Genomic DNA, 57,429 nt, shown 5'->3' on the forward strand with positions numbered 1-57,429 from the left:
CGACGCAGAATGACCCCGCTCCGTGACTTGTTTGACCGCCTCGATTTTGAATTCTTCCGGGTAACGCTTGTTGCTCATGACGCCTCCTGTGCATGCCTGAGTTTAAGGCTGCAAAGCGTCTACCGGGGGCGGGGCGATTCAAAGCCTTCTGGTGTGCGGCCCAGTCCCCTGCAGCGCCAACGTCGGCAACACGATCGATAAATCGCCCATAGAGGCCGTCTTGAACGTCGCCTTTAAGACGCATCTTTTCCACGGCAACGTTGGGGTTCAGCAACAAAATAAAGTGAAATTCGCCCGATGGGCCAGGTTTTGTGACGATGAACTCGAGTTCCCGCAAGCGACGCATGCGTTTGCGCCACGTGTCTGTCGCTCGCTCCCCAGTGAAACCAGTTTCGGCGGCGAAGGTCGCTGGATTCTCAACAATCACAAGCGGATTGTCCGGCGCTCGTGCCCACAAACAGAAAAGAGAGTGGCCGGCCGGTGCGCCCTTGCACCTCGCGTCAATAGCCTGCATTGCAATGGGAAGAGTTCGAGGAACCGTAGTGAACCCATCGTTGCGCGTGCGACGCCACAAAAGCGTGTCGGGTACATGCGGGAAATGCAGGTCGAGTTGCTGCTGCGCGCGCTCCGACATCTTGAGACGTCGAGTCTGGGATTGCTTTGAGTTTGCCATGTTGGACTCCGTTTCTGATGACGGAAGTGTCCTTCTAACGGTGGCTAACTGCAACGACTAAGTTAGTACGACTTATTAGATACTTAAGTAGTTAAACTAGCTATTGACGACTAATTAGATTGCGCATTTACTATTCAACTTAGCCATCGCAGTTGCGCGGAAATTTCCGAAGGTACGAAAAATTACTACGATTTTTCAATAGCATGGGGGAATGCGCAGTGCTCCACGTGCTGCTGTCCTGCCGTGCTTCTGTGCTGCTGTGCTGCAGGTGGGGTTCGCAAAGGGGAGGGGAGCGCGCGCACCAAGCGTCAAATGAAATTCCAACTTGAATGCCCGTGCGTCGATGCAACGCATAGGCAGATGGCCCCTGTGGCCCTAACGGCATACGTCGGCGATTGCAGCCTGCCGGTCGTTCAAGGAAGTAATTCTCGGCGTCCGCTCCGGCCGAAGAGCCGCTGTATTTCATAATCAAAGCCCCCAAACGGACTGCCGCTCGGCGACGGCCAAGCGCCAGGCCGGCGCCGTCAGTAGAAGGGCCGGCGTGCCCATGGCACGCACGCGCGACGAACTCTGTGGTGATTCCACCGCCGCATGCATTGCATCATTGCCGGAGACCCTTCACGACTATCGTCGTTATGATGGTTGAAACGTCGTTGTCATGCGGGATTGTCTGCAGATTCCGGCGCATCGTGCTTGCCGCGTGCTGGATTGTGCGGTGTCTGTATCAACATCAACCCTGCCGAGGCGGGCGACAGAGCATCGAATGGCGTAATTAACGTAGCCCAAATGCCTGGTTCTGGACTTCGAGCTCGCCTTTGAGCAGCTGGCGGTTGAATACGGGGCGTGTCAGCTTGCCCCCGCGACCGTGATCAACTGGCTCTACGACTATGCGCGAGAGATGCGCCAGCAACGGCAGCCCGGGCTTTTTCTGGGTACCGTTCACGCCGCCAAAGGGCTGGAGTTTCGCCATGTCGCCTTGCTCGACGGACAGTGGGACGTGGCCGCCGAGCAGGTGGAGGAAGGCCGGAGGCTCTACTACGTGGGAATGACACGGGCGGAGGAAACGCTGACGCTGTGCGATTTCGCGCCCGGCAACCCATTTGTCTCCACGCTCGCCCCTTGTGTTCAGACCCGTCGTTTTGAAGGCGCGCCTGATCCGGCCTTGGACGTTCGGTACCAGACGCTGTCGCTTGGGGATGTTGATCTTGGTTTTGCGGGCAGGCAGCGTGCTGGCGCGCCAGTCCACGATGCGATCCGCAAGCTCAACCCTGGCGATCCGCTGGAATTGCGACCGGAAGGAGACCGGCTCTTGATTGTCGACATTGAGGGCAATCGGGTGGGGCGGACGGCAAAGTCCTTCAGACTGGCGCTCGCACCGGAAAGCTGCGAGGTTGCGGGCATCGTTACACGCTACAAAGAGGACACCGAGCCGGCGTTCATGGCCACGGTGCGTTGTGAGCACTGGGAGGTTGTTGTGCCGCGGTTGCGTGGGCGGCAGTGAATCGGGGCGAGGCGCGAACGCACGTCCGTATTCCGTCGTCCTGCTGCGTTGCAGATGCCGTCTCAATGCGCCAGTGCGGAAAGTCCGGTGTAGGCGAGCCAGGCCACACCCCACGCCAAGGCCAGCGGCCATGCGACGGCGAGCGTGGTAAAGCGCCAGTCGCGCGATTCGCTTTGCAGCGTGGCGAGTGTCGACAGGCAGGGTGTGTACAACAGTGTGAAGAGCATGAAGCTGTAGGCCTGCGCGATGTTCATGTGCTGGGCGAGGGTGTCGCCGAGCGCGCCGGTTTCCTGACCGAAAATGACCGCCATGGCGCCGATCATGACTTCCTTGGCGACAAAGCCGAAGAGCAGCGCGAGGGTGAGTTGCGCGTCGATGCCGATGGGGCTGAGCAGCGGCTGGAGCCAGCTGCCGATCTGTCCGGCCCAGGAGGCTGTGCTGGCCGCATCGACACCGACCGGCAGGTGGGTGAGCAGCCACACCAGCGCGACGCCGGCGATGATGAAACGGCTGGCGCGATTCACGAAATGGCGTACCTCGTGCCAGCCGCGCAGCAACACATGGCGCAGGGTGGGCAGGCGATAGGGCGGCAGTTCCAGCGCGAAGGGCTCGCGGCTGGCGAATTTCTTGCGAAACAGCCAGGCGGTGAGCACGGCGGCGGCAATGCTGAAGAGGTAGAGGCTGAGCAGCGCCCAGGGCGCCCATTTGGCCGGGAAGATCGCTGCGCCGATGAACAGGAAGACCTGCAATCGGGCCGAGCACAGCGACAGCGGGATGATCAGCATCGAGAGCAGGCGCAGCGGCCGTGCACGCATGATGCGGGTGCCCATCAGGGCCGGGACATTGCAGCCGAATCCCATGACCAGCATGACGAAGCTTCGCCCGTCCAGCCCGATCCGGGACATGAAGGCGTCCATCAGGAAGGCGGCGCGGGAGAGGTAGCCGGAGTCTTCCACCAATGCCATCAGGAAGAAGAACAGCACGATCAGCGGGACGAAAGTGGCGACGGTGCTGACGCCGTTGTAGATGCCTTCGATCAGAAAGCCGCTGGCCCAGGCCGGCAGGGGCGCGAGCAGCGGCACGAGGGCGGCGCTGCGCAGCCAGTCGAAGAGGCCGCCGATGCCCTCTTGAAGCGGTGCGCCGAGCAGGAAGACGGCATTGAAGACCAGCGCCATGGCGGCGATGAACAGGGCCGGGCCCAGCAGCGGATGCAGGGCGGCGCGGTCGATGCGATCGGTGTGTCGGGCCGAGAGGGTGACCGGCGTGTCGATGCTCTGGTGCGCGAGTTGATCAAGGGCGTGCTCAAGATCGGCGGCGGCCAGTGCGTCGAACGACGGTGTGCTTGGTGCGGTGTCGCTCAGCAGATGGCCGATCTGCGCGAGGGCCTGAGGCACGCCATCGCCGAACTTGGCGCTGATGCTGTGGGCGGTAATGCCGGTGTGTTCGGTGAAGGCGTCGCGATCGATGCTGATGCCGAGGCGACGCGCTTCGTCTGCCATGTTGAACAGCACCACCATCGGCACGCCCAGGGTGCGCGCTTGCAGGAAAAGGCGCAGTTGCCGCTCGGCCTGGGCTGCGTTGATGACCATCACCAGCAAGTCGACCGGCTGGCTGCCGAGGAAGTCGCGCACCACCTGCTCGTCTTCGGTATAGCCATTCAGGTCGTAGATGCCGGGCAGGTCGACCACTTCGACCATGTGAGCGCCGAGCAGGATGCGCGCACGCATCAGGTCGACCGTGATGCCGGGCCAGTTGCCGATGCGCGCGGAGGCGCCGGTGACGCGGTTGAATAGCGAGGACTTGCCACAATTGGGCATGCCCAGCAGGGCGATGCGTTTCACGCCCGGACCGCGGTTTCGGTGGTGTCGATCAAGGCGGCTTCGGTGCGTCGCAGCATGATGTCGGTGGTGCCGATGCGCAGTTGCAAGGGGCCATTCAGCGCGCCGCGGCGAATGATGCGGACACTGCGGCCGATGCGAACGCCCAGCGCGTGCAGGCGCTGAACGAAGTCGTGGTCGGCGCGCAAGCCGACGACGGTGGCGTCCTGCCCGGTTTTCAGTTCAGAAAGTGCGCACATGATCGAAACGAGAATAATTGTTACTACGATTCGATTCTAGCCATGCGGCGACGCACAACATTGATCTAAATCGATTTATCTCAATTCTGTCGGGCGTGAACTGCGCCGCGAAAAGCGTGCAGCTGAGCGGGTTTCTGGCGCGAGGCGAGCCAATGGCGCGGGGGCTGGTTTGTGCGTCGGCAGTAAGGAGTACAATAGCGCCCTTTAAACGACGCTAAAGACGGATTCGATGAAGACCACATTCCTCGATTTTGAACAGCCCATCGCCGAGCTCGAAGCCAAGATTGAAGAGCTTCGTTTCGTGCAGGACGATTCTGCCGTCGACATCTCCGAAGAGATTTCGCGCCTGGAGACCAAGAGTCAGGCTCAGACCAAGGACCTGTACGCCAAGCTGACGCCGTGGCAGATCGCGCAGGTGGCACGCCACCCGCAGCGACCTTACACGCTGGACTACGTCGAGCACATGTTCAGCGACTTCCAGGAGTTGCACGGCGATCGCAGCTTTGCCGACGACCACGCCATCGTGGGCGGCATGGCGCGCTTCAATGGGCAGTCGTGCATGGTGATCGGGCACCAGAAAGGGCGCGACACCAAAGAGAAGATTCATCGCAACTTCGGCATGCCGCGGCCCGAGGGCTATCGCAAGGCGCTGCGCCTGATGAAGCTGGCCGAGAAATTCTCCATGCCGGTGTTCACCTTTGTCGACACGCCGGGGGCGTATCCCGGCATTGGCGCCGAAGAGCGCGGCCAGTCTGAAGCGATCGGCCACAATCTGTTCGTGATGGCATCGCTCAAAGTGCCCATCATCTCTACCGTGATTGGTGAAGGCGGCTCGGGCGGCGCGCTGGCCATTGCCGTGACCGATCAGCTGCACATGCTCCAGTACAGCACCTACTCGGTGATTTCGCCCGAAGGCTGCGCTTCCATTTTGTGGAAGAGCGCGGATCAGGCCTCGGTGGCGGCCGAAACCATGGGTATCACTGCGGCGCGCCTGAAGGCGCTCGGCCTGATCGACAAGATCGTGAACGAGCCGGTGGGCGGCGCTCACCGCAATCATCGCGCGATGGCGCAAACGCTCAAGCGCGCACTGGCTGACTCGCTCCGTCAGGTGGCCGACTTGAACCCGATGGAGTTGGTGGAGCAGCGCCAGGCGCGGTTGATGAGTTATGGCAAGTTCAAGGAAGTCGCAAACTAAGTTCAGCTCGGCAATCCAGCGCGGGGTTGCCGATGTTCTCTCGCGGGCAGGCGTCCGCGCCGATCAGACCTTACAGCTCGCACTCAGCGGCGGCATGGATTCCATGGTGCTGCTCAGTGTGCTGGCCGGCTTGCGCGAGCGCTTCGGCTTTGTGCTGCGTGCGCATCATGTTCACCATGGTTTGAGCCCCAACGCCGACGAGTGGGCGGCGTTTTGCGCGGCCCGTTGTGCGTCGCTTGAGGTGCCGCTCAGCGTGTCGCGCGTGAGCGTACAACCCGCCGCCGGCGAAGGCTGGGAGGCGGCGGCGCGGCGCGAGCGCCAAGGCGCCCTGGCGAGCGAGGCGGCTGACTGGCGCGTGAGCGCGCATCATCTGGATGATCAGGCCGAAACGGTGATGTTCCGCCTGCTGCGCGGCGCCGGTGTGCATGGCGCGGCGGCGATGCGGGCGATTGAAGTGCTGCCGTCGGGCGGCGGCCGTTTGCGGCCCTTGCTGGCGTTTTCGCGTGGTCAGATTCTCGCTTTTGCGCAGGCCGAGTCATTGGCCTGGGTCGAGGACGAGAGCAATACCGACCCGCGCTTCTCGCGCAATTTTCTGCGTCATTCGGTCATGCCCGCGATGGGCGAGCGCTGGCCGTCCGCGGCGACCACGCTGGCGCGCGCGGCGGCCAATTTTGACGAGGCCGCCGGCTTGCTCGACGAGCTGGCCGTGCAGGATGCCCAAGCCTGCGGACTGCCGTGGTCGCGCGATGTGATGCGCGGTATGTCCGCGCCGCGCCTCGCGAATCTGCTGCGCTGGCGGATGCGAGCCTTGAGTTTGCCGGTGCCCGATCAGGCACGATTACATGAAGCGATTCGTCAGGTGCAGTCGTGCGCGAACGACCGTCCGCTGACCTTGCCGCTCGGCGGCGCGGTGCTGCATGCCTATCGCGAGGTGGTGTGGGTGTCGCCGACCTATCCGGACCTGCCCGAAGACGGCGTGTTGTGGCCGGGTGAGGCCGTGGCTTGGGGCGAAGGCGTGGTCGAGGCGGTGGCAGTCGTTGGTGCGGGTGTGTCGCAGGCACGACTGGCGCAGGCGACGCGCTGCGAAGTCATGGCGCGCTGGCCGGGTTGCCGGGTGGCCTTGGTGGGGCGGCCGCGCAAGGATGTGCGCAGCCTCAGTCAGGGCGCCGGCCTGGCGCCGGTCGACCGCGACCGGGTGCCGATCTTGCGTGTGGATGGCCAGGTGGCCTGGATTGCCGGGCTGGGTGTGGCCGGCACATTTGCCTGCCCTGTGGGCGAGCCGGGCTGGCAGTTTGTGTGGCGTCGGCCCGAGGCTTATTCGGCGGACGGCGTCGCGCTGTTGTAAAGCCCGGCCAAGGTGAGTTGCTGGGCCAGTTCGACGGCTGAGCGCACACCCATTTTCTCGAAGACCCGCGCCCGATGGACCTCGACGGTGCGCATCGAGATGTTCAATTCGTCGGCAATCACCTTGTTGAATTTGCCGGCCAGAATCAGCCCCATGACTTCGCGTTCGCGCCCGGTGAGCTGCTCCAGGCGGGCGGCGACGTCGACCCGCGCCGAGCGCCGCGCCTGATTGCGGGCGTCTTCATCGAGTGCGGATTGCACGATGTCGACCAGCGCGTTGTCATCAAAAGGTTTTTCAATGAAATCGAAGGCGCCGCGCTTGAGTGCGCCGACGGCCATTGGCACGTCGCCGTGGCCGGTGATGAAGATGATCGGCAAGGTGCTGCCACGCTGGCGCAAGGCGGTGGAGCAGTCGAGCCCGCTCATGCCATGCATGCGGATGTCCATGACGATACAGCCGCGCCAGTCTTCCTGGTAGGCGGCGAGAAAGTCTTCGGCAGACGCCCAGGTGGCGCAGGGCACGTTGCGGGTGCGAAACAACCACGACAGCGCGTCGCGGATGGCTTCGTCGTCGTCGACGATGTGAGTCAGGGGTGTGGTGTCTGTCGTCATGAGGCCAGCGGCAGCGAGAAGGTGAAGATCGTACCACCTTCCGGATTGGGTTCGAACCCGAGCCGGCCGCCGTGCAACTCGGCGATGGAGCGGCAGATGTTGAGGCCCATGCCCATGCCCTCGTCCTTGGTGGTGAAGAAGGGGTCAAAGATGCGTCGCGCCGCGTCTTCATCAATGCCGCGCCCCCAGTCGGTGACCCGGAAAATGAGCGTATCGCCGTCGGCCAGGGTTTCGATGCGGATGGTGCGCCGGGCGCCGGGGGCGTCGCGCATGGCATCCATGCCGTTGCGGATCAGATTGACCGCGACTTGCTCGAGCATGACCGGGTCGGCATTGACCGGCAGGGGGCGGTCGGCAAGGTGGGTTTGCAACTCGACACCGCGCTTGCGCACATCGGGGTCGATCAGGCCGATGGCTTCGGAGAGGACCGCGTTCAGGTCGATGGTCTCGCGTTTGGGTTCGCTGCGGCGGACAAAGTCATGCACGCGCCGGATGATGTCGCCGGCACGACGCGCCTGCCGGGTGATCTTGCTGATGATGTCGTGCAGTTCGTCGGTGTCGGCGCGGCCCTCGTCGAGCCGGTTGAGGCAGCCCGCGCTGTAGCTGGAGATCGCGGCCAGCGGCTGGTTGAGCTCATGCGCCAGGGTGGAGGCCATTTCGCCCATGGTGATCAGGCGCGAGGTGGCGTGCAGGCGTTCTTCTTGCTGGCGGGCCAGTGCTTCGGCGGCGGTCTGTGCGGTGATGTCGAGAAAGGAGCCCATCCAGCCGGTCTGCTCGCCCGTGGTGTCGATCAGCGGCGCTTCGAAGATGAGCATGTCGATGGCATGGCCGTCTTTGTGCCGAAAGTGGATTTCCACCCCTTCACGCGGCGCGCTGCCGGCCAGAATGCCGTCGTGAATGGCCTGGGTGCGTTCGAGGTGCTCCGGGTCCCAGTAGGGCATGGGCGGCATGGCGCCGAGCAGTTCTTTTTCGGAATAGCCGACCATCCGGCAGAAGGCGGGGTTCACATAGGTGATCTTGCCGGTGGTGTCCCGGGCGCGCAGCCCGGTGAGCAGGGAGTCTTCCATGGCCTTGCGGAAGGCCATTTCGCTGCGCAGGGCTTGTTCGGCGGCCTGGCGCCCGAGGGTGTGCTGACGCAGCTGCCACAGACTCCAGACGATGACGCCGCCGAGAAAGATCATGGCGCTGATCAACAGCACCGGCACCCAGCGCGTGGGCGCTTTGTAGGCGGTGACCTTGAGCGTGAGGCCGTAGCCCGGCGGATCGAAGGGAATCGTGTATTGCTGGTGGCTGGCCTGCGCCGCGACCTTGGACTTTGCGGCGATCTCCTTGCCGTCCGGGTCGTGCACGCTGACCCGGTAGCGCTCGGAGAACCACCATGGCAGCTCGCGCACGACGAGCTGCTGAAGCGAATAGACGCCGACGACGGTGCCAGTGTGGCGGCTGCCCACGAAGATGGGCACATGCACATTGAAGCGCCAGTGACCGCCAATGACCGGGTAGGTGGGGCCGTAGATGGGGCGGCCGACGGCGCGGGCGAGGCGGTTGGTTTCGTTTGACGGGATGGCGCCGCGCGCTTCGCCGACCAGCACATCGTCCGAGGCGAAGGGGCGCGCGGCGATGGTCTTGTCGTTTGCGTCCAGCCACAGAATCTGGACGAGTCCGCTGTCTGGCTTCAGCAGTTGCTCGAGGCTGGCCTCGGTGCGCGGTGACATGCTCTGGGTGGCGAGCAGTTCGCTGCCGATCTGCGCCAGCTGCTCTTCGTTCCGGTCGAGCCGGAAGCGCAAGTCCTGCTCCATCCACAGCACGTCATTGATCAGCACCTCGTGCTGTTTTTCGTCGTCGAAATGGCGGGTCATCCATACCAGGGCGATGATGGCCAGAAGCATCAGGCCGATCGTCAGCGACGGCAGTCGCCAATACCAGGCGGGCGTGGAGGGGAGGGGACGGGTGCTGGGAGAGGGCATCGGCGGCAGGCTTGCGGTCATCCACAATAGCGGCGCAGGTCGCGCTCGGTCGACACTCTATCAAGGCCAGCCACAGTCGGGCGAGTTGTGGCCGGCAATACCGCAGAGACGGTGCACCGAAAAAATTCAAGGAGGAGCTGATGACATTGCGTAGCTTGCTGGTGCTTGTGCTGTCGATGAGTGTGTTGGGGCTCGCGCATGCGGCCGATCCGATTGTTGTCAAATTCAGCCATGTGGTCGCACCCAATACCCCGAAAGGGATGGGCGCGCTGAAATTCAAGGAGCTTGCGGAGCGCTATAGCGATGGCGCGTTGCGGATTGAGGTCTATCCCAACAGCACGCTCTACAAGGACAAAGAGGAGATGGAGGCGCTGCAGCTGGGGGCGGTCGAAATCATTGCGCCCTCGCTGGCCAAGTTCGGTCCGCTCGGTTTGCGCGTGTTCGAAGCCTTCGACTTGCCCTATATCTTTGATAGCTACGCCGAACTGCACAAGGTTACCAACGGCGCGCTCGGCGCGCGCATGCTCGAATCACTGGAGCCGCGTGGCATTGCCGGGCTGGCCTTCTGGGATAACGGCTTCAAGTCGTTGTCGGCCAACGCGCCGATCCGTCTGCCCGAGGATCTGCGGAACAAGAAAATGCGGATCCAGTCGTCGAAAGTGCTCGATGCACAGATGCGCGCGCTCGGCGCCCTGCCTCAGGTGACGGCGTTTGACGAAGTCTATCCGGCACTCAAGGCGGGGGTGGTCGATGGCACCGAGAACCCGCACTCCAATTTCTACACCCAGCGCATGCATGAAGTGCAGTCGCACATGGTGATTACGGATCACGGCTACCTCGGCTATGCGGTGATCACCAACAAGAAGTTCTGGGACGGCCTGCCCGGTGCGATGCGCGATGTGCTGGCGCGCGCCATGCGCGAAGCGACCGAATACACCAATCAGATCGCCAAGGCTGAAAACGACAAGGCGCTCGAGGCCATCAAGGCCGCCGGCACGACGCAGGTGTACACGCCGACGGCGGACGAGCGCCTAGCCTTCAAAAAGGCGCTGATGCCGGTCCACAAAGCGATGGCACCGCGCATTGGCAAGGCACTGATTGAAGCGATTTACGAAGAAACCGGCTTCGACCCGGACGCACTATGAATCAAGGCGTGAGCCGCGTGCTTGCGTCGTCCCGAGCATCTCCCTGAGCCTGCCGGCAACGGCGGGTCGTGATGCAAACCGTGTCCTTTGTTCCCGGCCCTTGTGGCCGGGTTTTTTTTAGTTACCGACGGGAGATGGGAGGAGTGACAAAATCTTGCTAAAATGCTCCGTTATTCTTTTTACGTCCAACCGGATTCTTCGGAGCAAAAGTACCATGGCAATTGAACGCACCCTGTCCATCATCAAGCCCGACGCCGTCGCCAAGAACGTGATCGGCAAGATCTATCAGCGTTTTGAAGACGCTGGCCTGAAAGTGATCGCCGCCAAGATGGTGCATCTGTCTGTTGAAGAGGCCGGCCAGTTCTACGCGGTCCACAAGGCACGCCCCTTCTTCAAGGATCTGGTCGAGTTCATGACCTCCGGCCCGGTGATGATCCAGGCGCTCGAAGGCGAGGGTGCCATTGCCAAGAACCGCGAGCTGATGGGTGCAACCAACCCGAAAGAAGCCGCTGCGGGCACCATCCGCGCTGACTTCGCCGAGTCGATCGACGCCAACGCGGTTCACGGCTCCGACGCCGCTGAAACCGCCGCCGTGGAAATCGCTTTCTTCTTCCCCGGCATGAACGTTTATAGCCGTTAATACCGGCCGAGGCTGAAACCGCATCGGCCCGGCTCCCGGGCCGATTGCATTTTCGCCAAAGGCACACACCCCATGACGAAACAGGTCAACCTGCTGGATTTTGATGTCGACGGATTGATCGACTGGTTTGCGACGCAAGGCGAAAAGCCTTTCCGTGCCAGGCAGGTCTTGCGTTGGCTGCACCGTTTCGGGGTGAGCGACTTCGATCAGATGACCGACGTCGCCAAGAGTTTGCGCGCGCGCCTGGGTGAGCACGCCTGTGTGCGCACGCCCGAACCGGTGCGCGACTCGGTGTCCACCGACGGCACCCGCAAGTGGCTGCTCGATGTCGGGCAGGGCAATGCGGTCGAGACGGTGTTCATTCCCGAGACCAGCCGTGGCACCTTGTGTATCTCCTCGCAGGCCGGGTGTGCGCTCGACTGCTCTTTTTGCTCGACCGGCAAGCAGGGTTTCAACCGGAACCTGACGGCCGGCGAGATCATCGGCCAGTTGTGGTTGGCCAACCGCCTGCTCGGTGCCACCGCCGAGGGCGATCGCGTGATCAGCAACGTGGTCATGATGGGCATGGGCGAGCCGCTGGCCAACCTCGACAATGTACTGGTGGCCTTGCGCCTGATGCTCGACGACCACGGCTATGGCCTGTCGCGTCGGCGCGTGACCGTCTCGACCTCCGGCATCGTGCCGGCCATGGATCGCCTGCGCGAAGCCTGCCCGGTGGCGCTGGCCGTGTCGCTGCATGCGCCCAACGACGCCCTGCGCGACCAACTGGTGCCGATCAACCAGAAATACCCGCTCAAGGAGTTGCTGGCCGCGTGCAATCGCTACCTGGTCGCCGCGCCGCGTGACTTCGTAACCTTCGAGTATGTGATGCTCGACGGTGTGAATGACTTTGATACCCATGCGCATGAACTGGTCGCCATTGCGCGCGAAGTGTCGTGCAAATTCAACCTGATCCCGTTCAACCCTTTCCCGAATTCCCCTTACCGGCGCTCGCCCTCCGAGCGCATCCGGCGCTTTGCCGGTATCCTGCAGGACGCCGGTATCGTGGCCACCACCCGCAAGACGCGGGGAGATGATGTCGATGCCGCGTGCGGTCAGCTTGCCGGTCAAGTTCAGGACAAGACCCGCCGTACCCAGCCCATTCATTTCACAGGTACCTCTCGCTCATGAAGACAGCGCACCTTCTTGCCGCCCTGGGATTCGCAGGCTTGCTTCTGTCCGGCTGCACGACCAATCCGTCGGCACCCGGCAGCAGCGGCTCGCTCGATCTGCGGCCGGCGGCAGAGCGCCCCGTGGCGAGTGAGAACCAGGCCCGAGCCAAGATTCATACCGATCTGGGGATGGCCTATGTGACGGCGCAGCGCGTTGGTGTGGCACTGGATGAAGTGCGCACTGCCTTGGCGTATGACCAGACTTACGCGCCGGCGCATCACCTCCAGGCGCTCGTCTATATGGCACTGAACGACCCGGCGTCGGCGCGCGGCGCCTTCGCACGTGCCGACGCGCTGGCCCCGGGCGACCCCGAGATCAACAACAGTTATGGCTGGTTTTTGTGCGTGCAGGGCGAAGTCGACGAAGGCATTCGCATGCTTGAGCAATCCGCCCGCAATCCTTACTACACTACGCCGACCCGGCCGTTGACCAATGCTGGTTTGTGCCGCATGGGGCAAGGGCAGCTGGAGGCGGCCGAGACCTATTTTCGCCGTGCGATGACCTTGGATGCCAACAATATTCAGGCCATCTTGAATCTGGCCGCCATTGCCTACCGCCGCAACAACCCCGAAGCGGCTCACGTGTATTTGAATACGGTGCACCAGAAGAGCCCGCCGACCGCCGAGTCGCTGTGGCTGGGTGTTCGCGTCGAACGGGCACGTAACGACAAAGAGACCGAGGCGAGCTACGGCAGCCAGCTGAAAAGCCGCTTCCCCACCTCACCGGAATATCAGAAATTGATCGAAGGGAAATACGAGTGAGCGAGAACGCAGACATGCTCGACGTGTCAGCTGAACAGGCCGCAGCAGTGGTTGGTGTTGGCGACATGCTCCGCACGACCCGGGAGCATCATGGGCTGAGCCTGGTCGATGTGGCGCAGGCACTCAAGCTGACCCAGCGCCAGGTGCAGGCGCTGGAAGATGAACGTTTCGACGCCTTGCCTGGTGCGGCGTTTGCGCGAGGGTTTCTGCGCAACTACGCGCGCCTGCTCGGACTCGATCCCGAGCCCTTGATCCAGTCGCTCGCGCAAACCAGCGGTGTTGCTGCGCCGGCAGAGCTCGCGCCGATCAGCAATGCGCACGGCACCCTGCCGAACGGCGACGGCGCCTTGCGCCCCTCCGCATTGCCGATGGCGCTGATTGCCGCGTTGTTGATGCTGGCGGTGGTGGGCGGGTGGTATTTCGATTGGTTCCAGACCACTGAGGATCCGGCTGCCGGGGCCGCAGTGGCCGACACGCCGGTGGCACCGGCCGCGCTGACCCCCGTTGTGCCGCAGCCCGATTCCGCGCCTCTCGTGATTCCCGACGACGCGCCCACTGCGCAGGTCGCCCCCGCGACGGCGCCGACTGCGCTTGAAGCGCCCGCTGTGCCGTCGATGCCTGGCGCGCCTGCACCGGTCGTGCCGTCGGCACCGCAGTCGGATGCCGCGACGCCGGCAGCCGCGGCCGTGGTGCCTGTGCCGGCACCGGCGGCGCCTAAGCCCGATGTGGCCGCCCCCGTCGAGCCAGTGAAGAGTTCGCGGCTGGTGTTCCGATTCGGCAAGGAGTCGTGGGTCGAGGTGCGCGACGCGTCGGGTGAAATTATTTTCTCGCGGACCAACCGCGCCGGTTCGGTGCAAGAGGTCAGCGGAAAGCCGCCGTATCGCCTGGTGGTTGGCAACGCCAAGAGCGTTGAGCTCGAATACGGCGGCAAGCCGGTTGATCTGGCGCCGCACACGAATGTCAGCGTCGCCCGGCTGACTCTGGAGTGAGCGCATCCATGAACGGAGCGATTGACGGTCAGGCAGCGTTGCGTCGGCAGAGCCGGCAGGTGCGTATTGGCAAGGTGCTGGTGGGCTCGGATGCGCCGGTTGTCGTTCAATCGATGACCAATACCGATACCGCCGATGCCATTGCTACGGCCATCCAGGTGGCCCAGCTGGCGCGTGCCGGTTCGGAGATGGTGCGCATCACCGTTAACAACGAAGAGGCCGCGCGCGCCGTGCCGGCCATTCGTGAGCAACTGGCGCGCATGAACGTGGACGTGCCGCTGGTGGGCGACTTCCATTACAACGGTCACAAACTGCTGACCGATGTGCCTGAGTGCGCCGAGGCGCTGGCCAAATTGCGCATTAATCCGGGTAACGTGGGCGCGGGCACCAAGCGTGATCCGCAGTTCGCGTCGATCATCGAGATTGCCTGCAAGTACGACAAGCCGGTGCGCATCGGCGTCAACTGGGGCAGTCTGGACCCCTCGGTGCTGGCGCGCATCATGGATGAGAATGCCAGCCGCAAAGTGCCGCTTGATGCCGGCGCGGTGATGCGCGAAGCGCTGGTCACGTCCGCACTCGAATCCGCCGCCAAGGCCGAGTCCTATGGCTTGCCGGGCGACCGGATCATCCTGTCGGCCAAAGTGTCGAGCGTGCAGGACTTGATCGCGGTGTACCGCGATCTGGCACGCCGCTGCGACTACCCGCTGCACCTCGGTCTGACCGAGGCCGGCATGGGCTCGAAAGGCATCGTGGCGTCGACCGCGGCGATGGGCGTGCTGCTGCAAGAAGGCATTGGTGACACCATCCGTGTCTCGCTCACGCCCGAACCCAACGGCAGTCGCACGCAGGAAGTGGTGGTGGCGCAGGAAATCCTGCAGACCATGGGCTTGCGCGCCTTCACCCCGATGGTGACAGCGTGTCCCGGCTGCGGCCGGACCACCAGCACGTTTTTCCAGGAATTGGCCTCGCGCATCCAGAATCATGTGCGCGAGCAAATGCCCTTGTGGCGCGAGCAGTACGACGGCGTCGAGAACATGACGCTGGCCGTGATGGGCTGCGTCGTCAATGGCCCCGGCGAGAGCAAACACGCCAACGTGGGCATTTCGCTGCCGGGTACGGGCGAGACGCCGGCCGCGCCGGTGTTTGTCGATGGGCAAAAAACCGTCACACTGCGCGGTGGCAACATTGCCACCGAGTTCCAGGCCATCGTCGACGAGTATGTTGCGACGCGCTACCGAAAAAAAGCGGGCTGACCCGCGTAGAACAGAAGAAAGACAGCAGACATGAGTCAAAGCCTGCGTGCCGTACGTGGCATGAACGATATTTTCCTGGACGAAGCCGAGACCTGGGAGCAGTTCGAATCCTTGATTCGTGACTGGCTCAAGAGCTACGGCTATCGGCCGATTCGCACCCCCATTGTTGAGCCCACGCCGCTGTTTCGCCGCGCCATCGGTGAAGTGACCGACATCGTTGAAAAAGAGATGTACTCCTTCGAAGACGCGCTCAACGGTGAGCATCTGACGCTGCGCCCCGAGAACACCGCCTCCTGCGTGCGCGCCGTGATGCAGCATAGCCTGCTGCACAGCGGCCCGAAGCGGCTCTATTACTACGGCCCGATGTTTCGCCACGAGCGCCCGCAAAAAGGGCGCTATCGGCAGTTTCATCAGATCGGTGCCGAGGCGCTGGGCTTTGCCGGGCCGGACATCGACGCCGAACTGATTCTGATGTGCGCCCGGCTGTGGGACGATCTGGGCATTCAGGATATCCACCTCGAGCTCAATTCACTCGGTTCTTCCGAGGAGCGGGCAGTGCACCGGGCGGCCCTGATTACGTATTTTGAAGCGCATGCCGAGCAACTGGACGAAGAGGCCAAGCGCCGGCTGTACTCCAATCCGCTGCGTATTCTCGACACCAAGAACCCGGATATGCAGGCGCTGGTCGAAGCCGCGCCCACCTTGATGGAGTACCTCGGTGAGGAGTCCCTGGCGCATTTCAATGGTGTCCAGAGCATCCTCAAAGACAACGCCATTCCGTATCGCATCAATACCCGTCTGGTGCGTGGTCTCGATTACTACAATCGCACGGTGTTCGAATGGGTGACCGATCAGCTCGGCGCGCAGGGCACGGTGTGTGCGGGCGGCCGTTACGACGGCCTGATCGAGCAACTCGGCGGCAAGAGCGCACCTGCCGCCGGCTTTGCGATGGGTGTTGAGCGATTGCTCGCGCTTTGGCAAAGTTCGGGCGGCGAGCCCGAGCGCGAAGTGCCCGATATTTACGTGGTCCATCAGGGTGAGGCGGCGCAAACCTTCGCCTTCCGGGTGGCCGAAGACATGCGGGCGCACGGCTATTCCGTGCTGCTCCATTGCGGTGGCGGCAACTTCAAGGCGCAGATGAAAAAGGCCGACGGCAGCGGTGCGCCCTGTGCCGTGATTATCGGTGACGATGAAGCCGCTGCGGCTGAAGTGACACTCAAACCCTTGCGCGACGGCGGCGAGCAGCGACGCGTTGCCGCCGATCAACTGGCCGATGTGCTGGCCGACCTCCTATTTGCCGTGGAAGATGACGATGGCAGTCTATGATCTTGAAGAGCAGGAACAACTCGCCGAACTGAAGGCGTGGTGGGCGCAGTACGGCTGGATGGTGACGACGGTGGCGGTGATCGCCGCGGTCGCCTCGGTCAGCTGGCAAGGCTGGCAGTGGTATCAGCGCAAACAGACGGCCGAAGCGGCCGCCTTGTATAGCGTGGTGCAAAAGGCCGTGGTCGACAACGACGCGGCGGCGGCGCGCCAGGCGGCCGGCCAGATTCTTGAGAATTTTTCCGGTACGGCCTACGCACCGCTGGCGGCGTTGATGTCTGCCAAGGTGCAGCAGGCGGCAGGAGATACCGGCAATGCGGCGCTGCCGCTGGAGTGGGTCACCAAAAACGCCAGCGAGCCCGTCATGCGCGATATCGCCCGCCTGCGCCTTGCCGCCGTGCGCCTGGACGCTGGCGACACCGCCGCGGCGCTGGCCTTGCTGGCCGACGAGCCGCCGCCGGCCTTGAAAGTGCGTCATCACGATCTGCGTGGCGATGCTTTGGTCGCGGACGGCAAAATTGACGATGCGCGCAAGGCCTACCAGGCAGCGCTTGACGCCGCCGATGCGGTGATCGTGCCGGGCGACCGCAGTGCAGAAATCATCCGAATCAAGCTCGAAGCGCTTATGGGAGGTGCTCGCTGATGCGTTCATTCCGTTTGTTCACGGCGCTGGCCGCCACCTCCTTGCTGGTCGGCTGCAGCTCGCTCGATGCGCTTAACCCGTTCTCGACGCCCGCGCCGAAGATGGCGCCGCTACCGGAATTCAAAGCCTCGGCCACGTTGTCGCCGGTGTGGTCCGCCAAAATCGGCGAGGCCGATATTTACCGGTTTGAACCTGCGGTGCTCGATAGCGAGGTGATCGCAGCCGGGGCAGCGGGCGATGTGGCCCGTTTTTCCGGTGGGCAGACCCGGTGGCGTGTGCGTGTCGATGGCGGTCTGACCGCCGGTGTCGGCGCCGATGCGGATCTGGCCGTGGTGGCCAACGGCGCGGGTGAAGTCGTTGCGCTGGATGCCAGCTCAGGCGCTGAACGCTGGCGCGCCAAGGTCAATGCCGAGGTGCTCGCCGCACCTGGCGTCGCCAAGGATTTCGTGGTGGTGCGCAGCAGCGACAACCGGGTGTTCGGCCTGGACCGTAAAGACGGCGCCATCAAATGGACCTACCGACGCACCACGCCGGCGCTGACCCTGCGCAACCCCTCGGGCATGTTGCTCGAAAACAACGTGGCGGTGCTCGGCTTCCCCGGCGGCAAGCTGGCGGCGCTTGATTTGAACAACGGCGGCTTGATCTGGGAGCTGTCGGTGGCCTTGCCGGCGGGCGCGACCGAGCTTGAGCGCATTGCCGACGTGGTCGGCGACCCGGTGCTGCATCGTCAGACCCTGTGCGCCGCCGCCTTCCAGGGGCGCGTCAGCTGCTTTGACGTGACAAATGGCAAAACCCTGTGGAGCCGGCCGGTGTCGGCCCGTGGCGGGATGAGTCGCGATGTGCGTCAGGTGTATGTCACCGAAGATACCGATGCCGTGGCCGCGCTGGACGCCTTCAGTGGCGCCAGCATGTGGCGCCAGGATCAACTCGTGCGCCGGGTGCTGACCGCGCCTTTGGCCACCAGTGCTGGTGTGGTGGTGGGTGATACCGAAGGTTATGTGCATCTGCTCAGCCTCGAGAACGGCGCCTTCATCGGCCGCACTCAGGCCGATAGCAGCGGCGTCTCCGTGGCACCGCGCGCGTTGGGCGAGCTTGTGCTTGTGCAGACGCGCGCGGGTGGCATTCATGTGTTTCAGCCGCGCTGATAAAGGTCGAAAGTGATCCCTACGCTGGTACTGGTTGGTCGGCCGAACGTCGGTAAATCAACCCTTTTCAATCGCTTGACCAAAACGCGCGATGCGCTGGTTGCGGATCAGCCCGGCCTGACGCGGGACCGTCACTACGGTGTCGGTCGCCTCGGCTCGCGCGACTATCTGGTGGTCGATACCGCCGGTTTTGACCCGGTCGCCAAAGACGGCATCATGCACGAGATGGCGCGGCAGGCCGAGCAGGCCATCGCCGAAGCCGACGTGCTGCTGTTCATGGTCGACGGTCGCAGCGGCCTGACTCCGCACGACCAGGAAATTGCCAATCGGCTTCGCCGCGTCGATCGACCGGTGTTTCTGGTGGTGAACAAAGGCGAGGGGGCGAATCGTGCCGTGCTCGGCGCTGAATTCCATGCACTGGGCCTGGGCGCGCCGCTGGTCATTTCCGCGGCGCACGGCGACGGTGTGCACCCCTTGCTTGACGAAATCTTCGAGGTGCTGCCCCCCGAGACGCCGCCCGCTGAACTGGAAGACGTCGGGCCGCGCGTGGCGATTGTGGGCCGGCCGAACGTTGGCAAGTCCACCCTGATCAACACCTTGCTGGGCGAGGAGCGGGTCATTGCCTTCGACATGCCCGGCACAACGCGCGATGCAATTTCCATCCCGTTTTCACGCAACGGCCGCGAATACAAACTGATCGACACCGCCGGTCTACGTCGGCGTGGCAAGGTGTTTGAAGCGGTCGAGAAGTTCTCGGTCATCAAGACGCTGCAGGCCATCGAGCAGGCGAACGTGGTCGTGCTGGTGCTGGACGCCAGTCAGGACGTGTCGGACCAGGATGCGCACATTGCCGGTTTTGTGCTTGAAACCGGACGCGCCCTGGTGCTGGCCATCAACAAGTGGGACAGCGTTGACAGCTATCGGCGTGAGCAGATCAAGAGCGACGTGATGCGAAAGCTGCCGTTCTTGAGCTTTGCCCGCCAGCATTATGTATCCGCCCTGAAGTCGCAGGGCATCAGCGGCGTCATGTCGTCCGTCGACAAAGCCTTCGCCGCGGCGATGGCCAAATTGTCGACCCCGAAGCTGACCCGCTTGCTTGAAGAGGCGGTGACCAAGCAGGCGCCGCCCAAGGTGCGGATGTTCCGTCCGAAGATGCGGTACGCCCACCAAGGCGGCAGCAATCCGCCGATTATTGTGATTCATGGCACGGGTCTGGAGGGAATTCCGGCCAGCTATACGCGGTACCTGGAGCGCATGTTCATGGAGGCGTTCAAGTTGCAGGGGACGCCGTTGCGCATCCAGTTCCGGTCATCGACCAACCCGTATAGCGATCGAAAGTAGCATCCACACCACCTCCGTCAGGCGCGCCGATTGGTGTTGCACTGCGGAATCAATTAAATTACGCCCACATAACGATAGAGGCTAAAACATGAGCAACAAAGGCCAACTCCTGCAGGACCCCTTCCTCAACGCGCTGCGTCGCGAGCACGTGCCGGTGTCCATCTACCTGGTCAATGGCATCAAGCTGCAGGGCCAGATCGAGTCCTTCGATCAATACGTGGTGTTGCTGCGCAACACCGTGACGCAAATGGTTTACAAGCATGCGATTTCGACGGTTGTGCCGGCCCGCCCGGTCAACTTCCAGCAGCAGGAGCCGGGTGAGCCCGAAGCCTAAGGTGTTGTTCATACCCATCGGGCAGATTGCCGGGGCGTCTTATGTTTGACCGCCCCGAAGCGGGAGAGCGTGCAGTCCTGGTGCAGATTGATCTGGGCCAGGACGCCATTGAAGAGCGTCTGGCCGAGTTGGTCTTGCTGGCACAGAGTGCTGGTGCGACGGTCGAAACCATCGTCCGCGCCAAACGCCGTGCGCCGGACCCAGCCTTGTTTGTCGGTAAGGGCAAGGCGCAAGAGATTGGTGATCTGCTCGCCGGCCATGAGGCAGATCTCGTGATCTTCAATCACGCCCTGAGCCCGGGCCAGCAGCGCAACCTCGAGCGCGTGCTGCAGTGCCGGGTGGTTGATCGTACGGCGCTGATTCTCGATATCTTTGCCCTGCGGGCGCGTAGCCATGAGGGCAAGCTGCAGGTCGAGCTGGCGCAACTCGAGCATCTGGCGACGCGTTTGATTCGTGGCTGGACTCACCTCGAGCGGCAAAAGGGCGGTGTGGGTTTGCGCGGCCCGGGCGAAACCCAGCTGGAAACCGACCGCCGACTCATTGGCGCTCGGGTGAAGACGCTGCGTGGCAAACTCGAAAAGCTGGAAAACCAGCGCCGGGTTCGCCGGCGTGCGCGAGAGCGTCGCGACGTCTTGTCTGTATCGATTGTCGGTTACACCAACGCCGGCAAGTCGACGCTTTTCAACGCATTGACCAAGGCCGGTGCGTACGCCGCCAATCAGTTGTTTGCCACGCTGGACACCACCTCCCGCCGACTGTTTTTGGGCGAGGCGGGGAACATTGTGCTGTCGGACACGGTCGGATTCATCCGGGATCTGCCACATAGTCTGGTGGCAGCATTCCATGCAACGCTCGAGGAAACGGTCAACGCTGATTTGCTGGTGCACGTGGTCGACTCCGGTAGTGATGACCGGGATGCGCAAATTGCCGCTGTGAATGGTGTTCTGGGCGAGATCGGTGCGGGAGATATTCCGCAGATTCTGGTCTGGAACAAGATTGACGGCAGCGGGACGCCAGCCCGGTTTGAGCGGGACGGCTGTGATAGAATCGGCCGCGTTTTCGCGAGCGCCAAGACAGGCGAGGGGCTTGATTTGCTACGACTGGCGCTGGCTGAGGAAGCGGAGCGCTTTGCCGCAGGCCTGAGGGCAGATGATTCAGATCATCAGCCGTCTTCTCATTTCGATCCACTCCATTCCTAATGGAAACACTCATGTCGCTGAATGATCCTCGCTGGGGTAACCAGGGGAACGATCAGGAGCGGGACCGCCCAAAAGACGGCCCTCCTGACCTTGATGAATTGTGGCGCGACGTCAATCGTCGTCTCGGAGGTCTTTTTGGTCGCCGTAGCGGTGGTGGCGGCAATGGCAACGGCGGTGGTGGGGGCGGCATGCCGTCCCTGAGCCCACGGCAGTTCGGAGGTGGCCTCGGTGCGCTCATCGTGCTGGTGCTGCTCGTTTGGGGTGCCAGTGGTTTCTATATTGTTGATGCCAACCAGCGCGGGGTCGTGCTGCGTTTCGGCGAGTACAACGAGACCACCGAGCCGGGTCTGCACTTGCGTCTGCCGTTCCCCATCGAGAGCCACGAACTGGTCGACGTGACCGGCGTGCGAACCATCGAAGTGGGTTATCGCGGCGCGGAGCGCAACAAGGTGCTGCGCGAAGCGCTGATGCTGACCGACGATGAGAACATCATCAATATTCAGTTCGCGGTTCAGTACATCCTGAAGAGCCCGGAAGACTATCTGTTCAACAACCGTCACCCGGATGAGGCGGTTGCTCAGGCCGCCGAAACGGCAGTGCGCCAGATCGTCGGTCGCAACCGCATGGACTTCGTACTGTACGAAGGCCGTGAGGAAATCGCCGTCCGTGCCAAGGACTTGATGCAGGAAATCGTTGACCGTTACCAGACGGGCATTCAGATCAGCCAGGTCACCATGCGCAACGCCCAGCCGCCAGAGCAGGTGCAGGCCGCGTTTGACGATGCGGTCAAGGCCGGTCAGGACCGTGTGCGTCAGACCAACGAAGGTCAGGCCTACGCCAATGACGTCATTCCGAAGGCGCGCGGTACGGCGTCCCGGTTGGCTGAAGAGGCGAGTGGTTATGCTGCACGTGTGGTGGCCAATGCCGAGGGTGAAGCGAGTCGGTTCTCCCAGGTGCTGGCGGAGTACCGCAAGGCGCCCAAGGTGACGCGCGACCGCATGTACATTGAGACCATGCAGGACATGTACTCCAACACCACGAAGGTCATGGTGGATACGAAAGGCAGTGGAAACCTGATGCTGATGCCGCTGGACAAACTGATTCAATCGTCGGGCGCAAGCGAGGCGGCGCGCGCAGAAGCCCGCAATACGACCAGCGTCGTGGCCGGGACCGAGACACCGCGATCGGCTTCGATTGGTGACGATGTGCGCAGTCGGGATTTCCTTCGTAACAGCCGTGAGTTGGGAGGCCGCTGATGCGTGAGCGTACACCGATCCTATTGGGGGCCGTGCTCTTTGCCTTGGCCCTTGTCTCCATGTCGATGTTTACCGTCGATAAGCGCCAGTTCGCCATCGTTCGTCAGTTCGGTGAGATCAAGCGGGTCATCAAAGAGCCGGGTTTGAATTTCAAGGTGCCGCTGGTCCAGAACGTGACTTTCTTCGAGAAGCGCATTCTGACCATGGATACGCCGGAGCCCGAGCGCTTCATTACCTCTGAAAAGAAAAACGTGCTGGTTGACCTGTTCGTCAAGTGGCGCATCTCCGATCCGCAGCTCTTCCTCGAATCCGTCGGTGGCGATGAGCGGCGAGCGATTACCCGTCTCGAACAGACCGTGAACTCGGGTTTGCGCGAAGAGTTTGGTAAGCGGACGGTGCATGAAGTGGTCTCGGGTCAGCGCGATGAGATCATGGAGCAGATGCGTGCCAAGGCCGATCAGGACTCCCGGAAAATCGGCGTGCAGATTCTGGACGTGCGACTGAAGCGGGTTGATCTGCCGACCGAGGTGTCCGAATCGGTGTATCGCCGAATGGAAGCCGAGCGCAAGCGGGTGGCCAATGAGTTGCGTTCAGAGGGTGCGGCGGAGGCCGAGAAGATCCGCGCCGATGCCGATCGTCAGCGCGAGGTCATCATTGCCAATGCGTATCGTGACTCCCAGCGCATCAAGGGTGAGGGCGATGCCAAGGCTACCGAGATTTACGCCGAAGCCTTTGGTGCCGACGCCGAGTTCTACTCCTTCTACCGCAGCCTGCAGGCCTATCGTCAAAGCTTTGCTGACAAGGGTGACGTGCTGGTGGTGGAGCCGAGCAGCGACTTCTTCAAGTATCTGAAAGGTGGCGCGACGCTTCGGAAAAGCCCGACGGAATGAAATCCTCCCTGATAACGGCCTTCGCCCTCATGTTGTTGATTGAGGGCGTGCTACCGTTCGTTTCCCCCGGGCGTTGGCGCGAGGTGTTCCGGAAAGCCGTTCTCATGGAGGATGGGCAGATTCGTTTTATCGGATTGAGCTCGATGTTGATCGGGCTCATTCTCCTTCTTGTTTTCAATGACTAAACGGCACGCGTGATGCGCTGGGTACTGCCAGAATACTTTCAGGATGTCCTGCCGCCAGAGGCGGACAAGCTCGAGCACCTGCGTCGGAAGCTGCTGGACGCCTTCCGCTTGCACGGCTATCAACTGGTCGTACCGCCCTTGGTGGAATATCTCGATTCGTTGCTGACCGGCGCCGGACAGGACTTGCGTTTGCGCACCTTCAAGCTGGTAGACCAGTTGTCCGGTCGCACCTTGGGTGTGCGCGCCGACATGACGCCGCAGGTGGCGCGTATCGACGCGCATCTGCTCAATCGCCAAGGTGTGAGCCGACTATGCTATTGCGGCGCCGTGGCCCACACCTTGCCCGCGACGCTGACCGCCAGTCGGGAGCCGATCCAGATTGGCGCAGAGCTATACGGCCACGCCGGTATCGAAGCGGATATTGAGATCATTCGGCTGCTCGCCGAGGTGCTCCGCATTGCAGAAGTGCCGACCTCACGGATCGACTTGGGGCATGTGGGCTTGTTCCGCGCGCTGGTCGGCCGCGCCGCCATGGATGACGACGCGGTGCGGGAGCTGTTCGGTCTGTTGCAAGCCAAGGATGTTCCGACCCTGACCGAGCGCTTGGCGCCGCTGGATGCCACGGTGCGCTCCGCCTTGCTTGCGCTGCCCAAGCTGTATGGTGATGCCTCGGTACTGATCGAAGCGCGCCGTGTGTTGCCGGATTGGCCGGAAGTCGTCACGGCACTGGATGAGCTTGATCGTATTGCCGCGGCCTTGCCGGGCTTGCCGATCAGCGTCGATTTGGCCGATCTGCGCGGTTACCACTATCACAGCGGTGTGGTGTTCGCAGCTTATGGTGGGCACTCGCCGAGTGCGCTTGCGCTGGGTGGTCGTTATGACGCGGTTGGCAAGGCTTTCGGACGCGGCCGTCCGGCAACGGGCTTTAGTCTGGACTTGCGTGAGCTGGTGCAGCGCCTGCCGGCGCCGGATCTGCCCGGTGCGATTCTCGCGCCGGTGAGTGGTCCGGACGGATTGAATGAAGCCGTGCGCGCCTTGCGCGCGCGTGGTGAGATTGTCGTCGAGACCTTGCCGGGCCATGAGGGCTCGTGGGGCGAGACGGGGTGTGACCGTCAAATGGTATGGCACGACGAGCAATGGCTGGTCGTATCGCTCGAGGGAGAGGGTGCAGCACATGGGTAAGAACGTAGTTGTTATCGGCACGCAATGGGGCGATGAAGGTAAAGGCAAGATCGTCGACTGGCTGACCGACCACTCGCAAGGCGTTGTCCGCTTCCAGGGAGGCCATAACGCGGGTCACACCCTCGTGATCGGCGGCCAGAAAACCGTCCTGCACCTGATTCCGTCGGGCATCCTGCGCGAAGGCGTGGCCTGCTACATCGGCAACGGTGTGGTGGTGTCGCCCGAGGCGCTGTTCAAGGAAATCGACAAGCTCGAAGCGGTGGGTGTGAATGTCAGCGAGCGCCTTCGCATTTCCGAAGCCTGCCCGCTGATCATGCCTTACCACCAGGCGCTCGATATCGCCCGTGAAGCGGCGCGTGGCACCAACAAGATTGGCACCACCGGGCGTGGCATCGGGCCGGCCTATGAAGACAAAGTGGCTCGCCGCGGTCTGCGTGTGCAGGACTTGATGCGTCCGAAGCGTTTTGCCGAGCAATTGGCCGAACTGCTCGACTATCACAACTTCATGCTGACCCAGTACTACCGTGCTGCGCCGGTGGACTTCCAGGAAACTCTGGATGCGTCGCTGGCCATGGCGCCGCGACTCGAAGCCTTGGTCGCCGATGTGCCGCGTGCGCTCTATGATGCGCACCGCGAGGGTGCCAACCTGCTGTTTGAAGGCGCTCAGGGGACGCTGCTCGATATCGATCACGGCACCTATCCGTTCGTCACCTCCAGCAACTGCGTCGCCGGTGCGGCCGCCGCAGGCGCTGGCGTGGGGCCGAGCATGCTGCATTACGTGCTGGGCATCACCAAGGCCTACACCACGCGCGTGGGTTCGGGGCCGTTCCCGACCGAGTTGTACGACGCCGAGAGCAAGCTGGATCCGGTCGGCAAGCACTTGGCCACCAAGGGCAACGAATTCGGCGCGACCACGGGCCGGGCGCGTCGCTGCGGCTGGTTTGATGCGGCTGCGCTCAAGCGCTCTATCCAGATCAACGGCGTGTCGGGTCTGTGTGTGACCAAGCTCGACGTGCTCGACGGGGTGGAAGAGGTCAAGCTGTGCACCGGTTACCAGATCGACGGCAAGTTGTCCGATATTCTGCCGGTGGGCGCCGAAGAGACGGCGCGTTGTGTGCCAGTGTACGAAACGCTGCCGGGCTGGAAGGAAAGCACCGTTGGCGTCAAGGATTACGATGCGCTGCCGGCAACTGCCCGCGCGTATCTGAAGCGTATTGAAGAAGTGTGTGCGGTGCCGGTGGACATGATCTCGACCGGTCCCGACCGGGATCAGACCATCGTCTTGCGCCACCCGTTCAAGTAATCAGGCGTGGCGTAGCGGCGAGAACCTTGCCGCTACGCTGTGCTTGAGTCGGCGGTGCTCGAGTCGCTTTTGAGCCGGGTGAACGTAAAAGAGCCGACCTTTCGGTCGGCTCTTTTTGAAACTGGTGCCCAGAAGAGGACTCGAACCTCCACATCCGTAAGAATACTAGCACCTGAAGCTAGCGCGTCTACCAATTCCGCCATCTGGGCAAGAGCGCAAATTATAGCTTCAGGAAAAAAAAGTGCAATTATTATTTCAAGAAAAACAGGGCTGGCGAACGCTGACTCTTTACCCGGTCCGGAAAAAGAAAAAGCCAGTCAGAAATCTGACTGGCTTTCCCGGATTTGGTGCCCAGAAGAGGACTCGAACCTCCACATCCGTAAGGATACTAGCACCTGAAGCTAGCGCGTCTACCAATTCCGCCATCTGGGCGAGCCGCGCATTATATCTGTTCAAAAAAGGTTGTCAATGAATCGACCCACAAAAAAAACAAAACCCCAGGTCAGCCAGGCTGAAGCCGCGCCGGCGCGCAAGTCAAAACGTAAACTCAGCGCCATTCGCCGCGCCGATCCGTTCTTTGCGCGCGAGACCGAGCGCTACGAGTACCCCTTGCCCAGCCGCGAGTATGTGCTCCAGATGCTGGTTGAGGCGGGCCATCCGATGCAGTTGCCGCAACTGGCCGAGGCGCTGGATATCCGTGCCGATGAGCTGCCGTTTTTCGAGCGTCGGGTGCGCGCCATGGAGCGCGAAGGCGAGTTGGTGCGTAACCGGCGCGATGCCTATCTCATCCCCGACAAGGCCGCGCTGATTCGCGGCCGGGTCGAGGGTCATCCCGATGGCTTTGGCTTTCTCATTCCCGACGATGGGTCGGGCGATGTGTTTCTCGGTCCGCGTCAGATGCGTGAAGTGCTGCATGGCGATCGCGCCATCGTCCGCGTCTCCGGCATGGACCGCCGGGGTCGGCCGGAAGGTCAGATCGTCGAAGTGCTCGAACGCGCCAACACGCGCGTGGTCGGCCGTGTGGTCAGCGAACATGGCGTACTTGTCGTGGTGCCGGAGAACCGACGCATCGCGCGTGACATCCTGCTCGCGCCGGGCGGCCGCAAGAAAAAGGTCGAGGCCGGCGAAGTGGTGGTAGTCGAGCTGGTCGAACAGCCCAGCAAGCATGCGCCGCCGGTAGGCCGCCTCGTCGAAACGCTGGGGCGCTATGCCGATCCGGGCATGGAGGTGGAGGTTGCGCTGCGCAAGCACGAGCTGCCGTTTGAGTTCTCGGCGGAGTCCAAGGCACAGGCCCGCGCCCTGCCCAAGGGCGTGCGCAAAAAAGACCTGGCCGGGCGGGAGGACATTCGTCATCTGCCGCTGGTCACCATTGATGGTGAGACTGCCAAGGACTTTGACGATGCGGTGTATTGCGAGCGCGTTGGTCGGGGCTTCCGCCTGCTGGTGGCAATTGCCGACGTGTCGCACTATGTTGAGCCAGGTTCGGCGCTGGATTCGGACGCGGTCGACCGTGGCAACTCGGTGTATTTCCCCCGTCGTGTGATCCCGATGCTGCCGGAGAATCTGTCCAACGGCCTGTGTTCGCTCAACCCGCAAGTCGACCGCCTGTGCATGGTGTGCGACATGAACATCTCCCCGACCGGGGCGATCAAGCAGTTCCGCTTTTATCCGGCGGTGATGTTCTCGCATGCGCGGCTGACCTACAACCAGGTCGCGGCGGCGCTGTATGAAAAGGATCCCGAGGTTCGCGAGGCGCTGGCCGAGCGTCTGCCGCAGCTCGAGAACCTCGATCAACTCTTCCGTGTGCTGCTCAAGGCGCGCGCCAAGCGCGGTGCCATCGACTTCGAGACCACCGAAACACGGATGATCTTCAACGACGAAGGCAAGATCGACCGGATCGTGCCCGAGGTGCGCAATGATGCGCATCGCGTGATCGAAGAATGCATGCTGGCGGCCAACGTCTGTGCGTCAGACTTCTTGCAGGCCAATCACCATCCGGCGCTGTACCGGGTGCACGAGGGGCCCAAGCCCGAGAAGATCGAACAGTTGCGCAGTTTTCTTGGCGAGTTCGGCCTGCAACTCGGGGGCGGGGATGACCCCACGGCCAAGGATTACGCAGCCTTGCTGGCCAAAGTAAAAGACCGGCCAGACATGCCGCTGTTGCAGACGGTGATGCTGCGCTCCTTGCGTCAGGCGATTTACAGCCCGGACAACGTCGGCCACTTTGGCCTGGCCTACGAGGCTTACACGCACTTCACCTCGCCCATTCGACGCTATCCTGACCTGCTCGTTCACCGGGCGATCAAGGCGGTGCTCACCGGTCAGCAATACCGGCCGGGCGACTGGGAGCAAATCGGTCTGCATTGCTCGCAAACCGAGCGGCGTGCTGACGAAGCCTCGCGCGATGTCGAGTCCTGGCTGAAGTGTTTTTACATGCAGGATCGGGTCGGCGAGGTGTTCACCGGCAGCGTGTCCTCGGTGGTACCCTTCGGCCTCTTCGTCGCGCTGGACAATGTGTTCATCGAAGGCTTGGTGCACATCTCCGAGCTGGGCGAAGACTATTTCCATTACGACGAGTCGCGTCACGAGCTACTCGGTGAGCGCAGCGGCAAGCGCTTCCGCTTGTCGGACCGCATCACCGTGCAGTTGATGCGCGTCGATATGGAAACCACCAAGATCGATTTTCGTCTGGTCACCGAGACATCTCCCGGTGCGGGCGCTGGCAAACAAAAGAAAGGCAAACGACGTGGCTAATCCCTCCGGGCGCGAGACCCGCTTCATTTTTGGTTTTCATGCGGTGCGCTCGCGCCTGCGCAACGATCCCGAGGGCGTGGTCGAAATCCATGTCGCTGCGCAGCGCAATGATGGTCGCGCGCGGGATCTGGTCGCGCTGGCCGAGACGCACAATGTCCGTGTGATTCCGACCGATACTGGCCGTCTCGACGGCATGGCCGGTGGGGCGGTGCACCAGGGCGTGGTCGCCCGCGTCGATGCTCGCCACAAGGTACTGCAGCTCGACGACATTCTCGACACACTCGAAGGTCCCGCGCTGCTGCTGGTGCTCGACGGCGTGACCGATCCGCACAATCTGGGTGCGTGCCTGCGGGTGGCCGATGCGGCCGGCGCGCAAGCGGTGATTGCGCCCAAGGACCGCTCGGCCAGCCTTAACGCCACGGCCATCAAGGTGGCCAGCGGCGCCGCCGACACGGTCCCTTATGTGACGGTCACCAATCTGTCGCGGGCCTTGCGCCAGATGCAGGAAGCCGGCGTGTGGATCATCGGTGCGGCAGGGGAGGCCGAGCAAGACCTCTACGCTGTCGACCAGACCGGCCCGATCGCCTGGGTGCTGGGCGCCGAAGGCGACGGCTTGCGCCGTTTGACGCGTGATACCTGCGATGTGCTGGCGCGTATCCCGATGTATGGCTCGGTCGATAGTCTGAATGTGTCGGTGGCCAGCGGCATCTGTTTGTTTGAGGCCGCAAGGCAGCGCCGCGCTTGATGCGAGTCAACTCATCGGCCGAGATGCCGATTTCGGCTTGCATTACGTTGACGTCAACGGTATCAATGCGCTCTTGCCTGTACGGTGCCGTATGGCACCGTACAGCGATTCAGCCACGGATACACCGTTGAGGGAGACGTCTAGATGAGCGCTGTCGCCAAATTTCTTGAGGCCCGCGATTTTCTGCTGGCCAACCGCACCGACTACGACACGGCCTACGCCGGGTTTCAGTGGCCGCAGTTGAGTGAGTTCAACTGGGCCATCGACTACTTCGACGCCATGGCCAAGAACAACGATCAGCCGGCGCTGTGGCTTGTCGAGCAGGACGGCAGCGAGTCGAAGCGCAGCTTTGCGCAGATGTCGGCGCGCTCCAATCAAGTGGCCAACTGGCTGCGTGCGCAGGGCGTGGCGCGTGGCGATCACATTCTGATCATGCTCGGCAACGAGGTTCCGCTTTGGGAGACCATGTTGGCCGCCATCAAGCTGGGGGCGGTGGTGATCCCCGCGACCACGCTGCTCACGCCGGACGATCTGGATGACCGGATCGAGCGTGGCCAGGTCAGGCACGCGGTGATCGGGCATGCGCATGTCGACAAGTTCGAAGGCAAGAGCGGCTTTACCCGCATCGCCGTCGGCGCGCCGTGTGCGGGCTGGCTGTCGTACGACGACGCAAGTGCGGCCAACGAGACCTTTGTGGCCGATGGCATGACCCAGGTCACCGATCCGCTGCTGCTGTACTTCACCTCCGGCACCACCTCCAAGCCCAAACTGGTGCAGCACAGCCACCAGTCCTACCCGATCGGTCACTTGTCGACCATGTTCTGGATCGGCCTGCAGCCGGGCGACCGGCACATGAATATCTCGTCGCCGGGCTGGGCCAAGCATGCCTGGAGCTGCTTCTTCGCGCCGTGGAACGCGGGCGCCACGGTCTTTCTCTACAACTACACCCGTTTCGACGCCAAGGCCTTGCTCGATGTGCTGGTCAAGTACGAGATCAACACCCTGTGTGCGCCGCCGACCGTATGGCGCATGCTCATCCAGCAGAATCTGGCCGCCTACAAGACCTCGTTGCGCGAGTTGATCGGTGCGGGCGAGCCGCTCAATCCGGAAGTGATCGAGCAGGTCGAAAAAGCCTGGGGCATCACCATTCGCGACGGTTTCGGCCAGACCGAAACCACCGCCCAGATCGGCAACCCGCCGGGCCAGCGGCTCAAGCCGGGTTCGATGGGGCGCCCGTTGCCCGGTTACAAGATTGCGCTGATCGACAGCGAAGGCAAGCCGGCCGAGGAGGGCGAAGTCTGCCTCGACCTGTCGGCCCGTCCGATGGGGCTGATGCTGTGCTACGCCGGCGATGAGGACAAAACCGCCGAAGTGATGCGCGACGGCTTCTACCACACCGGCGACGTGGCGCAGATCGATGCCGAGGGCTACATCACCTATGTTGGCCGTGCCGACGATGTGTTCAAGGCCTCCGACTACCGGATCAGCCCCTTCGAGCTCGAAAGCGTGCTCATCGAGCATCCGGCGGTGGCCGAAGCGGCCGTGGTGCCCAGCCCCGATCCGCTGCGGCTGGCGGTGCCCAAGGCCTTCGTGATTCTGGTCGAAGGTCAGAGCCCGAGCGCTGAGCTGGCGCGCGACATCTTTGCCTTCACGCGTGAGAACCTGGCGCCCTACAAGCGCATCCGCCGCCTGGAGTTTGCCGATCTGCCGAAGACCATCTCGGGCAAGATCCGTCGCGTCGAACTGCGCAAGCAGGAAGAGGCGCGTGGCGACAAAGGGGCGATGGAGTTCTTTGAGGACGACTTCCCCGATCTCAAATAAGGGGTGCTGCCGGCAATTGACGCAGTGCGACAGACGCTACGCCCACGGTCGGGAGAAGCTGATACAATGCCGCCGTGGCGGGTCTCCTCGCATTGCAGCGCGGTGAACCTGGTCAGGGCCGGAAGGCAGCAGCCACAGCCGTTCCCTGCAAGTGCCGAGGGTCAGGCTCGCCACCCTGAATACAAAAACGCCGATCCGCAAGGGTCGGCGTTTTTCTTTGCGCAGCGGCGCTCAGGCGAGCGCGGTGTCGAGCAGCATCATCACGCAAAAGCCGATCAGCAGGCCCTTTGATGCTGCGCCCTCGTGGCCGCTGCGATGCGATTCCGGGATGATCTCGTGGCTCACCACCAACAACATCGCGCCGGCCGCCAGCGCCAGACCCCAGGGCAGGGCGACGGCCGAGACCTGAATCAGGCTGGCACCGAGCACGGCAGCCACCGGCTCGACCAGACCCGAGGCCGCCCCCACCAGGGCCGCCGTCCCGGCCCGGTAGCCCGCGCCGCGCAAGGCCAGGGCCACGACCAGCCCCTCCGGGATGTCCTGAATCGCGATGCCCATGGCCAGTGCGGCCGCACCCGCGCCGTCCTTGGCTGCGGCCACACCGATGGCCAGGCCTTCGGGCAGGTTGTGCAGGGCGATGGCAAACACGAACAGCCAGACGCGGGCCAGCGCTTCGGTGTCGACGCCGTCAGTACCGTTCAGGAAGTGTTCGTGCGGCAGCCGCCCGTCCAGCCAAAGCAGCGCACCGCCGCCCGCGAGAATGCCGATGGCCATCACGCCGCCGGCAATCCACGGGTCGTTCCAGATTTCGCGCGCCGCATCCAGCCCTGGCAGCACCAACGAAAACGCGGTCGCCGCCAGCATCACGCCCGCGCCGAAGCCGAGCATCGCCGCCTGCGTGCGGGCCGACAAGGGCCGCGCGAACAGCACCGGCAGCGTGCCCAGCGCGGTGGCCATGGCGGCCAGCATGCCGCCGGAAAAGGCGCGCCCGACCACCGGGTCGGTGGCCATGCCTGAGGCGAGCTGATACAGATCGCGGCCGTAGATGGCGATGCCGACAAGAAGCAAGGCCGCGCCGATCCAATGGCGGGGCAGGGGGTGCGGCATCAGCGTGTGGGACAGGAGACGAAGCTCGCGGGTGCTCATGGCGTTCTCCGGTAAATGATCTTGATGCCTCAGTGTCCCCAAATCTGAGAATAGTTTCCAACGATAAATAACTAAGTTGTCTATAGCCTACGCAAATGCCTTCAGGTCGATGGAGGGGTCTCGATGCGACCGTCAGGCATGGCCTGAATCTGTGGGGCAGTCCATGGCGGCGCTGCGGGCGCACGCGCTGGCGTGTTGCCAGGAGGTGCCGCCTGACAAAGCATTGATAATGTATTGATATTTTTTTTTTTTGTAGCTTTTGACTATTGCGAATGCCTTGCGACACTGCCGGTGAAACCGCCGCCTCTGCTAGAATCCCGCCATGAGTTATCAGGTCCTCGCGCGTAAATGGCGTCCCAAGGGTTTTGACACCCTGGTGGGGCAGGAACATGTGGTTCGGGCGCTGACGCACGCGCTCGACACCGGGCGTTTGCATCACGCCTACCTGTTTACCGGGACGCGCGGCGTGGGCAAAACCACCATCGCCCGAATCCTCGCCAAGGCGCTCAATTGCGAGACCGGCGTGACCGCCACGCCTTGTGGGGTGTGCTCGTCCTGCCAGGAGATCGACGCCGGGCGGTTTGTGGATTTGCTCGAGGTCGACGCGGCCACCAACACGCGCGTCGACGAGATGCGCCAGCTGCTCGAAAATGCCGTGTACGCACCGACGCGCGGTCGCTTCAAGGTGTATGTGATCGACGAAGTGCACATGCTCTCCAACTCGGCCTTCAATGCCATGTTGAAGACGCTGGAAGAGCCGCCTGAGCACATCAAGTTCATCCTCGCCACCACTGATCCGCAGAAGATTCCGGTCACGGTGCTGTCGCGCTGCCTGCAGTTCAACCTCAAGCAGATGCCGCCGGGGCATATCGTCGAGCATCTGTCGCGCATTCTCGAGACCGAGGCGGTGCCGTTTGACCCGCCTGCGCTGCGCCACATTGCCAAAGGCGCCAGTGGATCGATGCGCGATGCGCTGTCGCTGCTCGATCAAGCCATCGCGCACGGCGCCGGCAAGGTCGAAGAAGCCGGCGTGCAGGCCATGCTCGGCTCGGTCGGCGAAGACCACCTGTTTGAAATTCTCGACGGGCTGATCAGCAACGACGTGTCCGCCATGCTGGCCGTGGCCGAGGCGATGGACGCGCGCAGCCTGTCTTTTGATGCCGCGCTGCAGGCGCTGGCCTCGCTGCTGCAGCGAATCGCGGTGTTCCAGTTCGCGCCGAGCGCGATTGCCGATGAGGTGGAGCGCGCCCGGCTGCAGCCGTATGTCGATGCCTTCGACCCTGAATTCCTTCAGCTGGCCTATCAGATTGCCATTCACGGCCGCGATGAGTTGCCGCTGGCGCCGGATGAGCCGGCCGGTTTTGTCATGACGCTGCTGCGCCTGCACGCCTTCCGGCCCGCGCAAGCGGCGCCTTTGGCCGGCGGAGGTGGTAGCGTGCCGGCGCTCGCCGCGCGGACGCCGACGCGCCCGATTGCGGCTGCGGTTGATTCGACACCCGGCGCTGCACCCGTTTCAGCGCGGGTTTCGCCCGCAGCGCCAACCCCGTCGCCCGTCGCAGACAAGCCCGTCGTCGTCGCGCCGGTCGCGACGCCAGAGCCCACGCCTGAACCGGTTGTCGCAGCGCCGGCGCCGAAACCCGTGTCGCGGGGCGATGTCCCTCCGTGGGAAGATTTGCCCGAAGAGGCGCATGCCGCCTCGTCTGATGATTCCGGCGCTTCAGAACCGCCTGAGCGAGAGTCCGCAGAGGTCACCGCGCCGGCGATAGCACCGCCGGCAGCGCAGCGCGCGGTTGCCGAAGTGCCCTCCGGCGACGTCGATTGGCACGGTCTGATCGTCGAGATCGGTTTGAAGGGCTTGGTGCGTGAGCTGGCGCAGCACTGCGAATGGCTCGGCATGGCCGAAGGCAGCATCCGCCTGCGATTGAGCGAAGCGCATCGCCACTTGATTGCCATGAACCGTGGCAACCTTGAACGGCTGCAGGCCGAGATCGATCGCCATTTTGATCGCCCCGTGAAGCTGAACATCGAGATCGGCGGCATCGAGGGCGAAACCCCGGCGCAGCGCGATGCGGCAACGCGTGAGGCCCGGCAGGCGCAGGCGATTGCCTCGCTGGAACAGGATCCTTTTGTACAGGAAATGATCGAGCGTTTTGACGCAAGCTTGCAGGAAGCGTCGGTACGCCCCTTGTGACACACCGAATTGCATTGGAGAAAGCACGATGATGAAGGGCGGTATTGCAGGCCTGATGAAGCAGGCCCAGAAGATGCAGGAAAACATGCAGAAGGCGCAGGAAGAGCTGGCGTCGATCGAGGTCGAAGGCCAGGCCGGTGCCGGTATGGTCAAAGTGACCATGACCTGTAAGCACGATGTGCGTCGCGTTCAGATCGACGACTCGGTGATGGACGACCGCGAAATGCTCGAAGACTTGCTGGCCGCGGCCGTCAACGACGCGGTGCGCCGCGTCGACGCCACCAGTCAGGAAAAAATGGCGGGGTTCTCGGCCGGACTAAATCTGCCCCCCGGCTTCAAGATGCCGTTCTGAGCTTGACGATGGCCGTTGAGGGCGTAGGTTGGGTTGAGCAACGCGAAGCCCAACATGCGGTGTGCCGATTTGGCAGGGTGTGTGGTGGGCTTCGCTGCGCTCAACCCAACCGACACGGCATGTCACCGGCGCTTCAAAGGCACGACACGACCCCCCATGACCCCTTCTACGCTTGATGCCCTCATCGAAGCCTTGCGCTGCCTGCCCGGTGTTGGGCCGAAGTCGGCGCAGCGCATGGCCTACCACATGCTGCAGCGCGACCAGCGCGGTGCGGCGCGGCTGGCGAGCGCCCTGAGCAAGGCGCTTGAGGTGCTGCGCCATTGCGCGCGATGCAACACCTTTACGGAAGACGACATCTGCCAGCGCTGCGCCAACCCGCAGCGCGATCCGCGCTTGCTGTGCGTGGTCGAGATGCCGTCCGATCTGGCCATGATGGAGCAGACGCACGCCTTCAAGGGCATGTATTACGTGCTCATGGGTCGCATGTCGCCGCTCGATGGCATCGGCCCGCGCGAACTCAAGCTCGAAAAGCTGGTCGAGCGGGCCACCGATGGTCAGGTCGAAGAAGTGATTCTGGCCACCAATTTCACCAATGAAGGTGAAGTGACGGCGCATACCGTCGGCGCGCTGATGCGCGCGCGCGGCCTGAAGGTCAGTCGTATCGCGCGTGGCGTGCCGGTGGGGGGCGAGCTGGAACACACCGACATCGGCACCATCGCCCAGGCGCTGATCGAACGGCGTTCGGTCTGAGGCGGAAGCGCACATGTCTGATGCACCCAAGGCCGAGCAGGGCGTGACCGACAAACCGCTGCAAGGCGTGCGGGTGATCGAGTTCGGTACCTTGATTGCGGGCCCATTCTGCACCCGCATCCTGGCCGAATTTGGCGCCGAGGTGATCAAGATCGAGACGCCGGGCACCGGCGACCCGCTGCGCAAGTGGCGCAAATTGCATGGCGATACCTCGCTGTGGTGGTATGTGCAGGCACGAAACAAGCAGTCGGTAACGCTCAATCTGAAGTCGCCAGAAGGTGTCGCCATCGCGCGTCAACTGGTCGCGAACGCCGACATCGTCGTCGAAAATTTCCGCCCTGGCGTGATGGAAAAACTGGGTTTGGGCTGGGATGTACTCAGCGCCGACAACCCGGGGCTGGTGATGGTGCGTTTGTCGGGCTTTGGTCAGACCGGGCCCTATCGCGATCAACCGGGTTTTGGCGCCATTGGTGAATCCATGGGCGGCTTGCGCTACATCACCGGCGACCCGGAACTGCCGCCGTTCAAGACCGGCATCTCGATCGGCGATTCGATCGCTGCGCTGTGGGCTGCGTTGGGTGCCTTGATGGCACTGCGTCATCGCGAGGTCGCCGGGGGGCAAGGGCAGGTGGTCGATGTGGCCCTGTACGAGGCCGTGTTCGCCATGATGGAGAGCATGGTGCCGGAGTTCGATCACTACGGATTCATCCGCGAGCGCACCGGTAATGTGATGCCAGGGATTACGCCGTCGAACACGCACACCGCGCGCGACGGCAAGCACATCATCGTCGGCGGCAATGGCGACGCCATTTTCAAGCGTCTGATGCGCGCTGTCGGTCGGCCGGATCTGGCGGACGATGCGGCGCTGGCGGACAACGCGGGGCGTGATGCCCGCGCGGCTGAAATCTACGGTGTCATCGACGACTGGGTCGGTCGGCATGACGGGCAGGTTGTCCTCGAGACGCTCAAGGCGGCCGATGTGCCCGTCTCAAACATCTACTCCGTGGCCGACATGTTTGCGGACCCGCAGTATCTGGCGCGACAAATGATCGAACGGGTGGGTTTGCCCGGTGGCGAATCGCTGGCGATCCCCAGCGTGGTGCCGAAACTGACGGCAACGCCCGGGGCGACTGAATGGATCGGCCCGGCCCTGGGGGCGCATACCGATTGCGTATTGAAGGGCTTGGGTTTGGACGAGGCCGCGATCAGCCAGCTTCGTCAGAAAGGTGTTGTTTGAGCGGGCGAGACGGATTCTCGGATGGAAAATTAGCCAGTTGCGATGTTGTTGTGCAGCATTTTTGGCGGGTTGGGCCTGATTTGTATCAAAAAACGCTTCCGACTTTCGTTCTAAATTATTGATTTTAAAGGTTTTTGAAAGATCGGGGTTTTTTCGCGCTGCCATATTCGTTATACTCTCGCGGTTTTTGTATCTAGCATTTTTGCTTCCTTTTTGCGGGGAATGGGCTCATGAGCGTTGAGGAAAAGATGGACAGTGGCCGTCGGCAGTTGTTGCTGGCCACGTCGGTCGCAGGTGGCGCGGCGGCGGCGGCAACAGCCGTTCCGTTTGTGGCAAGCCTGACACCGTCGGAGCGTGCCAAGGCAGCGGGTGCGCCGGTCGAAGCCGACGTCAGCAAGCTGGCGCCGGGTGAAATGATGACGGTCGAGTGGCAAGGCAAGCCGGTCTGGATTCTGCGTCGCACCGAAGAGATGCTGGCGACCTTGGACAAGCTGGATGATCAGTTGGCCGATCCGGCGTCGGACAAGTCGATCCAGCCCGAGTATGCCAAGAACAAGGCGCGTTCGATCAAGCCCGAGTTCCTGGTCACCATCGGCATCTGTACGCACCTGGGCTGTTCTCCGTCCCAGAAGTTCAAGATTGGCGCGGACAGCGGTCTGGGCGATGCCTGGCCGGGCGGCTTCCTGTGCCCCTGCCACGGTTCGACCTTCGACCTGGCCGCTCGGGTGTATGCCGGCAAGCCGGCCCCGACGAACCTGGACATTCCGCCGCACAAGTATCTGGCGGACACCAAGATCCTGATTGGCGAAGATGGGACGGCATAACTCATGACGACGAAATCTCAAGCTCTGCTGAACTGGGTTGACGAGCGTTTTCCGCTGACGTCGACCTGGAAGGCGCATTTGTCCGAGTACTACGCACCGAAGAACTTCAACTTCTGGTACTTCTTCGGTTCGCTGGCGCTGATGGTGCTGGTGATCCAGATCGTGACCGGCATCTTCCTGGTCATGCACTACAAGCCGGATGCCTCGCTCAACGCCTCTGGCGTGCCGGTGGCGTTTGCGGCGGTCGAGTACATCATGCGTGATGTGCCGGGCGGCTGGCTGATCCGCTACATGCACTCGACGGGCGCTTCCGCGTTCTTCGTTGTGGTGTATCTGCACATGTTCCGCGGGATGCTCTACGGCTCCTACCGGAAGCCGCGGGAACTGATCTGGCTGTTCGGCGTGGGCATTTTCCTCGCGCTGATGGCTGAAGCCTTCATGGGCTATCTGTTGCCTTGGGGGCAGATGTCGTTCTGGGGCGCACAGGTGATCGTGAACCTGTTCTCCGCGATTCCCGTCATCGGACCGGATCTGGCACTGGTCATTCGTGGCGACTTCGTCGTCTCGGACGCCACCCTGAACCGCTTCTTCTCCTTCCATGTCATTGCTGTGCCGCTGGTGTTGATCGGCCTCGTGCTCGCCCACATCGTGGCGCTGCATGAAGTCGGCTCCAACAACCCGGACGGTGTCGAAATCAAGAAGAAGAAAGACGCCAACGGTATTCCGCTCGACGGCATCCCCTTCCACCCGTACTACACGGTGAAGGACATTGTCGGCGTGGTCGGCTTCCTGTTCGTGTTCTCGGCAGTGCTGTTCTTCGCCCCTGAGGGCGGCGGCTACTTCCTGGAGTACAACAACTTCCTGCCGGCCGACCCGCTGGTGACGCCGCCGCACATCGCGCCGGTGTGGTATTTCACGCCGTTCTACTCGCTGCTGCGTGCCGTGACCTATCCGCTGTTCGGTCTGGACGCCAAGTTCTGGGGCGTGATTGCGATGGGCGCCGGTGTGGTGATCTTCGCCTTCCTGCCCTGGCTCGATCGTAGCCCGGTCAAGTCGATCCGCTACAAAGGTCCGATCTTCAAGACGGCGCTGGTGCTCTTCGTGATCATCTTCTTCATTCTTGGCTATCTGGGCGTTCAGCCGCCTGACAACGGTGGCATCAAGGACCGTACGACGCAGATCTGCTCGGTGCTGTACTTCGCGTTCTTCCTGCTGATGCCGTTCTACAGCAAGATGGATAAATGCAAAGCCGAACCGGAAAGGGTGACTTCCTGATGAAAACGCGTGCAATGAAATTCGTAAAGCGCCTGTTGGCGGCTGCTCTGTTTGCGCCAGTTGTGGCCATGGCCGCGGGTGCAGCGCTGCATCTGGACAAGGCGCCGGTCAGCACTGACCCGGCCGCCTTGCAAAATGGCGCCAAGGTGTTTGTGAACTACTGCCTCAACTGCCACGCCGCCAGCTTTGTGCGTTACAACCGCCTCAAGGATATCGGGCTGTCCGAAGATCTGATCAAGGACAACCTGCTGTTTACCGCTGACAAGATCGGTGAGCAGATGAAGATCGCCATGACGCGGGACAACGGCAAGCTCTGGTTTGGCGCGCCGCCGCCGGATTTGACCCTGGTTGCCCGGGCACGTGCGTCGGGCGACGGCAGCGGTGCGGATTGGCTCTACACCTATCTGCGCCAGTTCTACCGTGATCCGAGCCGGCCCACTGGCTGGAACAACAAGGTCTTCGAAAACGTCGGCATGCCCCATGTGTTGTGGGAACTGCAGGGCGATCAGGTGGCCCATGTTGAAGAAAAGGATGACGGTCACGGCGGCATGCGCAAGGAAGTCTCGCTCGAACTGAGCAAGCCGGGTACGCAAACGGCTGCTGAGTACGACAAGACGGTTGCCGACCTCGTGTCCTTCATGGTCTGGATGGGTGAGCCGATGGCGGAAAGCCGCAAGAACATCGGCACCTTCGTTCTTCTATTTCTGGCTGGTTTGTTCGTCCTGAGCTACCTGCTCAAGAAGAACTTCTGGAAAGATATTCACTGATCGGCTGACCGCCATGTTGGCGGTCACCGGTGATCATTGGCGCCGTATGCCTTTTGGCATGCGGCGTTGAGCATTCATGGAGCTGTTACTGTCATGATGAATTTGTATTCCGGAACGACGGACCCTTTTAGCCACCGTTGCCGGATTGTGCTCTTTGAAAAAGGTATGGATTTTCAGGTGATCGATGTCGATCTCGATCACAAGCCTGAAGATATTGCCGTGATCAACCCGTACAACCGTGTGCCCGTGCTGGTCGATCGCGACCTCGTTTTGCATGAGGCCAACATCATTAATGAATATATTGATGAGCGCTTTCCACACCCGCAGCTGATGCCGCCTGATCCGATCATGCGTGCCCGCGCGCGTCAGTTTCTGCACACGTTTGAGCAGGAACTGTTTGCCGGTATCGATCTGCTGGAAAAGAACCAGAAAGGCGCCGACAAGGTGCGGGCTCAGGTGCGTGAGCAACTGACCCAGTTGGCACCGATGTTTACCAATCAGAAGTTCATGCTCGGTGATGACTTCTCGATGCTCGACGTGGCCGTTGCGCCGCTGTTGTGGCGTCTGGAGCACTACGGTATCGATCTGCCGAAAGCGGCCGCACCGCTCATGAAGTATTCCGAGCGTGTGTTCAGCCGTCAGGGCTTTATCGATTCGCTGACCCCGTCCGAAAAGGTCATGCGCCGTTGATTCGACACTGCGGGGATGGTGAAACTTCCGCCAGACCCGCAGCCGAGCTGCAGGAAATGCAATGTCAGACGTCTCTACAAAACCCTACTTGATTCGTGCGATCCACGCGTGGTGCACCGACCAGGGACTGACCCCGCATATTGCGGCGGTGGTCGATGAACACGTGCGTATTCCGCCCGGAACGGCACAGGACGGGCAGATCGTGCTCGACGTGAGCACCGACGCGACACATCAGCTCGACTTGGGCAATGACATCATCCAGTTTCAGGCACGCTTTGGTGGCGTGGCGCAGTGGGTGCGCATTCCGGTGAGCAACGTCGTCGCCGTCTACGCCCAGGAAAATGGCCACGGGATGGGTTTCGAGGCCGAAACCTATGCCGGGGCGCCCGACGCCGACATGCCGGACACCGCCGATGAGCCCCCGCCGCCCAGTGCTGGGGGAGATAAACCCGCCGCCGGGCGCAGCCACCTCAAGGTTATCAAGTAAATCTGTACGCATACCGTGTCGCCGCCTGCCGGATGGCAGCGCGAGATTGATATGCGTCACCCCTTTGCTGTCGTGCCTTCGCTATAAACAAGGTCAGGACTCACCCCGGAGCGCGTAATGGCAATCATGGAATGGACCGACAATCTTGAGCTTGGGCTCGCCCCGATGGACGACACCCATCGTGAATTCGTCGATTGCTACAATGCGATGGTTCAGGCCGACGATGCCGACTTTCTGGACCGCCTGGACGCGTTTGTCGCGCACACCGTTGCCCACTTCGACCAGGAAAATGCCTGGATGGAGAAGGTGAATTTTCCGGGGTGCCACCGGGCCGAACATGACCGTGTGCTGGCCGTCGTCAATGACGTGCGCAAGCGCGTCGCCAACGGTGACCTCGCGTTGGGGCGTCGTTTGGCGGAAGAATTGCCGGCCTGGTTTGAAACGCACGCGACCGGGATGGATGCCGCACTGGCCTTCCATCTTCAAACCTTGGGCTTTAATTTCGAGACCGGCGAGATCGGCAATCCTGCGGCACTGGCAGATGTCAGTTGTAGTACCGCGAGCGCGGATTAAGGGCAAACGCCCTAGTCGAAGCGCGCCGCGAGAAAAGGAAAGGCCGGTGCCGGCGGCGTACCTGACATCAAATCGGCCAGCGCCGCCGCCGAGCCGCAAGCCAGCGTCCAGCCGAGCGATCCGTGGCCGGTGTTGTAGTACAGATTGATCATCTTGCCCTTGCCGATCAGCGGGCGATTGCTCGGTGTCGAGGGGCGCAGCCCGCACCAGGGTTCGGCAGCCGACAAATCGGTGGCGCCGGGGAAGTTCTGGCCGACCCAGTCGAGCAGATTGCGGCAACGCGCCGCGTCGATTTTCAGATCGTAACCATTGAGTTCGGCCGTTCCGGCCACCCGAAACTGATCGTCAAAGCGCGAACAGACGATGCGTCGCGCCTCGTCGGTGAGGCTGACTTCGGGGCAAAGGGTGGGGTCGATCACCGGCAGCGTGACTGAATACCCCTTGACCGGATACACCGGCAGATATTCGCCCAGCGGCGCCACCACCAAGGGGCTGTAGCTGCCGAGGCAGATCACATAGGCGTTGGCATCGAGGCGTTCGGTCTGGCCGTCGGTGGTAGCAACTTCAACGCCGGTGACGCGCCCACCTTCGTGGTGGATGCGCTCGATGCTCGTGTCGTAGCGAAACCTCACCCCTTTGGCCTGCAAGGCGTGTGTGAGCGCCACGGTGAAACCATGGGCATCACCGGACTCATCGTCGGGCGCGTAGAGCGCGCCGGTTGGCGCGACCGGCAGTTGCCCGAGTGCGGGTTCAATCGCGATGCAGCGCGCCGGGTCGCAGGCTTCGGCGTGAATGCCAAGGTGTGCCAATGCCTTGGCGCGTTTGAGGGGTTCGTCGGCTTCGCCGGCGCCGAAAAACAAATGCAGAATGCCTTTTTTCTGGTGGCGATAGTCGATTCCGCTGTCGTCACGCAAGCGCTGCAGTTGCTCGCGACTGTAGCGGGCGAGGGCGGCGATGGCCGCCGTGTTGCGATCGGTTCGCCAGGGCAGGCACTCGCGCAGAAATGCGGCGCTCCATAGCCACTGTCGCCAGTCGGCGCGCGGCCGGAAGCGCAGTGGTGCGGCGTCATCACCCAGCCAGCGCAACACGGTCATTGGTGCCGAGGGGTTGGCCCAGGGTTCGGGATGGCTCACCGAAATCTGTCCGCCGTTGGCGAAGCTGGTCTCCATGGCCGGCGCGCTCTGGCGCTCGACAACGGTCACGTCGAAGCCGGCTTTGTTCAGATACCAGGCGGAGGTGACGCCGGCGAGGCCGGCGCCCAGAACCATGACGTGCATTCGGGGAATCGTGTGTGCTTTTGGAGAATTGGCACCGGCGCAGGCGCCGGAAGTGAGCCGGAATGATACCGCCAACGTGCAGTGAAGCGCCGAAAACGGGATAATTCGCCAGTCACGACACATGAACCCCCCTGGAGTCTGTTCCATGCAACGAATTTCGCTCACCCAGTTCCTCATCGAACAACAGCGCGCCGGGCGCACGACCGCCGATTTGCGCCTGCTGATCGAAGTGGTGGCTCGGGCGGTCAAGGCAATCAGCGTCAATGTCTCCAAAGGCGCGCTGGCCGGCGTGTTGGGCGAAGCGGGCTCGGACAATGTGCAGGGCGAGGCGCAAAAGAAGCTCGATGTGATCGCGAACGAGATCCTGATCCAGGCCAATGAGTGGGGCGGTCACCTGGCCGGCATGGCCTCGGAGGAGGTTGAGGATGTGCGCCCGATCCCGCGCGAGTTCCCCAAGGGCGGCTACCTGCTGCTGTTTGATCCGCTCGATGGCTCGTCCAATATCGATGTGAATATTTCTGTCGGCACCATCTTCTCGGTGCTGCGTTGCCCCGAGGGCTGCGTCGAGCCGGTAGAGGCCGATTTCTTGCAGGCCGGCCGCGAGCAGGTGGCGGCGGGCTATGCGCTGTACGGCCCATCCACCCAGTTGATTCTCACCGTGGGGGATGGTGTGCATGGCTTCACGCTCGATCGCGAGATGGGCAGCTTCATCTATACCCACCCGTTCATGACGGTGCCGGTCGACACCCAGGAGTTTGCGATCAACGCGTCGAATGCACGTTTCTGGGAGGCGCCGATCAAGCGCTACGTCAGCGAAATGCAGGAAGGCAAGAATGGTCCGCGTGGGCGCGATTTCAATATGCGTTGGGTCGCCTCCATGGTGGCTGACGTGCATCGCATTCTCACCCGCGGTGGTGTGTTCATGTATCCGGTGGACGACAAATGCCGCGCGCAGGGCGGCAAGCTGCGTCTGATGTACGAAGCCAATCCGATGGCAATGATCGTCGAGCAGGCGGGCGGCGCGGCGACCACCGGCCACGAGCGCATTATGGATATTCAGCCGCACAAGCTGCACCAGCGTGTGCCGGTGATTCTGGGCTCGAGAAATGAGGTTGAGCGAGTCTCCCGCTACCACGCCGAAGCGTAATTTCACGCACTCAGCGACCACCCACCGCGGCCCGATATTGGCCGCGGTTTTTTTTTGCGCGACCCGCTCCGGGGCGGTGTCGGCGAGGGCGAATTTTTCCTTCTTGATGCGCCGGTGGAACAGGGTTGCCAAGACGTTCAGACATGCCCCTGGCTTGATTTACCTGCGGCTCGGGAGTCCTTAGACTGCGGGGCTTGATGGCCGTGTGCCGTCGTCCGTTTGCATCCCCAACCCGTGTCACGCCGGGCATCGCAATGGCGAAACCGGTCCAAAGGAGTCTTGCATGGCCCTGTCACCCCAAAGCCGTGAAGCGGCAGCGCTGACGCCGGAAGATCGCGGCGACCTGCGTCTGGCAATTGATGCGGCTTACCGGACGCCGGAGCCGGACTGCGTGCCGGTATTGGTGGCGGCAGCCCGGACAGACGCCAAATTGGGCGTACAGATTCACGCGCTGGCCCGCAAACTGGTGGTCGGCTTGCGCGAGAAGCGTACCCGCTCCAGCGGCGTCGATGCGCTGATGAAGGAGTTCTCGCTCTCCAGCCAGGAGGGCGTGGCCTTGATGTGTCTGGCCGAAGCGCTGCTGCGCGTGCCCGACCGCGCCACTGCCGACAAGCTGATTCGCGACAAGATCGCCCGTGGCGACTGGCGCGCGCACATCGGCCAAAGCCCGTCGCTGTTCGTCAACGCCGCGACCTGGGGCTTGCTGGTCACCGGGCGTCTGGTGTCCACCAATAGCGACAAGCGCCTCGGTGCGGCACTGAACCGGATCGTCGCCCGTGGTGGCGAACCCTTGATTCGCAAGGGCATGGACCTGGCGATGCGCATGCTCGGTGAGCAGTTCGTGACCGGCCAGGACATCGACGAAGCCATCGATCGCGCCAAGGTCTGCGAGAAGCGCGGCTACCGCTATTCCTTCGACATGCTGGGCGAAGCGGCCATGACCGCCGCCGACGCCGAGCGCTACACCCGCGATTACGAAACCGCCATCCACGCCATTGGTCAGGACGCCGGCCAGCGCGGCGTGGTCGACGGCAACGGCATCTCGGTCAAGCTCTCGGCCTTGCACCCGCGCTATGTGTGGGCGCAGCGAGACCGATTCATGCGCGAGCTGCCGCCACGCCTGAAAGCCCTGTGCCTGCTGGCCAAGGGCTACAACATCGGCCTGAACATCGACGCCGAAGAGGCCGATCGCCTCGATGCCTCGCTCGATTTGCTCGAAGCCCTCGCGCTCGACCCCGAACTGGCCGGCTGGGATGGCATTGGTTTTGTCGTTCAGGCCTATCAGAAGCGCGCCCCCGCGGTGCTCGATTTCATCATCGATCTGGCCCGTCGCAGCGGTCATCGGCTGATGATCCGTCTGGTCAAAGGCGCCTACTGGGATAGCGAGATCAAGCGTGCGCAGATCGACGGTCTGCCCGGCTACCCGGTGTATACCCGCAAGGTCTATACCGACGTGTCCTACCTCGCCTGCGCCCGCAAGTTGCTGGCCGCGCGCGACGTGGTATATCCGCAGTTTGCCACCCACAACGCCCACACGCTGGCAGCGGTGTATCACATGGCCGACGGCACTTATCATGTCGGCGACTACGAGTTCCAGTGCTTGCACGGCATGGGCGAGACCTTGTACGACCAGGTCGTTGGTGCGGGAAAAATGGGCCGTCTGGTGCGCATCTACGCGCCGGTCGGCAGCCACGAAACCCTGCTGGCCTATCTGGTGCGTCGCCTGCTCGAAAACGGTGCCAACTCCAGTTTTGTGAACCGCATCGTCGATGAAAACGTCCCCGTAGAAGAACTGATTGCCGATCCGGTCGAGATCGCAGCGCGCCTGGCCGGTGCGCCGCATCCGGCCATAGCGCTGCCGCGGGATCTGTACGGTGCCGCGCGGGCCAATTCGGTCGGTTTCGATCTCTCCAGCGAGGCTGTCCGAGCGCGTCTTGCCGCGGCGCTGGAGGCATCGCGTGCCACGCCCGTCAATGTGCAGCCCATGGTGGTTGGTGCAGCCGCGGGCGGCACCCCGCAGAAGGTGACCAATCCGGCCCGTCGCGATGATGTAGTCGGCACGGTCATCGAGGCGGATGCCGCCACGGTTCAGGCCGCGTTGGCGGCCGCCGCCGAAATCGCGCCCGAATGGGCCGCCACACCGGCGCCGCAGCGCGCCGCGATGCTGTTTGCCGCCGCCGATGCCATGGAGGCCGACGCTCCTGCGCTGATCGCGTTGCTCGTGCGTGAGGCGGGCAAAACCTACGCCAACGCGATTGCCGAGATCCGCGAGGCGGTCGATTTCTGCCGCTACTACGGTCGTCAGGCGGCGGATCATTTTGACCCCGTGGCGCATCCGGCGCTCGGTCCGGTGGTGTGCATCAGTCCGTGGAATTTCCCGCTCGCCATCTTCACCGGTCAGGTCGTCGCGGCGCTGGCCGCCGGCAATCCGGTGCTGGCCAAGCCGGCTGAGCAGACGCCGCTGGTCGCGGCCAAGGTTGTGGCGCTGCTCCATGCGGCTGGCGTGCCGCTGGCCGCCTTGCAGTTCTTGCCGGGCTCCGGCGAGGTGGTCGGTTCGGCCTTGGTGGCCGATGCGCGCACCTGCGGCGTGATGTTCACCGGCTCGACCGAAGTGGCGCGCCTGATTCAACGCACCCTGGCCCAACGCGGCGGCGACATTCCGCTGATTGCCGAGACCGGCGGGCAGAACGCGCTGATCGTCGATTCCACCGCCTTGCCAGAGCAAGTCGTGGCCGATGTGATTGCCTCCAGCTACGATTCCGCCGGTCAGCGTTGCTCGGCGCTGCGGGTGCTGTGCCTGCAAGATGAAATCTACGATCGCACCATTGGCATGCTCAAAGGTGCGGTGGCTGAACTGCGCATCGGCTCGCCCGAAGATGTCCGCAACGACATCGGCCCGGTGATCGATGCCGCCGCGCGCGAGCAACTTGAAGCCCACGTGGCGTCGATGCGTGATCGCTACGACTGCTCGGCCATGCCGCTGCCCGAGGCTTGCGCCGCCGGCACCTTCATGGCACCGACGCTGATCGAGATCACCTCGCTGGCCAGCCTCAAGCGCGAGGTGTTTGGCCCGGTGCTGCACGTGCTGCGCTATCGCGCCCAGGACCTCGGTGTGTTGGTGGACGCCATTAACGACACCGGCTACGGCCTGACGCTGGGCGTGCATTCGCGCATCGACGAGACCATCGCCTTTGTGGCCAGCCGGGCGCACGTAGGTAATGTCTACATCAACCGCAACATCATTGGCGCGGTGGTGGGCGTTCAGCCTTTTGGTGGCGAGGGGCTCTCGGGCACCGGCCCGAAAGCGGGCGGCCCGCTGTATCTGCATCGCCTGGTGCGCGGCGCCGCTGCGCCGCATGAGGCCGCCGCGCTGGCGCCGATCGCCGATCCGGTGCTGACGGCGTTTGCCGAATGGCTGGACGGCCCGGCGCGCGCGTTCATCAGCGGCGATGACGTGGTGCTGCTTCTCGATCACTTTGACGCCTATTGCCAAGCCAGCATGGCCGGGCGCGAGCTGGTGATGACCGGCCCGACCGGTGAAGACAACCGGATGCGCTTCCTGCCGCGCACGCAACTGGCCGGCGTGGCCGAGACCAACGCCGCCTGGCTGCATCAGATTGCCGCCACGCTGGCCACGGGCAGCCGGATTGCGCTGGCCGCGCGGCCGGGGCTGGAGACGATGGTCAACGCTTTGCCCGCGCCGGTGCGCGAGCGGGTGAGTGTGGTGGCCGATGTCATGGCCGCGTCTTTCGAGGTGCTGCTGTTCGATGGCGACGCGGCGCTTGCCGACGACCTGCGTCGCCAATTGGCCGGCCGGCCCGGTCCCATCGTGTCACTGCTGTGCCCGTCGGTTGCCTATGATCTGACCCGCTTGGTGATTGAGCGTACGGTCAGCATCAACACCGCCGCCGCGGGCGGCAACGCGAGTTTGATGGCGATTTCCAATTGATATGCGGCAGCGATATGCTGACTGCTGCACACGAATGCACGGGCTGTCATGGCCCGGAACTGGGACATGGCCCAAGCATCCATGATGAGACGGAAGGGCACCAACACGGCGCCCATGGCCGTTTGTACTGAACCACGACAAAACAAGGAGACGACCCCGTGGAACGTAGAATGATTCTCAAGCTGTCGGCGCTGGCAGTAGCAGCAGCCCTGGTCAGTGCCTGCGGCAAGGAAGAGGCCAAGGCACCGGCAACCGCTACAGCACCCGCCGCACCGGCCCCGGTCGCGGAAATGGTCGTGAAGCTCGGTTTTGCCGCGCCCTTGACCGGCCCCCAGGCGCACTACGGCAAGGAAATGCAGAACGGCGTCGTGCTGGCAGTGGACGAGGCCAACGCGAGCAAGCCGATGTTCGGCGACAAGCCGGTGCGTTTTGAGCTGATGTCCGAAGACGACATGGCCGACCCGAAAACCGGTACCTCTGTGGCCCAGAAGCTGGTCGATGAAGGTATCAACGGCATGATTGGTCACTTCAACTCGGGCACCTCGATCCCCGCGTCCAAGGTTTACTCTGATGCCGGCATTCCGCAGATCGCCATGGCGACCTCGCCGGTGTATACCGCTCAGGGCTACAAGACCACCTTCCGCGCCATGACCTCCGACACCCAGCAGGGCTCGGTGGCCGGCAAGTTTGCGGTTGAGAAGCTGCAGGCCAAGAAAGTCGCCATCATCGACGACCGCACCGCTTATGGTCAGGGTCTGGCCGACGAGTTCGAGAAAGCCGTCAAGGCCGCTGGCGGTGAAATCGTCAAGCGCGAGTTCACCAATGACAAGGCCACCGACTTCTCCGCCATCCTGACCAACATCAAAGGCACCGCGCCTGACCTGATCTACTACGGCGGCGCTGATGCGCAGGCCGGCCCGATGGTCAAGCAGATCAAGCAGTTGGGGATCGAAGCCAAGTTCATGGGCGGCGAGATGGTCAAGTCGCCGACCTTCGTGAGCCTGGGCGGCGAAGCCGCCGAAGGTGCCATTGCCTCGCTGGCCGGTGTTCCGCTTGAGCAAATGCCGGGTGGCACCGACTACGCCGCGCGTTACAAGGCCAAGTTCAACTCAGACGTGGAGATTTATTCGCCCTACGCCTATGACGCGACCCGCGCCATGATTGAGGCCATGAAGCAGGCTGGGTCGGCCGAACCGAGTGCCTATCTGCCAAAGCTGGCGGCGATTCAGTTTGCCGGTATCACCTCCAGCAATATCGCTTATGACGAAAAGGGTGACCTCAAGTCCGGCGGTATCACGCTGTATCAGGTCAAAGGCGGTGAATGGACCGTGATGGAAACGGTGCAATAAGTCCGTGGCAGTTCCCGGTAAAGAGGCGGCCTTCGGGCCGCTTTTTTTTGCGTCGGTCCTTTGCAATTGGGCGACGTTCTACAATGGCGCCATGACTATGATCTTTCGACCCGTGTGTCGCTGGGTGCTTGGGCTTTGTTGGTGTTTTTCCGCCGTCAGCTACGCTGCCGCACCCATTGCACTAGATGCGCCGGAGGCCGTCCGCGATCTATTGACCGCGCATCTGAGCACCTTGCGTGAGGACGCCTTGCCTAATGCAGCCGATGACCGGGAGCGGCAGGCGCTGATTAGACGAACCCGTAAAGAAGTTGAAGCCTTGCTGGCCACCGAGGGGTATTTCACCCCGACCGTATCGCGGGTTGGGGACAGTCGCTCACCAATGGAGGTCAAGGTGATACTTGGGCCGCGCGCCGAAATTTCGGTGGTGGACATCGCGTTTTCGGGTGCGCTTGCTGACCCGGCCCATGCCGATCGACGAGATCAACTCAAGCAATCCTGGCAACTGCCGGTTGGCGCGTCGTTTCGGCAAGCGGATTGGGACGGCGCTAAAGGGCATTTGCTGGATGCGGTCGCGTATCGGGATTTTGCGGCCGCCCGTTTGGTGAAGACCCGTGCCGAGGTGGATCCGGAGACCGCCCGGGTGCGCCTGGCGGTGACGATCGATTCTGGCCCGGCGTTTACGATGGGGTCGCTCAATATCGAAGGGCTTCAAGACTATCCGTCCGACTTGGTGTCCCGTTACAACCTGATTGAGCCGGGCGACCCCTATGATCTGGATCGCCTGCTTGAGTTCCAGCGCGTGCTGCAGTCAACCGCTTATTTTTCGTCGGTTGTTGTCAATGTCGCCACGCGCGATGTGTCGCCCGAGCAAGTGCCGATTCAGGTCAGTGTGGTAGAGGCGCCGCCCAAGCGGGTCGGGCTGGGCGTTGGTTTCAGTAGTAACAACGGCTATCGCACCGAAGCGTCTTACCGTAATGCGAACCTCCTCGGCCGGGGGTGGATTCTGACGACAGGCTTGCGTTTGCAGCAGCGCGAACAGCTGGCCTATGCCGATGTGTTTCTCCCGCCCGAGCGCGGCGGGCGTCAGGATAGCTTCGGCGCCTTGACCGAACGCAGCGATACCCAGGGCCTGAAAATCACCAATAGTGCGATCGGTATTGCGCGCAAACACCAGCGCGATGACATCGAAACGCATCTCGCGCTCAAGCTCCAGCGTGAAACCTATGCGCCCGAAGGCGTTGAGGAGTCGAACCGCAAGGCGCTGTCGCTTAACTGGACATGGACCTGGCGCAAGGTCGATAACCTGCTCGATCCGCGTGAGGGCTTTGTCCTGAGCGGGCAGATCGGCGGCGGCGCCAAGGCGGCCTTGTCCGACCAGAACTTTCTCCGCTTGGCCGGTCGGCTTGTGCGCTATCAACCGGTGGGTGAGCGCGATGTGTTTATTTTGCGAGCCGATGGTGGCATCACACTCGCGCCGAGCCGCGATGACATCCCGCAGGACTTCCTGTTCCGTACCGGCGGCGCCCAGAGCGTGCGTGGCTACGCCTATCAAAGCCTGGGCGTGGCGGAGGGGAGCGCCACGGTGGGTGGGCGCTATATGGCCGCGGTGAGCGCCGAATACGTGCATTGGCTCGACAACACCTGGGGTATCGCAGGGTTTGTTGACGCAGGCAATGCCACCGACGAGCGCGAGACCTTTCGCTTCAAGGCGGGCTACGGTCTTGGTGCCCGCTGGCGCAGCCCGGCCGGGCCGCTGGCGGTTGATCTTGCCTATGGTCATGACGATCGGACGCTGCGGCTGCATTTCGCGATTGCCGTGGCGTTCTAGTGGCTGCGAATGCCGGGTGCCGTGTAGGGTCGGCATCAGCCGACCTGGCGGGTTGAAACCCGCCCTGGCGGGGCCCGTAAAATGCCAGGCAAGTCGTCAGACGGCGTTGGCTGATGGGGCGGATGTTTCGCGATGTTGCGCAAAAGCAACAAACAGCGCCGAGATGTGGCGGTATTTAGTCAGGGTGCTTGCGGCAAGGCGCGAAGGTTTGCAAAATTGCCACAACTTCTCGGCTTGAGAGGTCAGTCGGGCCCGGGCCACCCCCGGGATTCAACTACACAATCTTAGGAGAAATCCATGCAGAAGAAACTGATCGCCCTGGCCATCGCCGGCATGATCGCCGCTCCGGCCTTCGCTCAGTCCAACGTGACCGTTTACGGCATCATCGACACCTTCGTTGGTGTTGGTAAAGCTGGTGACGCCAAGTTCTCGGGCGTTGCCAACGGAGTGCTGAACGGCCCGCGTATCGGCTTCAAGGGTGAAGAAGACCTGGGTAACGGCCTGAAGGCCAAGTTCGTGCTGGAGCAGGGCTTCAACTCCGACGACGCTTCCCCGGCTTCCTCCAAAGAATTCCACCGTCAAGCTTGGGTTGGTCTGGAAGGCGGCTTCGGTTTCATCGGTCTGGGTCGTCAGTACTCGCCGGGTTACTATTCTTTCCGCAATGACGCCGTCGCCGCTGGCGCCCTGGATCCTGCCGCCATCCTGACGGGCGGTGGTCTGCAGATCGACGCTGGTTCGGACGCTCGCTGGGATAACTCGGTCAACTACCAGTCGAAGAAATTCGGTGGTTTCAGCGGCCAGCTGATCTATAGCTTTGGTTCGACCGAAGCTGACGACAAAGCAAAGAACCCGAACCGCAACACCGATGACAAAGTTGGTCTGGGCCTGAACTACGCCAATGGTCCGCTGAACGTTGATTACATCTACATCAACGCTGGCGACTCGACCCTGGGCGACGACCACAAAGAGCACTACATTGGTGCTGGCTACGACTTCGGCGGCTTCAAGCTGGTCGGTTCCTACCAGACTGCTAGCGTCGATGCGAATGACAGCGACGTGAAGGTGTATCAGATCGGCGGTATCGTTCCGGTCGGCATGGGCAACATCCACGTTGCTTACGGTGCCCGTAACGAAGATGCGCAGGATTCGGACAGCCGTTCGTTCACCGTGGCCTACACCCACAACCTGTCGAAGCGCACCATCGCTTACGTCGGTGTGAACCGCACCACGAACGACGACAACGTTGGTCTGGGCGCGCTGGCCAAGCAAGACGGCGAGAGCTCCACCGCTCTGGGTCTGGGCATCCGCCACGCTTTCTAATCGATTCGTCGATCTGAAAGTTGAAAAAGGCACCTTCGGGTGCCTTTTTCTTTACAAGCGCCGCGCGATGCGGCGCTTTGTTTTGGTGCTTTCAGTTCAGTTTCTTCAAATACTCTTTGGTGAATAGCTTGTCCGGCAGCGGACGGGGGTTCATCGCGCTGTAGCTCATGACGGACACGTTGCCTGCCTTGAGCGCGTCGGTCATGACGAGGCGGGTGGGGCGAATGGCGCCGGCCATCTCTTTGTAGTCCATGTACTCGCAGGTTTTCAGCAGCCGACCCGAAATCGCGTAGAACGCGGCCTTGATTGGGCGTGTTGTGGCAGCGTCAATCCAGTACTCAACCTTGGCGTAGGTGACGCCGTCATCGACGGCGGTCAGTTCAAGCACATGCGCCGCTTTCCCTTCCATGGCTTCTTCACGCAGGTATTTCGCGGTGTAGTCACCGGTGAAGTTCGCGCGGGCGAGATCGCCGTTGGCAACCTGGCCGGTAAGGCGTTGGGCCAGCGACAAGCGGACGGGCTGAGAGACGGAGGGCATGAATATCCACAGGTCCCGGTGCTTCATAAGCAGGATCTGGCCGCGCTCGCTGGCGGGCTCCATGGTCAGCACAACGGTGTCTTCACGCCCCTTTGATAGCACACGGTAGCGATGATGGTCGGCGTCTTCACCGTCGTTTTGGCGGCTTTCGATGTCAATGTCGACCTGGAAGCTTTCCTGCGGGAAGCGGATCGCATCGGTGCTGGAAAGCAGGGCGTTGGCGTCGGGCGCGTCCGCTGCGCTCGTCAATCCGCTGAGGGGCATGAGCGCCGATAAAACGGCGATGCGCAGGACCGTACGACGAAGTCGAAATGGCTGTGTCATGAGTGCTATCCTTGTGGCAGTGTCACTTCTATTACGGCAACGAAATGGCGATAGTTCAGGTCGAAAATGTCTCCAAGCGTTATCGCTTGGGCGATCAAACCGTGACGGCGCTTCGCGACGTCACCTTGTCCATTGAGCCGGGCGTTTTTCTGGCCATCGCCGGGCCGTCTGGAAGCGGTAAGTCGACAGTACTGAATATTATCGGTTGCATCGACACCCCTTCGAGTGGTCGTGTGCTGATCAATGGCCAGGATGTGTCCGGACAGAGTCCCGATGATCTGGCGGATTTGCGTGCGCGAACGATCGGTTTCATCTTCCAGACTTTCAATTTGATGCCCGTGCTGTCGGCGGAAGAGAACGTCGAGTACCCGCTGCTGCAGTTTCCTGAACTTTCCAAGGCGGAGCGTCAGGAGCGGGTCAAGCACTACCTGTCCATGGTGGGCTTGCGCAAGTATGCCTCGCACCGGCCGAATCAACTGTCGGGTGGTCAGCGGCAGCGGGTAGCGATTGCGCGAGCGTTGGCAACCCATTCGAAAATCGTGCTGGCCGATGAGCCCACCGCCAACCTCGATCGGAAGACCGGCGAGAGCATTCTGAAGCTGATGAAGCAGATCAACAGGGAGTCTGGAACCACGTTCGTGTTTTCGACCCATGATCGACGCGTGATGAATATGGCGGACCGTTTGGTGCGCATTGAAGATGGTGAAATCAAGGCGCTGGGGATGCGACAGTCTGATGGGTGGATGTTCGTCCAGGATCGTCGGGCGCAAGACGAAGAAGATCCGGAAATCTAGGGAGAGTTTGATGAATCGATGGCGTTTGGGTGTTGGCCTTGGCCTGGTAGCGATGACTGGCTGTGCGCTTGCTGCGGGCGATCTGGATGATTTGCTCGATGTGGCCAGGCCTGCCGACAGCGGTGGTGGTTTGCATGGGTTTGCCGAGTTTTCCGCTGCGCGGGCGTATAACTCGCCGTCGCACTGGTCCAAGCTGCGTGCACGCTTGAATCTCGAGAGCAGTGGGCGGCTGAGCGAGACGGTGAAGTGGAAGCTCTCGGGGCGATTTGACGCGGATGCCGCGCCGGACATAGAGTCGGATGTGTATCCCTCTGCGGTTCGCCGTGATCTGCGCAGTGAAGCCACGATTCGCGAAGCGTATCTCGATATCTCCGCGGGCAAGTGGGACTACCGGCTGGGGCGGCAGCATGTCGTCTGGGGGGAGATGGTCGGTCTGTTCTTTGCTGATGTGGTGTCTGCGCGAGATACCCGTGAGTTCTTTCTCCCTGAGTTTGATCAGATGCGGATCCCGCAATGGGCCGCACGTGCCGAGTACTTTGGCGACGGATGGCATGGTGAGCTGCTTTGGATACCGGTCGCCACGGTCGACAATATCGGAAAGCCGGGTGGCGATTTCTATCCGTTTGCTGCCGATGGTGCGCAGTTTGAGGGTGAGGATCGCCCCGATCAACGACTGGGCAACATGAATTGGGGCGCGCGTTTGTCGGCCTTGCTCAACGGGTGGGATGTTTCCGGGTTTTTTTATCGAAGCACCGATACCGCGCCGACCTTTTATCGCACGTCGCTCGCGCCTTTGACGTTCGAGGCACGTCATGACCGAATCAACCAGTTTGGAGCGACGTTCTCCAAGGATATGGGAGGTTTTGTGCTCAAGGGTGAGGCTGTTCACACCGCTGGGCGTCAGTTCAATACGACGGATCTTGCGGCGCCGAATGGATTGGTGGCGTCAGATACGCTGGATTACGTGGTCGGCGTGGATGTACCCGTCGGGCAGCGGTGGCGTGTGAACACGCAGTATTACGCGCGGCGCTACTTGAATCATCGCGAGGGTCTGGTGTGGGACAAGAGCGAGGACGGTGCGACGCTGCTGGTGAATCGCCAGTTTGGTGACGATCTGGAGGCGGAGGTGCTACTCGTGTCGAGTCTGAATGGCGGTGGCTATATGCTGCGGCCGAAAGTCGTATGGCAGATGGACGCCAACTGGCGTGGAACAGCGGGTCTCGACGTGTTTGGTGGCCCGGAGCAGGGCGTGTTCGGCCGGTTCGACCGCAGTGATCGCGCGTATGTTGAGGTGCGGCGCGCGTTCTGAGCGGGGCGGTGCGCTCAGGTTTCGTTCCTGAGTGGGCGCGCCTTACAGGGCAATCAGCGAAGGGTCGGCCTGCAGGCGCTTGAGTAGGCCGCGCTGTTCGTTGTCATTGAAGAAGTAGGAGTAAAGGCTTCGGGCACCAGAATCTGGGCGCCCCGCTTGGCGATCGACCTGTTCGTCGACGTAGCTTAGGGGGAGGTGCAGGAGTACTGCCGGCGCATTGACCCGGGGGCAGATGCGTTCTTCTCCCGCGATCCGGAAACCGAGCATGCGTCGGTAGAAGGCCACATGGCGAGGATTGACCTCAATGAACAGGTCAGTTTTGTTGTGGATCAGCCGGCCGAAGATGTAGGCCAGGTGAAAGATCGAGGCGAGAACCTCTTTTGAGTTGAAGGCCGGGTCGATGGCGAGTCGAGTCAGTTCGCATACTTTGGCGCCGGCCTTTCGTGCGGCGCCGATTTCTTTCGAGTACAACTCGTCCGCCAGCAGGCCTTCGTCTGAATCCAGCTTCAGGGTCAGGGTGCCGAACATGGTGGTTCCGCGTGAGGCAATCAGCGTCAGCTGGTTGGGCTGGTCGTCGATGCGCGACGGGGCGTGTGTGAGCAGGCCGCGCCATGCATACATCCGTTGAATCAGCATGCTGACATTGCTTCGCTGCCCGTCGGCGCCATTGCCCAAGCGGATCTGAAAATCGCTGCGCGAAAGTACGAATTCACGGCTGTCCCGATCATCCGCGGGAGGGATGCCAAGCGAGTGGAGCGCGCCCGAATCGTTTGTCACGTTTCTTCGTGGAATAGCGTGATAAGCTGCTTGCAACCTCGGGTTGTTGGATTGACTTGCTTCGAATGTACTCACTTGGTGACCCTCTGATGACCGATCAGTTGCAGCGGAATTTGTCATGCCAGGTCGCAGTGCGCTCAGCCAAATAATGCCAATGGACTGAGCTGCGCGGCGTGTATTGCATCGTACTTTAGTCATTCTCGCGGGGGAAGGCTGTAAGCGTTTGTGTAATTGTTCCTTTTGGACCGTGCCCGGCGTCGCTAGGATTCCGATGGAATGTCGGAAGCCACTGCCGACACAATGACATTGGAGGGGTTGGAAATGAAGCTCATGCGAACCATGCTGGGGCTCTTTAGCGTTGCTCTCGCTTCGCTCGTCGTGCTGTCGGGGTGCGCCAGCAGCAGTTTTCCGCCAGCGCCCGCGGTGGCCGCTGATTCGGAGTACAGCTATGTGATCGGACCGGGTGATACGGTCAATATCGTTGTGTGGCGCAATCCGGAGTTGTCGATGTCTGTGCCGGTGCGTCCGGACGGAAAGATCACTACACCGCTGGTTGAAGACCTGCAGGCGATGGGAAAGGATGCCAGCACGCTTGGGCGTGACATCGAGAAGGCGCTGGAAAAGTACATTCGCGAGCCGGTCGTTACGGTGATCGTGACCAGTTTTGTCGGCCCGTATAGTGAGCAGATTCGCGTGGTTGGCGAAGCAGCCAAGCCGATGATTCTGCCGTATCGCCAAAAGATGACTGCGCTCGATGTGATGATTGCAGTGGGTGGCATGACCGAGTTTGCTGATGGCAACAAAGCGTCGATCCTGCGCACCGGCGAGGGAAACAAGCAGTACAGCGTTCGCTTGTCGGATTTGCTCAAGCGCGGCGATGTGTCAGCTAACGTTGAGATGCGTCCCGGCGATGTTCTGATCATTCCGCAAAGCTGGTTCTGATCTCCGTTCCGAACTGACCGGCCGCCGCGACGGCGGCCGGCGTACACAGAAGCTGAATTGAATCTATGGAAGACGTCCTCCGACAACTCGTCG

Annotated in this window: 51 protein-coding genes, 2 tRNA genes and 1 other RNA gene (1 of these 54 only partly in view); 43 read left to right on the forward strand and 11 right to left on the reverse strand. The window is 62.2% G+C overall.

What is annotated here, in order from left to right:
• The coding region (locus FHP89_RS21080) for a transposase (RefSeq protein WP_222105366.1) at positions 1-78 on the reverse strand (78 nt) is incomplete at its 3' end.
• Between the two features lie 1,460 nt (positions 79-1,538).
• On the opposite strand from FHP89_RS21080, the gene FHP89_RS14045 reads away from it, so the two are divergent.
• Entirely contained in the window at positions 1,539-2,174 is a 636-nt protein-coding gene (locus FHP89_RS14045; RefSeq protein ID WP_260851613.1) for a 3'-5' exonuclease, read from the forward strand.
• Between the two features lie 62 nt (positions 2,175-2,236).
• Here the strand turns inward: FHP89_RS14045 and feoB are convergent, their stop codons facing one another.
• A complete protein-coding gene (feoB, locus tag FHP89_RS14050; RefSeq protein ID WP_144179097.1) occupies positions 2,237-4,015 on the reverse strand; it encodes a ferrous iron transport protein B in 1,779 nt (592 codons plus the stop codon).
• Positions 4,012-4,251, reverse strand: coding sequence for a FeoA family protein (locus tag FHP89_RS14055; RefSeq protein ID WP_144179096.1), 240 nt, complete (start codon positions 4,249-4,251; stop codon positions 4,012-4,014). The genes feoB and FHP89_RS14055 overlap by 4 nt, the downstream gene beginning before the upstream one ends.
• 229 nt (positions 4,252-4,480) lie before the next feature.
• Here FHP89_RS14055 and FHP89_RS14060 point away from each other — a divergent pair, with 229 nt between their 5' ends.
• Positions 4,481-5,446, forward strand: a complete 966-nt coding sequence (locus FHP89_RS14060) for an acetyl-CoA carboxylase carboxyltransferase subunit alpha (protein ID WP_144179095.1) — start codon at positions 4,481-4,483, stop codon at positions 5,444-5,446.
• Complete coding sequence (tilS, locus tag FHP89_RS14065) at positions 5,418-6,791, forward strand: tRNA lysidine(34) synthetase TilS (protein ID WP_144179094.1); 1,374 nt, start codon at positions 5,418-5,420, stop codon at positions 6,789-6,791. Before FHP89_RS14060 ends, tilS begins: the two co-directional genes overlap by 29 nt.
• Here tilS and FHP89_RS14070 read toward each other — a convergent pair.
• Complete coding sequence (locus FHP89_RS14070; RefSeq protein ID WP_144179093.1) at positions 6,761-7,402, reverse strand: response regulator transcription factor; 642 nt, start codon at positions 7,400-7,402, stop codon at positions 6,761-6,763. The genes tilS and FHP89_RS14070 overlap by 31 nt on opposite strands.
• The gene (locus FHP89_RS14075) at positions 7,399-9,369 is read right to left on the reverse strand and encodes a sensor histidine kinase (RefSeq protein WP_391525741.1); all 1,971 of its coding nucleotides are present in this window, start codon (positions 9,367-9,369) and stop codon (positions 7,399-7,401) included. The genes FHP89_RS14070 and FHP89_RS14075 overlap by 4 nt, the downstream gene beginning before the upstream one ends.
• Positions 9,370-9,509: 140 nt before the next feature.
• Between FHP89_RS14075 and FHP89_RS14080 the strand changes: the two genes are divergently transcribed.
• From FHP89_RS14080 to FHP89_RS14160, 17 genes are all read left to right on the forward strand, one after another.
• Complete coding sequence (locus tag FHP89_RS14080; protein ID WP_144179091.1) at positions 9,510-10,514, forward strand: TRAP transporter substrate-binding protein; 1,005 nt, start codon at positions 9,510-9,512, stop codon at positions 10,512-10,514.
• A 214-nt stretch (positions 10,515-10,728) separates the two neighbouring features.
• Positions 10,729-11,154, forward strand: a complete 426-nt coding sequence (gene ndk, locus FHP89_RS14085) for a nucleoside-diphosphate kinase (RefSeq protein ID WP_144179090.1) — start codon at positions 10,729-10,731, stop codon at positions 11,152-11,154.
• Positions 11,155-11,226: 72 nt separating this feature from the next.
• On the forward strand, positions 11,227-12,324 hold the full coding sequence (gene rlmN, locus FHP89_RS14090; protein ID WP_144179089.1) for a 23S rRNA (adenine(2503)-C(2))-methyltransferase RlmN: 1,098 nt from the start codon (positions 11,227-11,229) through the stop codon (positions 12,322-12,324).
• Positions 12,321-13,127 (forward strand): type IV pilus biogenesis/stability protein PilW, encoded by an 807-nt coding sequence (pilW, locus tag FHP89_RS14095; protein ID WP_144179088.1) that lies wholly within the window; start codon positions 12,321-12,323, stop codon positions 13,125-13,127. Before rlmN ends, pilW begins: the two co-directional genes overlap by 4 nt.
• A complete protein-coding gene (locus tag FHP89_RS21300; protein WP_313792200.1) occupies positions 13,124-14,116 on the forward strand; it encodes a RodZ domain-containing protein in 993 nt (330 codons plus the stop codon). The genes pilW and FHP89_RS21300 overlap by 4 nt, the downstream gene beginning before the upstream one ends.
• A gap of 8 nt (positions 14,117-14,124) precedes the next feature.
• Positions 14,125-15,369: a flavodoxin-dependent (E)-4-hydroxy-3-methylbut-2-enyl-diphosphate synthase gene (gene ispG, locus FHP89_RS14105; protein ID WP_144179087.1), complete on the forward strand. Its 1,245-nt coding sequence runs from the start codon at positions 14,125-14,127 to the stop codon at positions 15,367-15,369.
• Between the two features lie 30 nt (positions 15,370-15,399).
• Positions 15,400-16,695, forward strand: coding sequence for a histidine--tRNA ligase (hisS, locus tag FHP89_RS14110; protein WP_144179086.1), 1,296 nt, complete (start codon positions 15,400-15,402; stop codon positions 16,693-16,695).
• Complete coding sequence (locus FHP89_RS14115; protein WP_144179085.1) at positions 16,682-17,335, forward strand: YfgM family protein; 654 nt, start codon at positions 16,682-16,684, stop codon at positions 17,333-17,335. Before hisS ends, FHP89_RS14115 begins: the two co-directional genes overlap by 14 nt.
• Positions 17,335-18,480 carry an outer membrane protein assembly factor BamB gene (gene bamB, locus FHP89_RS14120; protein ID WP_144179084.1) on the forward strand — a complete coding sequence of 382 codons (1,146 nt, stop codon included), beginning with the start codon at positions 17,335-17,337 and terminating at the stop codon, positions 18,478-18,480. Before FHP89_RS14115 ends, bamB begins: the two co-directional genes overlap by 1 nt.
• A gap of 12 nt (positions 18,481-18,492) precedes the next feature.
• A complete protein-coding gene (gene der, locus FHP89_RS14125) occupies positions 18,493-19,821 on the forward strand; it encodes a ribosome biogenesis GTPase Der (protein ID WP_144179083.1) in 1,329 nt (442 codons plus the stop codon).
• An 88-nt stretch (positions 19,822-19,909) separates the two neighbouring features.
• A complete protein-coding gene (hfq, locus tag FHP89_RS14130; protein ID WP_144179082.1) occupies positions 19,910-20,155 on the forward strand; it encodes an RNA chaperone Hfq in 246 nt (81 codons plus the stop codon).
• Between the two features lie 41 nt (positions 20,156-20,196).
• Entirely contained in the window at positions 20,197-21,354 is a 1,158-nt protein-coding gene (gene hflX / locus FHP89_RS14135) for a GTPase HflX (protein ID WP_144179081.1), read from the forward strand.
• 11 nt (positions 21,355-21,365) lie between these two features.
• The gene (hflK, locus tag FHP89_RS14140) at positions 21,366-22,610 is read left to right on the forward strand and encodes an FtsH protease activity modulator HflK (RefSeq protein ID WP_144179080.1); all 1,245 of its coding nucleotides are present in this window, start codon (positions 21,366-21,368) and stop codon (positions 22,608-22,610) included.
• Positions 22,610-23,500, forward strand: coding sequence for a protease modulator HflC (gene hflC / locus FHP89_RS14145; RefSeq protein WP_144179079.1), 891 nt, complete (start codon positions 22,610-22,612; stop codon positions 23,498-23,500). Before hflK ends, hflC begins: the two co-directional genes overlap by 1 nt.
• Complete coding sequence (locus FHP89_RS14150; protein WP_144179078.1) at positions 23,497-23,685, forward strand: DUF2065 domain-containing protein; 189 nt, start codon at positions 23,497-23,499, stop codon at positions 23,683-23,685. Before hflC ends, FHP89_RS14150 begins: the two co-directional genes overlap by 4 nt.
• Positions 23,686-23,697: 12 nt before the next feature.
• Positions 23,698-24,867, forward strand: a complete 1,170-nt coding sequence (locus FHP89_RS14155) for an ATP phosphoribosyltransferase regulatory subunit (RefSeq protein WP_144179077.1) — start codon at positions 23,698-23,700, stop codon at positions 24,865-24,867.
• On the forward strand, positions 24,860-26,170 hold the full coding sequence (locus tag FHP89_RS14160; protein WP_144179076.1) for an adenylosuccinate synthase: 1,311 nt from the start codon (positions 24,860-24,862) through the stop codon (positions 26,168-26,170). Before FHP89_RS14155 ends, FHP89_RS14160 begins: the two co-directional genes overlap by 8 nt.
• Positions 26,171-26,292: 122 nt before the next feature.
• Here the strand turns inward: FHP89_RS14160 and FHP89_RS14165 are convergent.
• A tRNA-Leu gene (locus FHP89_RS14165) sits at positions 26,293-26,379 on the reverse strand.
• A 136-nt stretch (positions 26,380-26,515) separates the two neighbouring features.
• Positions 26,516-26,602, reverse strand: a tRNA-Leu gene (locus FHP89_RS14170).
• A 36-nt stretch (positions 26,603-26,638) separates the two neighbouring features.
• On the opposite strand from FHP89_RS14170, the gene rnr reads away from it, so the two are divergent.
• The 4 genes from rnr to ffs all read left to right on the forward strand — a co-directional run bounded on the left by rnr (position 26,639) and on the right by ffs (position 31,665).
• On the forward strand, positions 26,639-28,924 hold the full coding sequence (gene rnr, locus FHP89_RS14175) for a ribonuclease R (RefSeq protein WP_144179075.1): 2,286 nt from the start codon (positions 26,639-26,641) through the stop codon (positions 28,922-28,924).
• The gene (rlmB, locus tag FHP89_RS14180; RefSeq protein ID WP_144179074.1) at positions 28,917-29,669 is read left to right on the forward strand and encodes a 23S rRNA (guanosine(2251)-2'-O)-methyltransferase RlmB; all 753 of its coding nucleotides are present in this window, start codon (positions 28,917-28,919) and stop codon (positions 29,667-29,669) included. The genes rnr and rlmB overlap by 8 nt, the downstream gene beginning before the upstream one ends.
• A gap of 144 nt (positions 29,670-29,813) precedes the next feature.
• A complete protein-coding gene (locus FHP89_RS14185) occupies positions 29,814-31,490 on the forward strand; it encodes an AMP-binding protein (protein WP_144179073.1) in 1,677 nt (558 codons plus the stop codon).
• 76 nt (positions 31,491-31,566) lie between these two features.
• An RNA gene (gene ffs / locus FHP89_RS14190) (signal recognition particle sRNA small type) lies at positions 31,567-31,665 on the forward strand.
• 56 nt (positions 31,666-31,721) lie between these two features.
• Here ffs and FHP89_RS14195 read toward each other — a convergent pair.
• Positions 31,722-32,636 carry a ZIP family metal transporter gene (locus tag FHP89_RS14195; protein ID WP_260851615.1) on the reverse strand — a complete coding sequence of 305 codons (915 nt, stop codon included), beginning with the start codon at positions 32,634-32,636 and terminating at the stop codon, positions 31,722-31,724.
• 322 nt (positions 32,637-32,958) lie between these two features.
• Between FHP89_RS14195 and dnaX the strand changes: the two genes are divergently transcribed.
• From dnaX to FHP89_RS14245, 10 genes are all read left to right on the forward strand, one after another.
• A complete protein-coding gene (gene dnaX, locus FHP89_RS14200; protein WP_144179072.1) occupies positions 32,959-34,827 on the forward strand; it encodes a DNA polymerase III subunit gamma/tau in 1,869 nt (622 codons plus the stop codon).
• A gap of 28 nt (positions 34,828-34,855) precedes the next feature.
• Positions 34,856-35,179, forward strand: a complete 324-nt coding sequence (locus FHP89_RS14205; RefSeq protein WP_144179071.1) for a YbaB/EbfC family nucleoid-associated protein — start codon at positions 34,856-34,858, stop codon at positions 35,177-35,179.
• 156 nt (positions 35,180-35,335) lie between these two features.
• Complete coding sequence (recR, locus tag FHP89_RS14210) at positions 35,336-35,929, forward strand: recombination mediator RecR (RefSeq protein ID WP_144179070.1); 594 nt, start codon at positions 35,336-35,338, stop codon at positions 35,927-35,929.
• Positions 35,930-35,942: 13 nt separating this feature from the next.
• On the forward strand, positions 35,943-37,166 hold the full coding sequence (locus FHP89_RS14215) for a CaiB/BaiF CoA transferase family protein (RefSeq protein ID WP_144179069.1): 1,224 nt from the start codon (positions 35,943-35,945) through the stop codon (positions 37,164-37,166).
• A 230-nt stretch (positions 37,167-37,396) separates the two neighbouring features.
• Positions 37,397-37,990 carry a ubiquinol-cytochrome c reductase iron-sulfur subunit gene (gene petA, locus FHP89_RS14220; protein WP_144179068.1) on the forward strand — a complete coding sequence of 198 codons (594 nt, stop codon included), beginning with the start codon at positions 37,397-37,399 and terminating at the stop codon, positions 37,988-37,990.
• Between the two features lie 3 nt (positions 37,991-37,993).
• Entirely contained in the window at positions 37,994-39,265 is a 1,272-nt protein-coding gene (locus FHP89_RS14225) for a cytochrome b (RefSeq protein ID WP_144179067.1), read from the forward strand.
• Positions 39,265-40,032, forward strand: a complete 768-nt coding sequence (locus tag FHP89_RS14230; RefSeq protein WP_144179066.1) for a cytochrome c1 — start codon at positions 39,265-39,267, stop codon at positions 40,030-40,032. The genes FHP89_RS14225 and FHP89_RS14230 overlap by 1 nt, the downstream gene beginning before the upstream one ends.
• A 93-nt stretch (positions 40,033-40,125) precedes the next feature.
• Positions 40,126-40,722 carry a glutathione S-transferase N-terminal domain-containing protein gene (locus tag FHP89_RS14235; RefSeq protein ID WP_144179109.1) on the forward strand — a complete coding sequence of 199 codons (597 nt, stop codon included), beginning with the start codon at positions 40,126-40,128 and terminating at the stop codon, positions 40,720-40,722.
• A 61-nt stretch (positions 40,723-40,783) separates the two neighbouring features.
• Complete coding sequence (locus tag FHP89_RS14240) at positions 40,784-41,209, forward strand: ClpXP protease specificity-enhancing factor (RefSeq protein ID WP_144179065.1); 426 nt, start codon at positions 40,784-40,786, stop codon at positions 41,207-41,209.
• A 117-nt stretch (positions 41,210-41,326) separates the two neighbouring features.
• Complete coding sequence (locus tag FHP89_RS14245; RefSeq protein WP_144179064.1) at positions 41,327-41,782, forward strand: hemerythrin domain-containing protein; 456 nt, start codon at positions 41,327-41,329, stop codon at positions 41,780-41,782.
• Positions 41,783-41,793: 11 nt separating this feature from the next.
• Here FHP89_RS14245 and FHP89_RS14250 read toward each other — a convergent pair whose 3' ends face one another.
• On the reverse strand, positions 41,794-43,059 hold the full coding sequence (locus FHP89_RS14250) for a D-amino acid dehydrogenase (RefSeq protein ID WP_144179063.1): 1,266 nt from the start codon (positions 43,057-43,059) through the stop codon (positions 41,794-41,796).
• Between the two features lie 145 nt (positions 43,060-43,204).
• Here FHP89_RS14250 and FHP89_RS14255 point away from each other — a divergent pair, with 145 nt between their 5' ends.
• The 5 genes from FHP89_RS14255 to FHP89_RS14275 all read left to right on the forward strand — a co-directional run bounded on the left by FHP89_RS14255 (position 43,205) and on the right by FHP89_RS14275 (position 52,652).
• The gene (locus FHP89_RS14255; protein WP_144179062.1) at positions 43,205-44,206 is read left to right on the forward strand and encodes a class 1 fructose-bisphosphatase; all 1,002 of its coding nucleotides are present in this window, start codon (positions 43,205-43,207) and stop codon (positions 44,204-44,206) included.
• A 283-nt stretch (positions 44,207-44,489) separates the two neighbouring features.
• Positions 44,490-48,155 (forward strand): trifunctional transcriptional regulator/proline dehydrogenase/L-glutamate gamma-semialdehyde dehydrogenase, encoded by a 3,666-nt coding sequence (putA, locus tag FHP89_RS14260; RefSeq protein ID WP_144179061.1) that lies wholly within the window; start codon positions 44,490-44,492, stop codon positions 48,153-48,155.
• A 158-nt stretch (positions 48,156-48,313) separates the two neighbouring features.
• Positions 48,314-49,504 (forward strand): branched-chain amino acid ABC transporter substrate-binding protein, encoded by a 1,191-nt coding sequence (locus FHP89_RS14265; protein ID WP_246116389.1) that lies wholly within the window; start codon positions 48,314-48,316, stop codon positions 49,502-49,504.
• Between the two features lie 97 nt (positions 49,505-49,601).
• Positions 49,602-51,332, forward strand: a complete 1,731-nt coding sequence (locus FHP89_RS14270; RefSeq protein WP_144179060.1) for an autotransporter assembly complex protein TamA — start codon at positions 49,602-49,604, stop codon at positions 51,330-51,332.
• A 297-nt stretch (positions 51,333-51,629) separates the two neighbouring features.
• On the forward strand, positions 51,630-52,652 hold the full coding sequence (locus tag FHP89_RS14275; protein ID WP_144179059.1) for a porin: 1,023 nt from the start codon (positions 51,630-51,632) through the stop codon (positions 52,650-52,652).
• A gap of 91 nt (positions 52,653-52,743) precedes the next feature.
• On the opposite strand, the gene FHP89_RS14280 is transcribed toward FHP89_RS14275, so the two are convergent.
• Entirely contained in the window at positions 52,744-53,514 is a 771-nt protein-coding gene (locus FHP89_RS14280; RefSeq protein WP_144179058.1) for an outer membrane lipoprotein-sorting protein, read from the reverse strand.
• Positions 53,515-53,558: 44 nt separating this feature from the next.
• Between FHP89_RS14280 and FHP89_RS14285 the strand changes: the two genes are divergently transcribed.
• Both FHP89_RS14285 and FHP89_RS14290 read left to right on the forward strand, forming a co-directional pair.
• The gene (locus FHP89_RS14285) at positions 53,559-54,308 is read left to right on the forward strand and encodes an ABC transporter ATP-binding protein (protein ID WP_144179107.1); all 750 of its coding nucleotides are present in this window, start codon (positions 53,559-53,561) and stop codon (positions 54,306-54,308) included.
• Between the two features lie 10 nt (positions 54,309-54,318).
• Entirely contained in the window at positions 54,319-55,617 is a 1,299-nt protein-coding gene (locus tag FHP89_RS14290; protein ID WP_144179057.1) for a DUF1302 family protein, read from the forward strand.
• A 42-nt stretch (positions 55,618-55,659) separates the two neighbouring features.
• Here the strand turns inward: FHP89_RS14290 and FHP89_RS14295 are convergent, their stop codons facing one another.
• Complete coding sequence (locus FHP89_RS14295) at positions 55,660-56,469, reverse strand: N-acyl amino acid synthase FeeM domain-containing protein (protein ID WP_222105401.1); 810 nt, start codon at positions 56,467-56,469, stop codon at positions 55,660-55,662.
• 255 nt (positions 56,470-56,724) lie between these two features.
• Here FHP89_RS14295 and FHP89_RS14300 point away from each other — a divergent pair, with 255 nt between their 5' ends.
• Together FHP89_RS14300 and FHP89_RS14305 are read left to right on the forward strand one after the other, a co-directional pair.
• Positions 56,725-57,336 (forward strand): XrtA/PEP-CTERM system exopolysaccharide export protein, encoded by a 612-nt coding sequence (locus tag FHP89_RS14300; RefSeq protein WP_391525743.1) that lies wholly within the window; start codon positions 56,725-56,727, stop codon positions 57,334-57,336.
• A 65-nt stretch (positions 57,337-57,401) separates the two neighbouring features.
• Positions 57,402-57,429 carry the start of an XrtA system polysaccharide chain length determinant gene (locus tag FHP89_RS14305; protein WP_144179056.1) on the forward strand. It continues 1,514 nt past the right edge of the window, so only the first 28 of its 1,542 coding nucleotides appear in the window; the start codon lies at positions 57,402-57,404; its stop codon lies off the right edge, out of view.

Origin of the sequence: Denitromonas ohlonensis, from assembly GCF_007625205.1 — a bacterium.
GTDB classification, from domain to species: domain Bacteria; phylum Pseudomonadota; class Gammaproteobacteria; order Burkholderiales; family Rhodocyclaceae; genus Nitrogeniibacter; species Nitrogeniibacter ohlonensis.

Bases quoted from the DNA above. Each gene is read 5' to 3' on its own strand.
- FHP89_RS14055 (WP_144179096.1), bottom strand. From the start codon at position 4,251: ATGTGCGCACTTTCTGAACTGAAAACCGGGCAGGACGCCACCGTCGTC.
- FHP89_RS14060 (WP_144179095.1), top strand. From the start codon at position 4,481: ATGAAGACCACATTCCTCGATTTTGAACAGCCCATCGCCGAGCTCGAA.
- tilS (WP_144179094.1), top strand. From the start codon at position 5,418: ATGGCAAGTTCAAGGAAGTCGCAAACTAAGTTCAGCTCGGCAATCCAG.
- FHP89_RS14070 (WP_144179093.1), bottom strand. From the start codon at position 7,402: ATGACGACAGACACCACACCCCTGACTCACATCGTCGACGACGACGAA.
- FHP89_RS14075 (WP_391525741.1), bottom strand. From the start codon at position 9,369: ATGCCCTCTCCCAGCACCCGTCCCCTCCCCTCCACGCCCGCCTGGTAT.
- FHP89_RS14080 (WP_144179091.1), top strand. From the start codon at position 9,510: ATGACATTGCGTAGCTTGCTGGTGCTTGTGCTGTCGATGAGTGTGTTG.
- ndk (WP_144179090.1), top strand. From the start codon at position 10,729: ATGGCAATTGAACGCACCCTGTCCATCATCAAGCCCGACGCCGTCGCC.
- rlmN (WP_144179089.1), top strand. From the start codon at position 11,227: ATGACGAAACAGGTCAACCTGCTGGATTTTGATGTCGACGGATTGATC.
- pilW (WP_144179088.1), top strand. From the start codon at position 12,321: ATGAAGACAGCGCACCTTCTTGCCGCCCTGGGATTCGCAGGCTTGCTT.
- ispG (WP_144179087.1), top strand. From the start codon at position 14,125: ATGAACGGAGCGATTGACGGTCAGGCAGCGTTGCGTCGGCAGAGCCGG.
- hisS (WP_144179086.1), top strand. From the start codon at position 15,400: ATGAGTCAAAGCCTGCGTGCCGTACGTGGCATGAACGATATTTTCCTG.
- FHP89_RS14115 (WP_144179085.1), top strand. From the start codon at position 16,682: ATGGCAGTCTATGATCTTGAAGAGCAGGAACAACTCGCCGAACTGAAG.
- bamB (WP_144179084.1), top strand. From the start codon at position 17,335: ATGCGTTCATTCCGTTTGTTCACGGCGCTGGCCGCCACCTCCTTGCTG.
- hfq (WP_144179082.1), top strand. From the start codon at position 19,910: ATGAGCAACAAAGGCCAACTCCTGCAGGACCCCTTCCTCAACGCGCTG.
- hflX (WP_144179081.1), top strand. From the start codon at position 20,197: ATGTTTGACCGCCCCGAAGCGGGAGAGCGTGCAGTCCTGGTGCAGATT.
- hflK (WP_144179080.1), top strand. From the start codon at position 21,366: ATGTCGCTGAATGATCCTCGCTGGGGTAACCAGGGGAACGATCAGGAG.
- hflC (WP_144179079.1), top strand. From the start codon at position 22,610: ATGCGTGAGCGTACACCGATCCTATTGGGGGCCGTGCTCTTTGCCTTG.
- FHP89_RS14150 (WP_144179078.1), top strand. From the start codon at position 23,497: ATGAAATCCTCCCTGATAACGGCCTTCGCCCTCATGTTGTTGATTGAG.
- FHP89_RS14155 (WP_144179077.1), top strand. From the start codon at position 23,698: ATGCGCTGGGTACTGCCAGAATACTTTCAGGATGTCCTGCCGCCAGAG.
- FHP89_RS14160 (WP_144179076.1), top strand. From the start codon at position 24,860: ATGGGTAAGAACGTAGTTGTTATCGGCACGCAATGGGGCGATGAAGGT.
- rnr (WP_144179075.1), top strand. From the start codon at position 26,639: ATGAATCGACCCACAAAAAAAACAAAACCCCAGGTCAGCCAGGCTGAA.
- FHP89_RS14185 (WP_144179073.1), top strand. From the start codon at position 29,814: ATGAGCGCTGTCGCCAAATTTCTTGAGGCCCGCGATTTTCTGCTGGCC.
- FHP89_RS14195 (WP_260851615.1), bottom strand. From the start codon at position 32,636: ATGAGCACCCGCGAGCTTCGTCTCCTGTCCCACACGCTGATGCCGCAC.
- dnaX (WP_144179072.1), top strand. From the start codon at position 32,959: ATGAGTTATCAGGTCCTCGCGCGTAAATGGCGTCCCAAGGGTTTTGAC.
- FHP89_RS14205 (WP_144179071.1), top strand. From the start codon at position 34,856: ATGATGAAGGGCGGTATTGCAGGCCTGATGAAGCAGGCCCAGAAGATG.
- recR (WP_144179070.1), top strand. From the start codon at position 35,336: ATGACCCCTTCTACGCTTGATGCCCTCATCGAAGCCTTGCGCTGCCTG.
- FHP89_RS14215 (WP_144179069.1), top strand. From the start codon at position 35,943: ATGTCTGATGCACCCAAGGCCGAGCAGGGCGTGACCGACAAACCGCTG.
- petA (WP_144179068.1), top strand. From the start codon at position 37,397: ATGAGCGTTGAGGAAAAGATGGACAGTGGCCGTCGGCAGTTGTTGCTG.
- FHP89_RS14225 (WP_144179067.1), top strand. From the start codon at position 37,994: ATGACGACGAAATCTCAAGCTCTGCTGAACTGGGTTGACGAGCGTTTT.
- FHP89_RS14230 (WP_144179066.1), top strand. From the start codon at position 39,265: ATGAAAACGCGTGCAATGAAATTCGTAAAGCGCCTGTTGGCGGCTGCT.
- FHP89_RS14235 (WP_144179109.1), top strand. From the start codon at position 40,126: ATGATGAATTTGTATTCCGGAACGACGGACCCTTTTAGCCACCGTTGC.
- FHP89_RS14240 (WP_144179065.1), top strand. From the start codon at position 40,784: ATGTCAGACGTCTCTACAAAACCCTACTTGATTCGTGCGATCCACGCG.
- FHP89_RS14245 (WP_144179064.1), top strand. From the start codon at position 41,327: ATGGCAATCATGGAATGGACCGACAATCTTGAGCTTGGGCTCGCCCCG.
- FHP89_RS14250 (WP_144179063.1), bottom strand. From the start codon at position 43,059: ATGCACGTCATGGTTCTGGGCGCCGGCCTCGCCGGCGTCACCTCCGCC.
- FHP89_RS14255 (WP_144179062.1), top strand. From the start codon at position 43,205: ATGCAACGAATTTCGCTCACCCAGTTCCTCATCGAACAACAGCGCGCC.
- putA (WP_144179061.1), top strand. From the start codon at position 44,490: ATGGCCCTGTCACCCCAAAGCCGTGAAGCGGCAGCGCTGACGCCGGAA.
- FHP89_RS14270 (WP_144179060.1), top strand. From the start codon at position 49,602: ATGATCTTTCGACCCGTGTGTCGCTGGGTGCTTGGGCTTTGTTGGTGT.
- FHP89_RS14275 (WP_144179059.1), top strand. From the start codon at position 51,630: ATGCAGAAGAAACTGATCGCCCTGGCCATCGCCGGCATGATCGCCGCT.
- FHP89_RS14280 (WP_144179058.1), bottom strand. From the start codon at position 53,514: ATGACACAGCCATTTCGACTTCGTCGTACGGTCCTGCGCATCGCCGTT.
- FHP89_RS14285 (WP_144179107.1), top strand. From the start codon at position 53,559: ATGGCGATAGTTCAGGTCGAAAATGTCTCCAAGCGTTATCGCTTGGGC.
- FHP89_RS14290 (WP_144179057.1), top strand. From the start codon at position 54,319: ATGAATCGATGGCGTTTGGGTGTTGGCCTTGGCCTGGTAGCGATGACT.
- FHP89_RS14300 (WP_391525743.1), top strand. From the start codon at position 56,725: ATGCGAACCATGCTGGGGCTCTTTAGCGTTGCTCTCGCTTCGCTCGTC.